Here is a 56,715-nt window from a genome sequence, read left to right on the forward strand (position 1 = left end):
GAACGCATCTGGCTGCCCTTCACCGGGTGGCTGATGGCCGGTGCCGCCCTGATTCCCGGCCCCGGCCGGCGCACGTGGCTCATCGCGCAGGCAGTGGTGGCGCTCGCGGTCAATCACCTGCTGTTGACGGCGTGGTAGGGCCCCGCTCCGAGCGCATTCCCGCATCAACACGAACTGCTCGCGAGTCCCGGACCGGGACCGATCCCGGACCTGCCGGGATGTCGACTATGGAAGGTGAACTCGTGTCCCCATCTGCTGACCTCGCCGTCATCGGCGGCTCAGGTCTCTACGCGCTGCTCGACGGCGCCACGGAACACACCGTCCAGACCCCGTACGGCCCGCCCTCCGACGCGGTGACGATCGCCGACGTGGGTGGACGTTCGGTGGCGTTCCTGCCACGACATGGCCGGGACCACCGGCACCCGCCGGGCCGGATCCCGTACCGGGCCAACTTGTGGGCGTTGCGGTCCCTCGGCGTACGGCAGGTGCTCGCGCCCTGTGCCGTGGGCGGCCTGCGGCCGGACCTCGGCCCCGGCACCTTCGTGGTACCCGATCAGCTCGTCGACCGGACCAGCGGCCGGATCCAGACGTACTACGAGCAGGGCGCCGCCCACGTCTCCTTCGCCGACCCGTACTGCCCGGCCGGGCGGCGGGCCCTGCTGTCCGCCGCCGCCGGCCGGGGCGTCGACGCCCACGACGGCGGCACCATGGTCGTGGTGGAAGGACCGCGCTTCTCCACCCGTGCCGAGTCCCGGTGGTACACCCAGATCGGCGGTGCGGTCATCAACATGACCGGTCACCCGGAGGCGGTCCTCGCCCGCGAGTTGGCCCTCTGCTACAGCGCGATCGCCCTGGTCACCGACCTGGACGCCGGAGTGCGAAGCGGCCAGGGCGTGACCCAGGAGGAGGTTTTCCGGGTCTTCGGCGAGAACACCGAACGGCTGCGGGGGCTCCTGCTCGACGCGATCGCCGCGCTACCGGCCGCGCGGGACTGCCCCTGCCCGCACAGTCTGGACGGCATCGCCCTGCCGATCGCGCTGCCCTGAGTTCGGGTGGCGGTGAGGTGTCCCGGCGCGGGACCGGTCCGAGGACCGGTGGCCGCGCCGGGAACGCCGGGCGCCGCGTACCGCATGGTTCAGGTACGCGCGCTGTTCACCTGCTCGAAGCGGAACTCGCGGATGAAACAGTCTCGCGGTTGTGCCACCGCGAAGAGGACGCAGTCGACGACCGACTGGGCGGTGAGGTCGCTGTCCGCCCGCCGAGGTCCGTTCTGGACGAAGTCCGGCGGGAACAGGGAGATCACTCGGATCCCCTCCGGGCGAAGCCGGTGCGACAGGATCTCGGCGAGTCCGGCGTGGGCGTGCTTGGCCGCGTAGAACGCGGGATGCGCGCCCGACCGGTGGTGGCCCACCTCGCCACAGGCGGAGATCATGTTGACGATGTCCGGCCGTGCCGACGCGCGCAGCAGCGGCAGCAGGTGCCTGGTCAACAGGAGGGTGCCGGTCCCGCCGGCAGCCATCACGCTCTCGATCGTGTCGTCCGCGACGTCTGCCAGGTCGTCACCGTGGATGTAGGCGGCACCGTTGTTGACGAGTACGTCGAGGTGGCTCGTGCGGTCGGCCAGGGCCGCCGCGAATTCCCGCACCGAGTCCGGCGCGGCGAGGTCACAGGCGAATGCCTCGGCGCGGCCCGCTCCGCGCCGGTTGATCTCATCCGCGACGTGCTGCGCCGCCACCACGTCGCGGGCCGAGAGGAAGACCTGCGCACCGCGTGCGGCGAACGCCTCGGTGAGCAGTCGACCCGTGTCACGTGCTGCGCCGGTGATGGCGACGCGCACACCGTCAAGATCCATGGCCGCCAGTGAAGCACCTCAACCCCGGTTGAGGTCAACGAGACGGTGTCGTGTCCGCCTACGGCGCAGGTTCCAGGACGACGACCGGGATCTGGCGGGTGGTTTTGCGCTCGTAGTCGGCGAAGCCCGGGTAGGCGGCCTTCTGCGCGCTCCAGATCCGCTCCCGCTCGTCACCTTCGGCGACCCGGGCGACCAGCTCGACCGTGTCCGTGCCGATCTCCGCCCGGATCTGCGGATGCGCGACGAGGTTGTGGTACCAGTCGGGGTTGGTGGGTGCTCCGGCCTTGGACGCGAACACGGCGTAACCACCGTCCAGCTGCTGGTACATCATCGGGCTCACGCGCGTCTGGCCGCTCTTGGCGCCGACGGTGTGCAACAGCAGCAGCGGCGCGCCCTCGAACTGGCCACCCACCTGCCCACCGTTGGCGCGAAACTCGGCGATGACCTTCTCGTTCCAGTCGCTCATGGATTCCCCTCGCCCGTGCATCGGCTCCGTGACCACGATTCTGTCAGTCCCGGCGATCGATGACACGGCGACGCGGGTGAGTGGCGGCGGCTCGTCGTCAACAGGCTGCTTGTCTCACTCCGACGGACGAGCGCGCGGGCAGGTGAGTCCTGGGATGATCGGCTGGGAACACAGGGTGCACCACAGTGCCGGTACGGTCTCCTGGGCAGTGGCCCGGAAGACGGTGGGACTGGCGTCGGCGGTCTGTGCCGGCGTCCGGGTGAAGTACCGCAGGGTCCACTCGTCCCGCTCAGGCGGCCATCCGGCCAGCGTGGCCTGGACGGCCACGCCCGCATCGTCGTCCAGCCACCAGCACTCGGCCGGGCCGGACGCCTCCGGTACGGGTGGGGGTAGGTGCCGCTCGTCGGTCCCCGGGACGACGTCACGGGGCGTGTAGCAGGTGAAGGTCCGGTGACACCAGCCGCGCACCGACAGAAGCAGCGCGTGGCTCTCCAGACGTTGGTCGACGGACCTGTCGATGACCCGGTACGACCACTGCCCGGGACCCATGGCGGTCCGGCCGTCGACGAGGACATCGACGGGCCAGGTCCAGTCGCCGTCCACGATGCCCTCGAAGGCCAGACCGAGCGGGCCGCGATGGGCCAACGGCACACCGCCCAGGCCGTGCTCCATACCGTTGGACCCGAGGAGCGGATACCAGAGGCCGCCGTAGCGCTCCTCGAACCAGACCATCGCCTCGACGATCTCGGGTGGCGCCGCCTCGATCCGGTCGTCCACGCGGAGACCAGCGGTCGACCGGATGTCGGCGACATGCATGCGGGTCGTTCGCCGAGACCGCCGCGCGAGAACGTCCCTGACGCGTACGGACAGGCGTGGATCATCGAGTACGTATATACGCAACCTATCAGCGGTGCCTCGCGCGACGCTGCCCCGAACTCGTCGGTCCAGCCCGCAGAGTGAGTACCTCGCGCGGACCGGCACGGGCACCGCGATGGTGCCGATGGCCCTGTCGTCCCTGCTGGTTCTCACGCCCAGGCAGCGTCGAACTGCGGTGCTGTCACAGGCGATACCTAGGGGTGGTGTCGTGAGCATGAACGGCAACTGGTTGCGGGTTTCTCCGGACGACCTGGAGCGGGCCCGGGCCGACCTTCCCTGGGCCCACGAGGTCGCGATGGCGGCGCGGGACGACGACTCGGACCGCTGGACCACCACCGACAATGCCTGGCACGGCCTCGACTTCCTCCTCGACCGGCTGGGCTTCGAGATTCCGCTGGTGCTGGGAGCAGAGGAGTTCGTGGAGTCGCCGGACGTCGAACCCGACAGCGAGGAGATGTTCGACTTCCTGGACAACCTCGACGACGACTGGTGCTACGGGCCACCCTCGTATCTGACCCCGGACCAGGTCGCGGCTGCGGCATCGGCCCTGGCCACGCTTACCGAGGACGACCTCGTTCGCGGCGTTGACCCGCAGGAGCTGACCCGGGCGGAGGTCTACCCCAGTATCTGGGAGCGTCCCGGCACGCTGGAGTGGGCGGCCCACTTCCTGCCGGACGCCCGCAGTTTCTTCGCCGCAGCAGCCAAGGACGGCGATGCGGTGATTTGCTGGCTCGACTGAGCCACAGCGCAGACGGGCAACTCGTCGAGACGGAGCGGACGGATCTCCCCACGGGATGATCCGCGTGTTCGTGCCGGGCCCGACCTCGCCGTGCCGGAATGCCGGCTGCACCCCGGGGGGACACCGCCGACGTTCCTGCACACCGCATTAGCCTGACGGTGTGGATATCGAGATGCGTCTACGGCGGGTCCGTGGCTGGCTGTGGGTCGTGGTGGTGGGACTGTTCCTCAGCGGGGTGACCGCGTTTCCGCTCGAAATCGAGGTGCGGTGGCTGCTACGGGCGGCCGACCCCGTTGCCGACCAGCTACCGGCGCTGGTCGGCTGGATCGAGCGGGTCCACGTGGGGCTAGTCGAGACTGGCGAGCGCTATCCGTTCATGCGGTACGGGACCGACTGGCTCGCGTTCGCCCACCTGGTGCTCGCGGTGGCGTTCTGGGGGCCGTTGCGCGATCCAGTGCGAAACGTCTGGGTGGTGCAACTCGGCATGATCGCCTGTGTCGGGATCGTGCCGCTGGCGTTGATCTGTGGGCCGTTGCGGGAGATCCCGTGGTTCTGGACCGTGGTGGACCTGTCCTTCGCGGTCGGGGCGTTCCCGCCGCTGTGGATCGCGTACCGGCACATCCGGGCGATCGAGGCGCAGCAGGATGGCCCGCCCGCCACGGCCCGCTGGTGGGCGCCCGACGCTTCGGAGACGGCCCGGAACTGAGACCACCAGAGCTGCGGCGTCGGTCCGCCGGCCTGACGAAGACGGCCCGCTTCTCCCGCTCGCCCGTCTCCGGCTTCGTCAGGTCATGACCAGCGTGACGCAGGTTCGCGACATGTTGTCGCAATCTTGACGACAGGTTGTCGTATAAGGCAGAGTGCGGACATGCAGAAGCTGATCGTGGTCACCGGTGCTTCCACCGGCATGGGTGCCGCAACCACCCGCGAACTGGCCCGCCAGGGATTTCACGTGCTGGCCGGTGTGCGACGCGACCGCGACGCCGACGCCGTCCGTGCGACCGGCATCGAACCGGTCATTCTCGACATCACCAGAGCCGAGCAGGTGGCGGCACTCGCCGCACGGGTCGACCACGATCCGCGTGCGCTGCACGCTCTCGTCAACAACGCAGGAATCCAGGTGAACGCGCCGGTCGAGGCACTGCCGATGGCGCAGTGGCGGTGGGTGTTCGAGGTCAACCTGTTCGGCCATGTCGCTGTCACCCAGGCGCTCCTGCCCGCGCTGTTGCGCGGCAAGGGCCGCGTGGTCAATATCAGCTCGATCGGCGGTAAGGCCGCCATGCCGACGTACGGGGCGTACGCCGGGGCGAAGTTCGCCTTGGAAGCGGTGAGCGACTCGCTGCGGCGGGAAGTCGCGCCGCTGGGCGTGCCGGTGGTCGTGGTCGAGCCCGGCGGAGTCCGCACGAAGATGGCCGCCCGTGGGGTCGCCACGGCGAACGAATTGGCTGCCGAGATGACGCCGGAGCAGGACGCCCGGTACGGCAGCCTGATCCAGGCGATCAACACGTTGATGGAGACGGGTACGGCGTCAGGCGTGACGGCCGACGCCGCCGCCCAGGTCATCGCGAAGGCCGTGACGGCCCGCAGGCCGCGTACCCGCTACACGATCGGCCGTGATGCCGCCCTGGTCATCAGCCTGACCCGGCTGCTCTCCGATCGGATGCTCGACCACGTCATCGCCGCCAACCTGCGCCGCCACTACCCGAAGGCAGCCACCGGATGACCCACTGCCATAGGGAAGGATGACCGGATGCCGCGGATTCGTGGAGCCAGCATCGAGGAACACCACGCGATGGTCTGGGTCGATCTCGCCGAGGCGATGCGGCAGCTCCTGCTCGAACGCGACTACGACTCGATCAACATGGGCCACATCGCGACCCGTGCCGGGCTCGCACGCAACACGCTGTACAACTACGCCCGGGACCAGGCGGCGCTGGTCCTGGCATTGACTCAGCGGGTGGGTCAGCCCACGGTCGATCGGGTGGCCACGATCGCCGCACGCTCCACAGACCCGGCTGCGGAGCGGATGCGGGAGATCATCGAGACGGTCCTGGTCGCGTTCCAGGACCCGGTTCTCCAGCTCATGTTCCGGCCCGGTTTCGGTCTGCCGTTCGTCGACGTGCCGAAGGGGCCGGACAGCCCGTTCCACGCGATAGTCGTCGAGGTCGAGAACGTCGTCCGGGACGGCGTCGAACGCGGCGAGTTCCGCGATGTCGGCGATGTGCACCTCGCGGTGGAATTGCTCTCCGGCGTCATGCGCGCGGGCGCGGAACGCATCGGCCGGGACCCGGCCACCTGCTCATCCACGGTCCGCGCCGCACGGGAACTCATCCTCGCCTCTCTCGACGACCGCTCGGACTAGTGACTCCGAGCACGCGCAGAACACCGGCCATAACCATGATCAATTTACGTGGCGCGGCACACCGTTCGGTGTGGCGGTGCTACGACGCGGAGCCGATGTCGGTGCGCCACCGCGCTTCGTCGTCGCCGATCACGCATGATGCCTCGACGGTCTGCGGCATGGGCTTGGTAGGTCCCGTGTGCCAGCGCGCCGGGAGGATCAGGGGTATCGCGGGGCGTCCCGTTGGCGCTCATAATCGGCGACCGTCGGGACGAGGGGGAGCACGAGCATCAGGATCAGCAGCAGCACGACGGTGCGTACCCAGTCGACGCGGAACTCGCCGTACGCCGCGACGCCGAGACAGATGCCGCCGAACCACTTGCCTTCGTTGATCCTGAAACGGGCCGCGTTCGAGAAGCGCCCCCTCGACATCGGCGTGGTCTATGTGCACTCCGCCAACCCGGCGGGCGTCGCGAAGATGGCGCAGGTCCTCCGGCGCTGGGGCTACCGCGTCCAGATCGCGTCGGGCGCCACGGACGTCGGCTATCTCGGCGGCGCGGCGGCGAGCTGATCGGGACGAGTGCCCCGCCCAGCGGTCAGACGTCGGCTTCGAGGGCGAAGGTGTTGCCGTCGGGGTCCTGGAACCATGCGATACGTCCACCGCCGGCCCGAGCGGTGATGCCCTTGGCGTCATGTTCGAGCCCGTCATAGCGGATGAGATCGACGCCGGACGAGGCGAGCTCGTCGACGATCCGGTCGATGTCGTCGACGTACCATGTCGCCAGGGTCGCCGTGCTCGTGCCGGCCGTGACCGACTGGTACACGTTCAGGGCCGCCACGCCGCCGGCACCATAGACGCGGCTGCCGTCGGTGATGGTGGCGCTCGGTCCCGACTGCAACGCCGGTAGGCCCAGTGTGCCTTCGTAGAACGCGACCGCCCGGTGGATGTCGGACACGGCGATCGACGCCCTGAGGTGATGCTCGCTCAACGGCATGAATCACTGTCGCACACGCAGGCGGGTCAGCGAGGCTGATTGATCTCGTGCCGGGAACCACTCAGGCGTCCCGCCGGGCTGACGTCGCTGTTCTGCCGCGAGCGAAGCCGCTTGTCCTGTTGCGCTGCGCTGCGGAGGATCGGTGGATGGATCTCCTCACCGCGGAACGACACCTGCACGCCGCCCAGCGCGCCGCCGACGTCGAGTCCCTCGATGCGCTACTGCACCCGCAGGTCGTGGCCGCCGGACCGGACGGCACGGTCTTCACGAAGGAGGACGACCTGGAGAGCTACCGCTCCGGTGCGCTGCGGATCACGAGCCTGGTGGAGGAGTCGCTCGACGTCCAGGAGGACGGTCGGACCGGGGTGACTCGCTTGGTCGCTGCGGTGGATGCCGTTCAGGGCGGTGCCGTGATGTCCGCGCGGCTGCGCTACACCCGACTGTGGGTGCGGGAGGGCGGCGACTGGCGGGTGTTGGCCGCCACCTACGTCCCGGTCTAGTCAGACTTCTCCGCAGCCGCGTACCGGCTTCTGGGATCAGGGTGCCGCACTGCCGGATCTTCGGTGCTGCTGAGCGCGGCCAGCAGCCGCAGGCCGTCCTCACTGGCGCTGCCCGCCTCGGCCGACAGCACGAGCAACTCCATCCCCGAGTCGTCCGGCAGGACGAAGTTCTCCTGGTGCAGCTCCAGGAGCCCGACCAGCGGGTGCCGGTACGCCTTGCGGCCGTGGCGGCGGGCACGCACGTCGGCGCGAGCCCAGAGACGGCGGAAGCGCTCGCTGCCCATCGCCAGTTCGCCGATGAGTGGGGCCAGGCGAGGATCCTCCGGGTACTTGCCGACGGCCAGACGCAGGTGCCCCACCACGTCGAGGGTGCACGCCTCCCAGTCCGCGTACAGCCCGCGTTCGGCTTCGTCGAGGAAGATGTGCCGTGCCGTGTTCAGGCCCGGCAGTTGCCGGCCGTACAGGAGTCGGGCCAGGCGGTTGCCGGCCGACACGTCCAGGCGGTGATCGATGATCATCGCGGGTGCGTCCACGATCAGGTCGAGCACGCGCAGGACCTCGTCGCGTGGCCGTCCGCTGGGCGACGGGGCGCGGCGGCGGCGCTGCCGGGCGAGTCGGTACAGGTGCCCGCGTTCGGTGTCGTCGAGATCGAGGACGCGGGCCAGCGCGTCCAGGACCTGCTCCGAGGGTTGGGTGGCGCGACCCTGTTCCAGGCGTACGTAGTAGTCGACGCTGACCCCGGCCAGGTGCGCGACCTCCTCGCGGCGCAGGCCCTCGACGCGACGCCGGGTGTCGGTGGGAATGCCGAGAACGGACGGGTCGATCCGGGAGCGCCGGGTGCGCAGGAAACCTGCGAGGTCGTCCATGGTGCCAGTATCGCCGTGACCGTCCGCCTGACGGTGGCCCTGGTAGTACCAGGAAGTCCGGTCCGACGGAACACGCGGCCCTGAACGGCGCGGTGCCGGCAGCCGAGTATCGGTGGCGGCAGGTACGCCCCGTCGAAGGGAATGACCATGAAGACGCTCGTCGTCTACGCCCACCCCGAACCGCGTTCGCTCAACGGCGCGCTGAAAGACCTGGCGGTGTCGACGCTGGAAGCCGCCGGGCATGAGGTGCGGGTCAGCGACCTGTACGCGATGAACTGGAAGGCGGTGGTCGACGCGGCCGACTTCGGCGGGTACGCCACCGAGCCGCTGCGGGTGATTCCCAGCTCGGGTGGCGCGTACGACGCGGGCGCGCTCACTGCCGACGTGCGGGCCGAACAGGAGAAGCTGCTGTGGGCCGACACCGTGATCCTCCAGTTCCCGTTGTGGTGGTACACGATGCCGGCCATTCTCAAAGGCTGGGTGGACCGCGTCTTCTCGTTCCACTTCGCCTACGGCGTCGGAGTGCACGACGACACCCGTTACGGCGAGCGGTTCGGTGAGGGGACCCTGCTGGGACGTCGGGCGATGCTGTCGGTGACCGTCGGGGGCCCGCAGTCGCACTACAGCGACCGTGGGATCAACGGCCCGATCGAGGATCTGTTGTTCCCGATCCATCACGGGATCCTGTACTACCCGGGCCTCCAGGTGCTGCCGCCGTTCGTGGTGCACGGCGCCGACCGGATGATCGGCGGCGACTTCGAGATCGTGGCGAAGGCGTGGACGGATCGGTTGCTGACGCTGGAGTCGACCGAGCCGATCGCGTTCCGTCGCCAGAACCACGGCGACTACGAGATCCCGTCACTGCGCCTGAAAGCGGATCTGGAGGTGCCGGGCAGTCAGGGGTTCCACCTGCACGTAAGAGGCTGACCGCCCGCACGGGTCAGAGTCGCGTGCTCGTCGGCCACGTCCGTACGCCAGAACCGATCGCCGACGCACGATGTGCCGTTGCCTTGAAGCTAGGAACCCGTGCCAGAACCCTTCGGATCCACCGATGGGGGATGCGGGACAGGGCTGATCGGGACGGGACTGGAATCCACCGACGGTGGGGAGGGGACAGGGCTGATACGGACGTGGCGGGGGTCCACCGGCGGCGGAGAGGGGACGGAGCTGATCGGGACGGGACTGGGGTCCACCGACGGCCGGTCGGCGGGAGCGGACGGCGGCGGGGAATCCCGGTTCACCGCCGCCATCGCCAGCGGCGTGCCGACCATGAGGGCGGCGGCGACGCCCGCCACCCCGACCGAGACGGTGAGGGTACGACGCCTGCGCGCCCGAGCGACGGCGGAATCTGCCAGATCCATGGGGACTGCCTCCTTGGCGATGTCGGTGAGGGTGGATCGGATGAGGTCGTCGATCGGGGTGTTCATCGCTTCAGCTCCAGCACGAGTTCGGCACCGGGTAGTACCTCACGCAGTCGGCTGACCGCCCGGTGGGTCCGGCTGCGGACGGTCCCGACCGAGCAGCCGAGCACCTCGGCCACCTGTTGTTCGGGCAGGTCCTCGTAGTACCGCAGGACCAGCACCGCGCGCTGTGCCACGGGAAGGCGCAGCAGGGCTGCCCGCATGGCCAGCCGCAGGTCGGCGTGGCCGCTGTCGTCCGGGTGTTCCCGTTCGACCGGCGAGCCGACCAGCGTCTCCCGTAATCGTCCCCGGCGTCGCCACCAACTGACCCGCTCGCGGTACATCACCGCGCGCACGTACCCCTCGGGGTCCTCGTGCCGGATCGTCGGCCATTTGACGTACGCCTTGGCCAACGCCGACTGCACCAGGTCCTCGGCGGCATGCTGGTCGCCGGTGAGCAGGTAGGCCGTCCTGATCAGGGCGGCGGTCCGGCTCTGCGCGAACTCGCCGAACTTGGCTCTCGCCTTGTCGTCCAACCGTTCAGCTCCGTTCGGTACGCCTCATTCACCACCACAGACGCACGGGACCGCGCCCACTATCCATCAGATGTCCTTCATCCTGGGTGGCGATCGCGTGCTCGCCGAGGATGCGGATCGTCGTTCGAGCGCGATTCGCGGCCTGCGCCCGGCGTGGCAGCGTGGACCGGGAAGCGACGCCGCTCATGCGGCGTACACACGCAGCCGCGGGCACCCTGGTAGCCCTCGTCGGCGTCGGTCATCGCGGCGATTCTCGTTGTGGAGCGCGCTCGGCAGTGATGCCAATGGATGGGAGTTGTCACTGTCGAGTTCGGGTGCCTGGAGCCGTTCTCGCACTGACACCGGTCATCGTGTCGGGGCCGGACGGTGCCGTCGAGTACGAGGACGCCGTGCCGCGTACACGTGGAGTCCGGTGGCCGTGTTCCTCGCCCAGCGCTGAGCCGCAGCCTTCGGCAGGATGCCTGCTCTGGCTTATATAAGCGAAGGCCGGTACGGTCTGTGGTCGTGCACGCCTTCGACATCCTCGGCGACCCGGTACGCCGGCGCATTCTGGAGCTGCTCGCCGACGGCGAGCAGACCTCCGGCGCGGTCACGGACGTGATCCGGGCCGAGTTCGGGCTCTCCCAGCCGGGTGTCTCACAGCATCTGCGCGTGTTGCGGGAGAGCGGGTTCGCGTCGGTGCGAGCTGTGGGCGCTCGCCGGTTCTACGCCGTCGAGCCGGCGCCGTTGAGCGAAGTCGACGCGTGGTTGGGCCGGTTTCGCCGGTTGTGGGAGCAGCGGCTCGACGCGCTGGAAACCGAGCTGGCCCGGGGCCGGCGGGCAGCTCGGACCTCGGCTGGCGGGCAGACCTCCCGGCGGGCCGAGTCCGACGTCGGTGCGGACGAGGCAGACTCAGCAGCGAGAGGAACGGAACATGAAAGACGTGCTGGATGAACTGGCCGCCGCGCGGCGGACCATGGGCAAGGGCAGCCTGCCCACAGGTGAGGCGTACACCGTCGAGCTCCGACGGCGATACGCGGCGCAGATCGACGACGTCTGGGACGCCATCACCAGCCCCGAGCGGCTGCACCGTTGGTTGAAGCCGGTCACCGGGGATCTGCGGCTCGGCGGGAGATACGAGTTCGACGGGGGTGAGCACGGCGAGATCCTGCGGTGCGAGCCGCCGCGTCTGCTCAGGGTGTCCTGGCTCTACGGGCCGGACGCGGACGCCTGGCCCGGCACGAGCGAGGTGGAGGTACGCCTGGCCCCGGGCCCGTCCGGCGACACCGAATTCGTGCTGGTCCACGCAGCGGTCGTCGCGGAACCCCTCTTCCCGACCTACGGCCCCGGTGCCGGTGGCGTGGGGTGGGACCTGGCTCTCCTCGCCCTTGCCCAGATGTTGACCGGTGGCGAGAGCGTCGACTATGCGGAGGTTCACACGTCACCCGAAGGGCGCGAGTTCATCCGGCGCAGCGCCGCGGCCTGGGGCGAGGCTCACCTGGCCGCCGGTGGCGACCCGGAGCACGTCGCCGCCGCGGTGCAGGCCACCACGACGTTCTACGCACCCGACCCGAGCTGACCGACCATGTCAGGATGGTGGGCGTGGCGCATGAGGCTGTCGACATCGCTGACAGGTTGTCCCGCTTCTCCGAGCACTGGTCACCGAAGGTGGTGGCCCGGCTCAACGACTACGAGGTCAAGGTCGTCAAGGTGCGCGGGGAGTTCGTCTGGCACACCCACGAGGACACCGACGAGCTGTTTCTCGTGGTGAGCGGTGAGCTGACCATCCAGCTGCGCGACGGTGACGTGCTCCTGCGTCCGGGGCAGCTGTTCGTCGTGCCTCGTGGCGTCGAGCACTGCCCGGTCGCCGACGGGGAGGTGCACGCGATCCTGATCGAGCCGGCCGGTGTGGTGAACACCGGCGATGCCGGTGGTGCGCTGACTGCCGCCTACGACGACTCGTTGCTCTGACCGTCGAGTCCTTGGCGTGGTGTGGCTAGCATCCCGAAGGTGACTCAGGACAAGGGTGCCGACGGGCGCAGCAGGCTCGCCGGTTTCGACGGCGTGATGCTCCTCGCGACGATGCTCATCCTCTTCGGGTATCTGCTCCCCTGGTTCCGGCAGTCGCCACGGCATCTGTGGTGGTACTCCGGTTGGGAGTACGCCAGCCTCAGCAGCGGTGGAGGGTGGACGCTCTGGACGTTCGCCTTCCTGCTGGTGGCGGTCGTGACCAGTCTCTGGGCCCGGACCGTCGTCGAGGCGGCGATGGCCGCGTTGGCTGCCGGGATCGGCACCCTGGTGATGGTCTTGGCGGTGGTGGCGGCCAGCTTCGGGAACATCGGGCGAGGCGGCAACCTGAACTCCGTCTCGGAACTGCCCTTCGGGTTGGGGTTGCCGCTGATGGCCGTCGGCCTGGGCCTGCTGATCGCCACCGCCTGCCGAGACATCGCCCGCGCCTGAGGGCTGTTTCCTCACCTCCGCCGGTCGGAAGAGGGCCTGGCCCCCGGCCGGGTGCGGTGGGACGACGAGGCGGCGGGGAAGGCTAGTCGGGCCAGGTGACGCGGGGTGGGAGGGCGAGGAAGTCGGCGTAGCGGTGCAGGGCCTGCTCGACCTGTGTGCGCTGTGCCGGGTCGAGCGGGACCAGGGGTTTCACGGCCAGCGTGACCCGGGTCTTGGCCAGGGTGCGTTTCCAGGTGCCGACGACCCGGCCACCGATGACGACGGTGGCCTGGAAGACGCCGTTGCCTCCGGGGATGATGGCCTGCTTGTGGGCGGGGTCGAGCATCAGCGTGCGGTCCTTGAAGCCGAGCAGGTATTCGTCGAAGCCGGGCAGGGTCAGCACGTCGGGTGTGGGTGTGCGGGGTGCGTCGAGCAGGGCGGGCGGCAGGATCGCTTCGGTGCCGTCGACCTGGACGGTGGTCAGGGCGTCGCCGGCGGCGGCGATGGCGCGTTTCGCGTCGGTGGCGGTCAGGCCGGTCCAGCCGGCGAAGTCCTGTCGGGTGGTGGGGCCGTGGCTGCGGAAGTAGCGCAGCGCCAGGGCGGCCAGCGCCTCGTCCCGGTCGGGTCGGTGTTGGCCGGGCGCCCACTCGTCGAGCAGTGCGAAGGTCTGCTCGGTGCCGAGATTGGGGGCGATGCAGGTGACGCCGCGCTGGCTGGCGTACCAGAGGAGGTGGTATCCGCGCTGGCCGGCGCCGTCGATGCCGGCGGCGACCAGCGCGGCCACGCAGTCGGTGCGGGTCAGTCGGCCGCCGCCGGCCAGGGCGGTGCCGAGCACGTCGGCGGCGCGGTCCGCCTCTGCTTCGGTCAGGCCGAGGAACTCGCGGCGCGCTGCCGCGCCGGCCAGGGCGCGTACGCCGGTCAGCTCCAGCATCCAGCGGGCGTCGCGGGCGGGGACGAGGTGGATGGTGCCGCGCATCGGCCAGGTCCGCAGGGCCTCCCGGCGTTCCAGCGCGGCGTGCACGTCGGTCTGGCTGGCGCCGGGTAACCGTACGCCCAGTGACCACAGGCCGCTGTTGATCTCCTGAGCCTGCATGGCACCGAACCACTCGACGACCTCGGCCACGGTCTGCCCGGTGGTGGCGGGGGTGGGGCTCAGCAGGAGACTGGTCATCCGCAGGGCGAGCGCGTCGGTGCCGGTCAGCGTCGTGCCGCGAGGTGCCACTTGCGCCGCCTTCCGTCGTCGGTCGAGGGCAGCTTAGGCCCGTGCACCGACAGTCGGGTGCTTTCCGGCGGGTCAGCTGCCCTGGCGGGGCTGGGGCACGCGGACCGCTGCCATGCCGGCGGCGACGGCGGCCTCGATGCCCAGGTCGGCGTCCTCGAAGACCAGGCAGGCGTGCGGCGGTACGCCGAGCAGCTCGGCGGCGCGCAGGAACGGCTCCGGGTCGGGTTTGGGGCGGGTGTAGTCGCCGGCGCAGACCAGCACGTCGAACCGGTCGAGGATGCCGAGGGCGTCGAGGGAGGCGGTGACGGCTTCGCGGGTGCTGCCGGAGACCACGGCGAAGGGGATGCGTCCGTGCGCGTCCTGGATGTGGTGCAGCACCCCGGGGATGCCGGCGGCGGTGGGCAGCAGCCGCTGGTAGTGCTCCTCGCGGCGGGCGACCACGGTCTCCACCGGCATGTTCAGGCGTTGCTGCTCATTGAGGGCGTCGACGATGTCGAGCGTCGGTCGGCCGGCCCAGGCATAGAAGAGGTCCTCGGGGAAGGCGCACTCCCACTCGTCGAGGGCCTGCCGCCAGGCGGTGTAGTGCAGCGGCATCGAGTCGACGATGGTGCCGTCGCAGTCGAACAGGTACGCCTGGAAGTCGCCGGTGGGCAGGGGCAGCATCACCGGCCCAGGTTATCCGGCGTGGCCGGGGACGCGCCGGGCGGCTCAGAGGCGCTGGTACATGACGAGCAGGTCGACGGGGCCCTGGGTGGGGTGACGGAAGCCGTCGGGGATGCGGCCGACCACGTCGAAGCCGAGTGAGCGCCACAGCGCCACCGCGCGGGTGTTGGTGGCGACCACGGCGTTGAACTGCATCGCCCGGTAGCCGTCGGTGCGGGCCAGGTCCAGCACGTACGTGCCGAGGGCCCGGCCGATTCCGCGTCCGGCGGCGGCCGGGGCGACCATGAAGCTGGCGTTGGCCACGTGGTCGCCGGGGCCGAGCTGGTTGGGGGTCAGTTTCGCCGAGGCGAGCACGGTGCCGTCGTCGTCGACGGCGACGACGGTGCGTCCGGGTGGGGGGACCAGCCACATGTCGCGGGCGCGGGTCTCGTCGACGTCGCGGGGCCAGGTGTAGGTGTCCCCGGCGGAGACGATCTCGCGCAGGAAGGGCCAGATGCCGGGCCAGTCCCCGGCGGTCGCGGTCCTGATCTGCATGCTCGCGAGCATGCCAGCCGGATTGTCGGGCCGGTCGTCGGGGGCGGTGTCAGAGCAGGCCGGCGGCCATGGCGGTGGTGACGGCGGCGGTGCGGTCGGAGACGTCGAGTTTGTTGAAGGTCCGCAGCAGGTGGGTCTTCACGGTCGCCTCGCCGATGTGCAGTTCCCGGCCGATCTCGGCGTTGGACAGCCCTCGGGCGACCAGCCGCAGCACCTGCACCTCGCGGGGTGACAGGGTGTCGCGGGCGGTGGGTCGGCGTACCTGGTGCAGCAGTCGGGTCGCCACCGAGGGGGCGAGGACGGTGCCGCCGCGTGCGGCGGTGCGGATCGCGGTGATCAGGTCGGCGCGGGAGGTGTCCTTGAGCAGGTAGCCGGCGGCGCCGGCCTCGACGGCCCGCAGGATGTCGGTGTCGGTCTCGTAGGTGGTCAGCACCACCACCCGGGTCTGTGGTCGAGCGGTGAGGATGCGGCCGGTGGCGGTGGCGCCGTCGTCGCCGGGCAGCCGCAGGTCCATCAGGACCACGTCGGGGTGGTGGGCGTGGACGGCCGTGAGTGCCTCGGCGGCGTCGGCGGCCTCGCCGACGACGGTGATGTCGTCGGTGCCGGCGAGCATGCCGGCGACTCCGGCGCGGACCACCGGGTGGTCGTCGACCAGCAGCACGGTGATCATTGGTACGGCACCTCCACCCGGATCGTGGTCCCCTCGCCGGGGGCCGAGCGTACGAGGACGCTGCCGTTGACCTGTTCGACGCGGGTGCGCAGCCCGGCCAGCCCGTAGCCGCCGTCGCCGTCCGGGTACGCCCCGGCGGGGTCGAATCCGGCGCCGTCGTCGCCGATCTCCAGCGTGACCCGGTCGTCGTCGCCGTGCAGCAGGACGGCCACGGCGGTGGCGTCGGCGTGCCGCCGGACGTTGGTCAGTGCCTCCTGTGCCGCGCGCAGCAGCACCACCTCCACGGCGGTGCCCGGTGCCGGGCCGGCGGTCAGGTCGGCGGTGCAGGTGACCGGCACCCCGGTCTCCCGGGTGAAGCGCTCGGCCAGCCGGTCCAGTGCCTGTTCCAGCGGGGAGCCGTCGATCTGCGTCGGGGTGAGTGCGGCGACCAGGGTGCGTACGTCGAGCAGGTTCTCCCGGGCGGTCTGCCGGGCCAGGTCCAGGTGGCGGCGGGCCTGGTCCGGGTCGCGGTCCAGGTCGGCCTCGGCGGCCTGGACCAGCATCACCACGCTGGACAGGCCCTGGGCCACGGTGTCGTGGATGTCGGCGGCGAGTCGTTGCCGTTCGGCGGCCACCCCGGCGCGGTGGGACACCTCGGCCAGCTCGGCCCGGGTCTGTTCCAGTTGGGCGATCAGCTCGGCGCGTCGGCCGCTCTCGGCGACGGTGTGTTGGGCCCAGACGCCCAGCACGCTGACCACGAGGACGGTCATCAGGGCGATCAGCAGCGACGCGACCACCTCGCCCAGGTCGGGCAGCCGGACGGCCAGGACGATCACGTGCACGGAGTTGAGCAGCAGCACCGCGCCGACCGCTGGTAAGGCGGGCAGCACCATGAACATCTGCGGGTTGAGCACGAACAGTAGGAACGAGGCGGTGCCGCTGAGCAGGACCGCCGGCACGTAGAGCAGGATCACCCCGGTGAGGTAGAGGTAGCCGTGCCAGTCCTCGACGGAGTCGCGCATCAGTCGGCGGCCGACGCCGAGGTACCAGCCGGTCAGGGCGAGGAACAGCGCGAGGCAGCCGAGGCGGGCGGCGGGCGTACGGCTGCCGTCGGCGGCCACGGCCACGGCGACGCCGACGGCGGCCAGGGCGAAGTAGCCGTCCCAGAGCCGGAAGCGTGCGCTCCACGTGTCGGTCGGTGGAGTCATCGGGTGCGTCGACCTCGCCAGCGGAAGGTGGTCAGGCACAGCACCATTCCTCCGATGCACCACGCGGCGAGCACGAGCGCGATCCGACCGTGCTCCCAGGAGGGTACGACCTCCTGCGGGAGGATGGTGTCGGGCAGGAACACCGAGCGGAAGCCCTGGGCCATCCATTTGAGCGGGAACAGCGAGCCGATCGTGACCAGCGGTTCGGGTAGGTGCCCGACGGGGGTGTAGAAGACGCCGGAGATGAAGGCCAGCACGAGGTAGGGCAGGTTCATCACGGCCCCGGCGCTGCGGGCCGAGCGGGCCAGGCTGCTGGCGGCGATGCCGAGCAGGGCGCAGGCGGTGGCGCCGAGCAGGAACACCCAGCCGAAGGTGAGCCAGCGGGCGGGGTCGGTGGGCAGCCGCAGGTCGAAGGCGAGTACCGCGATGGCCAGCAGCAGGATCGTCTCGCCGATGCTGACCACCAGGGCCATCAGGGTCTTGCCGACGATGTACGCCGAGGGGGGCATCGGGACGCCGCGCAGTCGGCGCAGGGTGCCGTCGTCGCGGTCGGCGGCGATGCCGGTGCTCAGGTTGACGAAGGTGGTGGAGGCGATGCCGGCGGCGATCATGCTGGGGGCGAGGTACTGGGCCGAGGTGACGTCGCTGCCCTCGTAGACGCCGTCGAAGATCGCGCCGAGCAGGGCGAGGATGACCGCCGGCATGGCGAAGGTGAACACCACGGCGTCGCGTTCCCGGAAGAAGCACCGCAGTTCGATGCCGGCGCGGTGCAGCCCGAGCCGCAGGGCGCTGGGGCGGCGGGTGGCGGCGCGGTGGGCGGTGGCGGTCACGGGGTCGCTCCGATCAGGTCCAGGTAGACGTCTTCGAGGCTGGGGCGGCTGACGGTCAGGCCGGGCACGGTGCCGCCGTGGCGGCGGGTCAGCTCGGCGACGAGGGCGGCCGGGTCGTCGGTCTCCTGCCGGCCGTGGGCCCACCGGACCACGGTGCGGGCGGTGGCGCGTCCGCCGAGGGTGGCCGGGGCACCGTCGGCGACGATCCGGCCGCCGACGATGACCGCGACGCGGTCGGCCAGTGCCTCGGCCTCGTCGAGGTAGTGGGTGCTGAACAGGATGGTGGTCTCCTCGCCTGCGAGTCGGCGGATCAGCGTCCAGAACTGGCGGCGCGCCTGCGGGTCGAAGCCGGTGGTCGGTTCGTCGAGGAAGAGCAGCCGGGGGCGGCCGACCACGCCGAGTGCGACGTCCAGGCGGCGGCGTTGGCCGCCGGAGAGGGTACGGACCCGGGCTCCGGCCTTGTCGGTGAGACCGACCAGGGTGAGGACGTCGGCGGGGTCGCGGGGTGCGGGGTAGTAGCGGGCGAAGTGGCGTACCGCCTCGGCGACGGTCAGTTCGGTCAGGTCGTCGCTGTGCTGGGCGACGACGCCGATTCCGGCGCGCCAGTCGAGGTCGACGTGGGCCGGGTCGCGGCCGAGCACCTGCACGTCACCGGCGTCGCGGTCGCGGTGGCCCTGGAGGATGTCGATGGTGCTGGTCTTGCCGGCGCCGTTGGGTCCGAGCAGGGCCACCACCTCGCCGGTCGCGACGTCCAGGTCGACGCCGGCCACGGCGGTGGTGTCGCCGTAGGTCTTGCGTAGTCCGCGGACGCGGATGACGGGGGAGTCGGTCATGTCCTGATCGTCGGTCGACGTGGGGGTGTCGCGGGACGACCGGTGGACGGAACCGTGGTGTCCGTCGACCGGTGGACAGGGCGTCGACCGGGGGGTCGGTCGAATCCGACGAATGTTTGTCGACGCAAGCATCGGGTAGTCGCGGAAGCTTACCGACGATCACGGCAGGAAGGACGCAGGCGATGGCGGCACAGGTCAAGGTGGCGGTGATCTACTACAGCGCGACCGGCATCACGTACCAGATGGCGCAGTCGGCCCGGGAGGCCGCCGAGCAGGCCGGTGCGGAAGTCCGGTTGCGCAAGGTGCGCGAGTTGGCCCCGGAGGAGGCGATCCGGTCGAACTCGGGCTGGGAGGCGCACCGGCTGGAGACCCAGGACGTCGAGGAGGCGCAGCCGGACGACCTGAGCTGGGCCGATGTGGTGATCTTCGGTTCGCCGACCCGGTACGGTCTGGTCGCCGCGCAGCTCAAGCAGTTCATCGACACCACCGGACCGCTGTGGGCACAGGGCGCGCTGGCCGACAAGGTGTACTCGGCGTTCACCTCGACAGCCACACATCACGGTGGGCAGGAGTCGACGCTGCTGTCGCTGTTCCACGTCTTCTACCACTGGGGTGGGATCGTGGTCGCGCCCGGCTACACCGAGCCGAGCCAGTTCGTCGCCGGCAACCCGTACGGCGCGTCGCACACCAGCAACAACGGTGAGACCGCGCCGGATCATGTGGCGTTGGAGGCGACGGCGTTGACGGCCAAGCGGGCGGTGCGCATCGGTGCGGCGCTGAAGCAGGGCCTGGCCGGCTGAGCCAGGGACCGGCGGTCCGGGCAGGGGCTCTCATACCCGCCCGGACCGTCGGCCGTGAACAGCGCTACCCCGGATCGGGCCGGCTATGCCTGCCCGGTGGTGGACAACTCGCCGGCCGGTGCCGGCAGCAGCTGCGCCAGCAGCTCGGCCAGCACCGCGACCCCGTCCGGGCTGAGCACCGATTCGGGATGGAACTGCACCCCGGCGAAGCCCCGGCCGCGCAGCGCGTGCACGGCGCCGTCGACCTCGTCGCGGGTCACCTCGACCGGGCCGTAGCGGCTGTCGAGGCGGTCGGTGTCGGCGTGGGCGGTGAAGGTGGCGTAGAAGCCGACCTGGCGGGGCGTGCCGGAGAGCACGATGGTGCGTTGCAGGCCCTGGTAGGGCGCGTCGCGGCGGCTCACCGGCAGTCCGAGCAGGCCGGCGAGCAGTTGGTGGCCGAGGCAGACCGCGAGGGTGGGGTGTCCGGCGTCGAGTAGTTCGGTGAGCAGGTCACGTAGCCGGTGCATCTTCGCGGTGTCGCCGGTGGGGTCGCCGGGGCCGGGGCCGACGACGACCAGGTCGTCGGCGCGGACCGGCCCGGTGGCGTGCCACGGTCGGACGGTCACCGTCAGGCCGAGGGCGCCGAGCTGGTGGGCGAGCATGCCGGTGAAGGTGTCCTCGCCGTCGACGACGAGGGCGCGGCGTCCGGCCAGGGCGGGTCGGGCCAGTGCGCCGGTCGGGCGCTGGTCGAGCCAGAAGCGGGCCAGCGGGGCGTTGCGGGCGGCCAGCGCGGCGCGTACCTCGGGATCGTCGGCCAGGCGGCGGGGTGGCTGCGGTCCGGCCTGCGGTGCCTGCGGTCCCAGGCCGAGGGCGGCCAGCACCCCGGCGGCCTTGGCGTGGGTCTCGGCGACCTCGGCGGCGGGTGTGGAGTGCCGGACCAGGGTCGCCCCGACCGGGACCCGCAGCTCACCGGTGGGGGAGAGTTCGGCGGTGCGGATCAGGATCGGGGCGTCGAGGGTCTGCCGGCCGTTGTCGTCGTGACCGAGCAGCGCCAGGACTCCGGCGTAGTAGCGGCGGCCGGTGCGTTCGTGGCGGGCGATGACCCGGCAGGCGTTCTCCATCGGGCTGCCGGTCACCGTGGGGGCGAACATCGTCTCCCGCAGCACCTCGCGGACGTCCCGGCTGCCGTGTCCGGCCAGCAGGTACTCGGTGTGTGCCAGGTGCGACATCTCCTTGAGGTAGGGCCCGACCACCTGACCGCCGTGTTCGGCCACCGTGGCCATCATCTTCAGTTCCTCGTCGAGGACCATGTACAGCTCCTCGGTCTCCTTGGTGTCGGCGAGGAAGCGCAGCAGGGCGGCCCGGTCGGCGGTGGCGCCGGTGTGTCGGAAGGTGCCGCTGATCGGGTTCATCATGACCAGGCCGTCGTCGACGCTGACGTGTCGTTCCGGGCTGGCGCCGACCAGCGTGCGGGTGCCGGTGTGCACCACGAACGTCCAGTACGCGCCGCGTTCGCGGTGCAGCAGCGACCGGAGGGCGGCCAGCGCGGCGGTCACCGGCGCGCCCTGCACCCGGGCGTGCAGCGTGCGGTGGATGACGAAGTTGGCGCCCTCGCCGCGTCCGATCTCCTCGGCCAGCACCCGGGCGACGACGGCGGCGTAGGCGTCGTCGGGGACGTCGAAGGCGGCGCCGGTGGTGCGGACCGGGCCCTCGGGTAACGCGTCGAGGGCGTCGGCCAGCGGTACCCGTACGTGCTGCCCGATCCGCAGGAACTCCAGCGGCACGCCGTCGTCCACGCAGGCGAAACCACGCTCGGTGATCTGTCGGAACGGCACCAGCGCCAGCGTGGCCGGGCCGGGCACGTCGGTGGGCAGCGGCAGGTCGGCCAGTCGCGCGGCGGTGTCCACCGTGCCGGTGAACAGGTCGAGGTGGGGGGCGTCGGCGCGGCGTACCAGGGCGAACGGGCCCGGGTCGGTGCCGTCGGCGAGCGCGGCGAGCAGGTCGGTCAGTGGGTTCATCGGTCTCTCCTGGGTCCGGGAGCCGCCGTTGCGGCGGCCCACGGGCCGGAAACCATGACCGGCGGCCGCCTCGTCGGGCGGCCGCGTGGGTGACTACGCGTGCAGGGGGGCCGCCGGGTCGGCGGGCCACCAGCAGGACAGGCGCGTAGGCATGGGCACACCCTACGCGGGGCGTGGATCGGGGGGAAGCCGTTCGGCGGACTGGCGTGGGCGGTGACGCGCGGCGCCGACGGCAACGGGTACGTTGACCGCGATGAACATTCTCGCGCTGGACCTGGGAACCTCCTCGGTGCGGGGGCTCGTGATGGACGCCGACATCCGTCCCCTGCCGGGGGCGTTGGCGCGGCGTAAGACCGTGCTCACCGTCGACGGTGACGGCGCCGGCACCCTGGACCCTCGGCAGTACCTGGCCTGCCTCATCGAGTGCCTCGACGAGCTGCACCAGCACGGTCACCTGCGCGAGGTGGATCTGATCGCGGTCAGCGCCCAGTGGCACTCGGTGCTGCCGCTGGGCATCGACGACGAACCACTCGGCCCGGTGCTCACCTGGCTCGACACCCGCCCCGAGCCGTCGCCGGCGTTGCACGGGCCGGTCGACGCGGTCGACTACCACCAGCGCACCGGCACCTGGTGGCACCGCTGCTACTGGTCGGTGCGGCTGCCGTGGCTGCGCGAGCAGACCGGCACCCGGGTGGGGCGTTTCACCGGACTGGTGGAGTACGCGCTGGGACGGCTGCTCACCGACGCGCCGATGTCGATGTCGCAGGCCTCCGGCACCGGGTTGCTGGACCTGGGCACGCTGGACTGGGATCCCGAGGCGTGCACGTTGGCCGGCATCCGCGGTGCGGACCTGCCCGAGCTGGCCGGCCGGGACTGGCGGGGGCGGCTGCGCGGCGAGTACGCCCGCCGCTGGCCGGACCTGGCGCAGGCGTCCTGGACGGCCCCGGTCGGCGACGGCGCTGCCTCCAACGTCGGCTCCGGCTGCATCGACGACAGTCGGGCGGCGGTGACCGTCGGCACCTCCTCGGCGGTCCGGCTGCTGCAGCGGATGCCGGCGCACGCTGCGCAGTCGCCGCTGCCGCATCGGCTGTGGCGCTACCGCGTCGACCACGACCACGTCGTCACCGGGGCGGCGTACTCCTCGGGTGGGAATCTGTTCGCCTGGGCGGACCGGGTGCTGCGGCTGCCCACCGGCCCGGCGCTGGAGCAGGCCCTGGCGGTGCTGCCGCCCGGCGCGGGCGTACCGGTCAACGTCGGTTTCGGTGGCGACCGTCCCCCCGGCGACCGGAGCGCCGGCTCCGGTGAGCTGCGCGGACTCGGTTTCGGCACCACCTCCGTGCAGATCCTGGCCGGGCTGATGCACGGGGTGTGCGAGCAGGTCGTGGACGACCTGGTGCGGCTGGAGTCGATGGTCGGACGGCCCACCGACGTGGTCCTCGGTGGCGGCGCGATGGCCGCCTCGCCCTGGTGGCGCCGCACCTTCGCGCAGGTGCTCACTCCCCGTCGGGTCGACTTCGGACGTCACCCGGAGATCGGGGCCACCGGCGCGGCGCTCGTGGCGACCGGCCGGATCACCGATGCCGTGGTGGTGGCCGACATCAGCCGGACGGATGATCAAGCTCCGGCGACCCCGGCATAGGGTGGCGACCGGCGGTCTCGTCCTGAACCCTTCGTAAGGGTAGGACGTTGACACTGCTCGGGGGCCTGGTTGGATGGACCGCGCTCCCCGAGGTCACGGCGGGCGCGTGGGGAGGAGGACCCTGTGGGTGCAGCACATCAGACGCCCGAGGTGTCAGCGCATCGCCGACGGCGGTTCGACGTTCGGGTGGTGCCCCACCGGCGGCGTTCCGCGTTCCGGTTGCGGGACTGGCGGATGCGGACCAAACTCGCCGCCGTGCTGATCATTCCGTCGGTGGCGTTCCTGGTCATGGCCGGGGTGCAGGCCCAGAGCCTGGTCGGACGGGCGAGCACGCTCGGTGACTTCGCCGCGCAGGTCACCGTCGGTGAGGAGATCACCTACCTGGTGCACATGCTGCAGCAGGAACGCGACCGTACCGCCGGTGAGCTGCCCGTGCTGCGCGCCAGCGCCGACGAGGCCGGCCGCGCCGCGATGCTGGGCTCGTTGCAGCAGTACCGGGATGCCACCGACGACGCGATGCGGGCGCTGCGGGAGGTGGCCGAGCCGGTGGCCGAGGCCGACCCGGCCTGGCGCGACACCTACTCGGTGGCGTCGCAGGCGGTGCAGCAGGTCGAGTACATCCGCGGGGTGATGGCGACCGTGGTGCTCAGCGACGACACCATCCTGGGTAACTACCACCGGGCCATCGAGGGGCTGCTGACCCTGCTCGCCCAGCCGGCGCCGGGCAACGACCGCCCGGAGCTGGCCGACGCGGTGCTGCGGTACGTGCAGTTCGCCCGGGCCAAGGACTCGTCCGCGCGGGTCCGGGCGGAGGTGTACGCCGCCGCGCGGGACAGCGGCTACAGCGCCGACGGCGGGGCGCGGCTGGCCGAACTGCGGGCCCGTCAGCTGACCGCGCTGGGCGTGTTCCGGATCGCCGCGACCAACGGGCAGGTGGCCCGCTACGACGAGATGACCGTGAACCCGGTCTTCGCCGCCACCGCTGAGCTGGAGGATCGGGCGATCGCCCAGATCGCGGCCGGTCGGTTGGTGCTGACCGGCGGGCAGTGGTGGGAGGCCAGCGACAACCGCCACGAGCTGCTGCGCCAGTACGAGGCCGAGGTGCTGGCCGAGGCGGTGCAGCAGGCGCAGGCGGCCAGCACCACCCAGCTGCGTCAGACCCTGCTGCTGATCGGTGCGATCATCACGGTGTTGCTGGTGGCGGTGCTGATCTCGGTGCTGGTCGGCCGGTCGCTGGCCCGGTCGATCCGGCTGCTGCGCTCGCAGGCGCTACGGATCGCCCAGGTCGAGCTGCCCGAGGCGCTGGCCCGGCTGCGGTCGGTCTCCGGTGGCGTACCGCCCATCGAGGTGTCCCCGGCGGTGGTCCGCTCGCTCGACGAGATCGGTGAGCTGGCCGAGGCGTTCGTCGCCGTGCACCGCAGCGCCGTCGGCGTGGCGGTCGAGCAGGCGAACATGCGGCGCAACGTCAACGCGATGTTCGTCAACCTGGCCCGACGCAGCCAGGTGCTGGTCGAGCGGCAGTTGGAGCTGCTCGACGACCTGGAGCGGGAGGAAGGCGACCCGGACCAGCTGGAGAACCTGTTCAAGCTGGACCACCTGGCCGCCCGTATGCGCCGTAACGACGAGAGCCTGCTGGTGCTGGCCGGCACCGAGTCGACCCGGCGGTGGAACCGGCCGATCGGGCTGGGCGCGGTGCTGCTGGCGGCCAGCGCGGAGATCGAGCAGTATCAGCGGGTGCGGCACGAGGCCGTGGCCGACCTGCACGTGGTCGGACACGCCGTCGGTGAACTGGTCCACCTGCTGGCCGAGCTGCTGGAGAACGCCACCGCCTTCTCCCGCCCCGACACGGTGGTGCAGGTCATGGCCCGGTTCGAGGGGCAAGGCGCGGTGATCGAGATCGCCGACCAGGGCATCGGCATGACCGAGACGGCGTTGGCCGAGGCCAACGCCGTCCTGGCGTCGCCGCCGGCCGCCGACGTGGCGGCGGTGGAGCGGATGGGTCTGTTCGTGGTCAGCCACCTGGCGGCCCGGCACGGCATCGAGGTGCGGCTGCACGGCGGTGTCGGCGGGCTGGTGGCGCGGATCCGGCTGCCCGGTGCGCTGCTGGCGGCGGCTCCGGCACCGAGCGTCGACCCGGTGTCGGCGCCGCGGATCCCCGGCGGCATGACCGCCCACCAGGGCGGACGGCCCGGTCCGGTGGAGCTGCCGGTCGCCGGCCGTCGACCGACCACCGTGCCCCGCCAGACCCATCCGGTACGCGCCGAGACCGTGCTCGCCCCGGCGGCGGCCGTCCCGGCCGGTGGCGGCGGTGGCTGGTGGTCCCGGGAGGGACCGTCGGGGGCGGTGCCGACGACGGGGGTCGGTCAACCGGCGCCGCCGACGGTGCCGGTGACCGCCGGCACCAATGCCCGGGGCCTGCCGATGCGGGTGCCGATGGCGCAACTGAGTTCGGTGAGCCAGCCGGCCCGCCCGGAGCAGCAGCGGCCGGTCCGGCACGACCCCGACCCGGATGCGGTCGGCGGCATGTTGTCGAAGTTGTACAGCGGTGTGCGGCGGGCCGAGGCCGAGGAGACCATGCAGATTCCCGTGCAACCGTCCGGCGTATGGAACGAAGGGGGACCAAGGTGACCACCTTGTCGCAGCAGGCTCGGGATCTGAGCTGGCTGGTCAGCGCATTCGCGGATCGGGTGCCGGGAGTGGCACACGCGATCGTGGTGTCCTCCGACGGGCTGCTGGTGGCGATATCGGACAATCTGCCTCGGGATCACGCCGACAAGCTTTCCGCCGTCACCTCGGGTCTGATGAGCATCACCGCTGGTGCCGCGCAGATGTTCGACGGTGACGTGGTCAAGCAGACCGTCGTCGAGATGGGTCGGGGCTACTTCCTGGTGATGCAGGTCCGGGACGGGTCGATCCTGGCCACCCTCGCTGCGGCGGACGCCGACATCGGTGTGGTGGGCTACGAGATGGCGCGGCTGGCCAAGCAGGCCGGGGACATGCTGACCCCGGCGTTGCGCGCCGAGTTGCAGCAGGCCCTGCCGCGCTGACCTGGGCTGGCCGGGGGATCTGACGTCCCGGAGTGCGGTGCCCTCGGCCTAGCGCAGGCCGAGGGCGCCGGGGGTGCCGCGTCGGGAGGCGAGCCACCAGGCGAGGGTGGCGGCGACGGCGATGATCCCGCTGAACACGAATGGTGCCTCGATGCCGGCGCCGGTGGCCAGCGCGCCGCCGGCCAGTGCGCCCAGTGCGGTGCAGCTGTAGGTGACCATGCGGCAGGCGGCGATCACCCGGCCGAGGAGGCCGCCGGGCACGAGTCGTTGCCGTACGGACAGGGCGGCCACGTTGAGCACCGCGAACGCCGCGCTGGTGGTGACCACCACGACGACGGCGGCGGCGCGGTGGGGGGTGACGGCCAGCAGCACTGGGACGCCGGCGGTGACGGCCATCGACCAGGTGAGTACGTGTCGGTGGCGAAACCGGGCGACCAGCCGGTCGGCGGCGAACGAGCCGATCAGGCCCCCTGCGGCGCCGGTGGCCAGCAGCAGGCCGAAGCCGAACGCGCCGAGGCCGAGGGCGTCGCGGGCGTAGAGCACGAAGATCGCGAACCAGGCGGTGTCGGCGGCGGCCACGGCGGCGGTGACCAGCACCAGGGTGCGCAGCATCGGCTGGCGGATCAGCCACCGCAGGCCGGCCAGGATGCCGTCGCCCTCGGAGTTCGACGTCTCGTCGGTGGTGGGCGCGCTGGTGGCGCGGTGGGCCAGGGTCAGCGGCAGGGAGAGCATGAGCATCACGGCCAGGGCGAGGGTGGCGCCGTTGACGGCGAAGGGGATGGCCGCCCCGACGACGAACAGCATCGCGCCCACCGGGGGACCGACGAACTCGTTGCCGACGATCTCCCCGGCCACGAGTCGCCCGTTGGCCTTCTCCAGGTGGGCGTCGGCGACGAGCCGGGGTACGGCGGTCTGTGCGGCGGTGTCGCGGAGGGTCTCGCCGATACCGAGCAGGAACGCGGCGGCGACGACCAGGGCGATGGTGGCCCAGCCCAGGGCCACTGCGGTGGCGAGGGTGGCCAGCACGACGACCCGGGCGGTGTCGGCGGCGGCGAGCAGGGTGCGGGGGCTGCGGCGGTCGGCGAGGGCGCCGGCGAGCAGCCCGGAGACGAGCCAGGGCAGGAACTGGGCGGCGGCGACGGCGGCGACGGCCAGCGGGTCGTCGGTGAGGGCTGCGGCGAGTAGCGGGAACGCGCCGACGCGGATGCCGTCACCCAAGTTGGCCAGGGCGGCGGCGCTCCAGAACGTCCAGAACGGCCGCCCTAACGGGGCGCGATCGATCATGCGGCCGACCCTAGTGCAGGGCCGGTGGCGGCGTGTTCCCGCGTCGCTCCGCACCGGTGCGAGTCATCGCCGGAGGCGGACTGTGGCGGGGTGTCCGTGCGCTGTCGAGCTGAACCGTTCATGCCGTCGGACACGGGCGGCGCGGCAGATGTCCGGCGGTAGATGCCCGAACCACCCGGCCCCGGGCGGTGCCGGGGCCGGGCGGTTCGGGTTCTCGGGCCGGCCGGAAGTGGTTAGCAGGGGTCCCCTGCTATGCATGAGGTGTAAGCAGGGGACCCCTGCTTACACCTCAGAGGGCGTTGTCGGCGATGACCTGGCGGTACCAGTGGGCGCTGCGCTTGAGCACGCGGCGTTGGGTGGCGTAGTCGACGTAGATCAGGCCCCAGCGCTGGTCGTAGCCCTCGGCCCACTCGAAGTTGTCGAGCAGCGACCAGACGTGGAAGCTCTCCAGCGGCACGCCGTCGGTGACGGCGCGGTGGGCGGCGGCGAGGTGGTCGCGCAGGAAGCTGACCCGGCCGGTGTCCTCGACGGTGCCGTCGGCGGCGAGTACGTCGGGGGTGGGCAGGCCGTTCTCGGTCACGGTGAGCGGGATGGGGCCGTAGTCGCGGGTGACCCGGGTCAGGATGTCGTACATGCCGTCGGGGTAGATCTGCTGCCACTCCGCCTCGGAGGTGGGCCAGCGGCTGACGGTGCCGCCGTTGGCGGTGACGTAGATCGGGGTGTAGTACTGCACGGCGAGCAGGTCGATGGGGGAGGAGATGATCTCCAGGTCGCCGTCGCGGATGCCGCGCACCATGCGGCTGTCCGGTCCGAGGTCGGCCAGGACGTCCTCGGGGTAGCTGCCCTTGAGGGCGGAGTCGAGGTAGAGGCGGTTCTCGTAGCCGTCGTAGAGGCGGGCGGCCTCGGCGGCGGCGGGGGAGTCGTCGGCGGGGTAGCAGGGGTGCAGGTTGAAGGCCGGGCCGATGCGGCCGGCGCCGCTGGTGTCGCGCAGTGCGCGGACGGCGAGGCCGTGGGCCAGTTGCAGGTGGTGGGCGACCAGGTAGGCGGCGTCGGGGTCGCGCAGGCCGGGGGCGTGGTGGCCGGAGAGGTAGCCGTTCTGCACCACGGTCTTGGGTTCGTTGATGGTCAGCCAGACCGGGACGCGGTCGCCGAGGGCGTCGAAGAGGATGGCGGCGTAGTCGGCGAAGCGCTGGGCGACGTCGCGGGACTCCCATCCGCCGGTGTTCTGCAGGGCCTGGGGCAGGTCCCAGTGGAACAGGGTGGCCATCGGGGAGATGCCCCGCTCGTGCAGGCCGTCGACGAGGCGGCGGTAGAAGTCGAGGCCGCGTTGGTTGGCGGGGCCGGTGCCGTCGGGCTGGATGCGCGGCCAGGAGATGGAGAACCGGTAGCTGCGCAGCCCCAGGTCGCGCATCAGATCGAGGTCGTCGGCGTAGCGGTGGTAGTGGTCGGCGGCGACGTCTCCGGTGTCGCCGTTGCGGATGCGTCCGGGTGCGTGGCTGAAGGTGTCCCAGACCGATTCGCCGCGGCCGTCTTCCTTGACGGCGCCTTCGATCTGGTACGCGGAGGTGGCCGCGCCCCAGCCGAAGTTCTGCGGGAAGGGCAGCCGGCCGGCGGGGCTGGTCTCCGGCGCGGTGCGGTCGGTGTCGCCGGGCTGGCAGCCGGCGAGGGTCGCGGCGGCGCCGGCTGCCGTGGCGGTGCCGATGGCGGCGCCGGCGGGGGTGACGGCGGTGGCCGAGAGCGCCGCGTGGCGCAGCAGGTGGCGCCGGGTGAGTATCGACATGGAGTTCTCCTCGTGATGGTTGACCCCCTGAGCCCTCGGGAGCGCTCCCAATACAGGGTAAAGGGTGGCGGTGCCCGCCAAGAGCCGGATCGTCGCAGGTCGGGGGTGCCTTGGCGGCGGGGACGGCTGGGGGTGGGAAAGATGGCGCTGGCCGGTCGGGCGTCGGGTCGGCGGGACCGGGGTGCGCTCAGTGCCGCGGGGCGGACCGGGATGGCGCGCGCCCGGGGCGGTCGGCGGGCGTCGCACGGTCGGCGGGCGGGTCGACTGCCGTTGCGGGGCGCGCGTGTGACGCGCGTCTGACCCGTCGGCCTCTTTTCCCATCGTGAACGGGGGTTTAGTGTGGGGACGGGGGAGGGCAACCCCCGTCCCCACTGTGTTGCGGTACACGCACGGGCGGATTTGGCGTCCCAGTCGTGCGTGTCGCGCGGGAGCCGGGCCACGCGAGTGGCTTGAGGTCCACCTCCCTCCACTATGGTGGGGCGGCGGCTGACGGCGGTGTCCGGGCTGGCCCGCCGTCGGCCTCTGGTCTAGTCCCCGGCGCTGTGGGCACAGCCCCGGGTGATCTTCTTTTTGGAACCTTGTCGATGGAAGCGCTCCCATCGACGTTGCTGCGACTGTAACGCCCGTCACGGCTTTGTGAAAGCCCCAAAACGAGATCGAAACAAGCCGGTGTTTCCGGAAGTTCCTGTGCTGGATCTGGGAGCGCTTCCATGGCAGACTGTCGATCGACCGCGTGGAGCCAGATACGCGTGAGTGCAGGTTGCCGAGGGCAGCCCGGCTTGTCCGGTAACGGCGTCCTGATCGCAGCGGGGAGCAGCAGTCGTGCGACGGCGCCCCCGCCGCCCCCGGCCTTCGGGCCGACAGAGAGACCACCATCCACTTGGCGCCTCGCGGACACCCTGTCGGCGTGGCGTCGCGCCGGGGGGCACCGTCCCCGGCCTGGTCCGAGGAGACACCGCGCAGATGAAGAATCTGGCAAGACGTCGGCGCATGGCGTGGCTCGCCGCCGCGGCGCTGGCGATCGGCGGGGTGACCGTACCCGCCGCCGCCGCACAGGCCGCACCGGCCTGCGACGTGGTCTACGCGACGAACGACTGGAGCAACGGCTTCACCGCCAACGTCACCGTCAAGAATCTCGGTGACCCCATCACCGGCTGGACGCTGAAGTTCGCCTTCCCCGGCAACCAGCGTGTGACCCAGGGCTGGTCGGCCCGCTGGACCCAGAGCGGCAACGAGGTCACCGCCGTCAACGAGTCGTACAACGGCAACCTGGCCACCGGCGCCAGCACCACCATCGGCTTCAACGGCTCCTACAGCGGCAGCAACCCCAAGCCGACGTCCTTCTCGGTCAACGGGGTCACCTGCGGCGGGGTGCCGCAGCAGCCGCCGACGGTGAGCCTGTCGGTGCCCGCCGGGCCGTTCGTGGCCCCGGCCGACGTGCCGCTGACCGCCACGGCCAGCGATGCCGACGGCACCATCACCAAGGTGGAGTTCTACCGCAACGGGTTGCTGGTCTACACCGACACCACCGCCCCGTACGCGTACACGCTGGAGGACCTGCCGGCGGGCTCGTACACGGTGCAGGCGCGGGCGTACGACAACGCCAACCTCTCGGCGGTGGCCGAGCGGTCCTTCACCGTCACCGCGGCCACCGGGCCGGCGCTGGTCGCCACCCCGTCCTCGGTGAGCGTGCCGGAGGGCGGCACCTCGACGTTCAACCTCAAGTTGGACCGGGCGCCCACCTCGAACGTCGCGGTGAGCCTGGTGCGCACCGGTGACTCGGACATCAGCGTGACCCCGTCCACGGTCACGCTGACCCCGAGCAACTGGAGCACCGGCGTCACCGTGACCGTCGCGGCGGCGGAGGATGCCGACACCGTCGGCGGCACGGCCACCATCACCGCCTCGGCCACCGGCTACGCGCCGCTGGCGATCACCGTCACCGAGATCGACAACGACGTACCCGGCGGCGGCGACGGCGAGTACGTGGAGCGGTTCCTCGCCCAGTACGGCAAGATCAAGAACTCGGGCTACTTCAGCCCCGAGGGCGTGCCCTACCACTCGATCGAGACGCTGATCGTCGAGGCGCCCGACCACGGCCACCAGACCACCTCCGAGGCGTTCAGCTTCTGGCTGTGGCTGGAGGCCTACTACGGGCGGGTGACCCAGAACTGGGCCCCGTTCAACAACGCCTGGACGGTGATGGAGAAGTACATCATCCCGTCCTCGGCCGACCAGCCGACCGCCGGCGCCGCCGGTGACGCCAGCTACGCCGCCGAGCACGACCTGCCCAACCAGTACCCGTCGCAGTTGGACACGTCGGTCCCGGTGGGCCGCGACCCGCTGCGCTCGGAGCTGCAGCAGACCTACGGCACCGGCGACATCTACGGCATGCACTGGCTGCTCGACGTCGACAACACCTACGGCTTCGGACGCTGCGGCAACGGCACCACCCGGCCGGCCTACATCAACACCTTCCAGCGCGGCACGCAGGAGTCGGTCTGGGAGACCGTGCCGCAGCCGTCCTGCGACACGTTCCGCCACGGCGGCCAGTACGGCTACCTCGACCTGTTCGTCAAGGAGTCCAACGCCCCGGCGCGGCAGTGGAAGTACACCAACGCCCCGGACGCCGACGCCCGTGCCGTGCAGGCCGCCTACTGGGCGCTGACCTGGGCCAAGGAGCAGAACAAGCAGGCCGACGTGGCGGCCACCGTGACCAAGGCCGCCAAGATGGGCGACTACCTGCGGTACGCCATGTTCGACAAGTACTTCAAGCGGATCGGCAACTGCGTCGGGGCCAGCCAGTGCCCCGCCGGTAGCGGCCGCGACTCCGCGCACTACCTGCTGTCCTGGTACTACGCCTGGGGCGGCGCGTACGACGCCGGCCAGAACTGGTCGTGGCGTATCGGTTCCAGCCACAGCCACTTCGGCTACCAGAACCCGTTCGCGGCGTGGGCGCTGACCAACGTCAACGAGCTCAAGCCGCGCTCGTCCACGGCGGCGGCGGACTGGACCAACAGCCTCAACCGGCAGCTGGAGTTCTACACCTGGCTCCAGTCGGCCGAGGGCGGCATCGCCGGTGGCGCGACCAACAGCTGGGGCGGGCACTACGGCACGCCGCCGGCCGGTACGTCCACCTTCTACGGCATGTTCTACGACGAGGACCCGGTCTACAACGACCCGCCGTCGAACCAGTGGTTCGGCATGCAGGTCTGGTCGATGCAGCGCATCGCCGAGCTGTACCTGGTCAGCGGCAACGCCAAGGCCAAGGCGCTGCTGGACAAGTGGGTGCCGTGGGCGATCGCCAACACCACGGTGGGCACCAACTGGTCGATCCCGTCGGACATGCGCTGGACCGGCCAGCCGACCACCTGGAACCCGACCAACCCGCAGCCCAACACCAACCTGCACGTCGAGGTGACGGTCAAGGGCCAGGACGTCGGCGTCGCCGCCGCCTACGCCCGCACGCTGATCGCGTACGCGGCGAAGTCGGGCAACGCCGCGGCGAAGACCACCGCCAAGGGTCTGCTGGACGCCCTGCACGCCAACAGCGACGCGCAGGGTGTCTCGACGGTGGAGAAGCGGGGCGACTACCGCCGCTTCGACGACGTCTACGACGCCTCCACCGGGCAGGGCCTCTACATCCCGCAGGGATGGACCGGCCGGATGCCCAACGGCGACGTCATCGCCCCGGGCAAGAGCTTCCTCGACATCCGGTCGTTCTACAAGAACGACCCGGCATGGCCCAAGGTCCAGGCCTACCTCGACGGTGGGCCGGAGCCGGAGTTCCGCTACCACCGGTTCTGGGCCCAGGCGGACGTCGCCATGGCGTACGCCGACTACGGGAAGCTGTTCCCCAACGGCTGACCGAAACTCCTCCGGGTGGGCGGTGACCCACCCGGAGGCTTCGGCCGGGCCTCGGGGGTAGAGGCAGGTACCGGCCGAACGACGGCCTGACACCCACGGTCAGGCCGGGGTGGGTCGGCCCCTCTGGCCGACGCAGCGGAGCGGTCGACCCACCCCACCGCCCCGATTGCGGGGGCGGGTCCGCAGATCGCGGAAAAATGTGACCGACCCGGGATCACACACCGGCCCGGGACGGAGTAACGTACATCACCGGAGAGGCCGCTCCCCCCGTGGCGGCCTCTCCCTTATTGTGCGGGCTCTTTACCGTCCGCCCCGGCGCCCGACGCCGCTTCCAAGCCCGCCTCCGGCACCACCGGGTGACGCACCCCCGGATGACCCGCCGGCAGCGACCGGCGGATCACCGCCCAACTCACCGCCAACGCAGCGGCCACCAACGGCCACGTCATCCCCACCCGGGCCGCCGCCAGCCCCAACACCTGCCCGCTCAGATACAGCGGCACGAACACCGCCAGCCGCACCACATAGGTCGCGGTCCAGACCCAGCTGGCCCGCCCGTACGCCCGCAGCAACGCCGGATCACGGCGCCACCGCCCCCGCTGACCCAACGCCGTACCCACCACCACACCCAGCAGCGGCCACCGCAGCACGATGCTGGCCGCCCAGGCCAGGGCACTGGCGGCGTTGGCCAGCAACTGCACGAGGAAGAAGTCCTCGGCCCGCCCGGTACGCACCACCACCAGCGCGGCCACACAGACGGCCAGCAACCCGATCACCACCGACCGGGGCCGGTCACCGCGCCGCAGCCGCCACCCGGCCACCACCGCCCCGGCCACCAGCGCCGCCACGACACCCACCCGCACCGACTGACCGGCCACCAACCATCCCAGCGTGAAGGCCAGCGGAGGCACCGTGGCGTCGACCGCCCCCTGCCGTCCACCGAGCAGGTCGGCCAACGACTCCGGCCGCTGCGCCGCCGCCGGGTCGCGTTCCGACGTACCGGTCACCATCTCCTCCTTCACCTGCGCCCCAACCTATCCCCGCGACATCGGCGGGCCACCGGCCATCCGGCCCCACCGTGCCGCTAAGTTGTCCGGGTGCGTGTGACGCCCCGGGGTGGGACTGCGGTCTGGCTCGTCGTCCTGGCCCTCATCCAGGTGGCGGCCTTCATCGCCATCTGGCGCCTGGCCCTCTACACCGGCCTCGGCCAGTGGATCGACACCGTCGCCCTGACCGGCAACCGGATCGGCCGCGACCACATCCAGGAACCCGTCGACCGCATCCTCAACGCCATGTCCGTGGTGTCGCTACTCGCGGTCACCATCACCATCGGGTTCATCGCCCTCATCCGAGGCCGGATCGCCCTCGCCGTCGCCGCCACCGCACTGATTGCCGGCGCCAACGTCACCACCCAACTACTCAAGTACGGCCTGGCCCGCCCCGACTACGGCATCGACCCCGAACGCGCGTTCGTCGGCAACAGCCTGCCCAGCGGACACACCACCGTCGCCGCCTCCGTCGCCGTCGCCCTGGTGCTGGTGCTGCCACCCCGCGTCCGCGCCCTCGGCGCAGTGCTCGGCGCCACCTACGCCGCCGCCGCCGGAGTCGCCACCCTGTCGGCCGGCTGGCACCGCCCCAGCGACGCCGTCGCCGCGTACCTCGTCGTCGGCGTCTGGGCAGCCCTGGCCGGCCTCCTGCTGCTGGTCACCCAACGCGAACAGGCCGAGGTGGAACCGGGCGACGCGCACCGGCTCACCGCCACCCTGCTCGGCGTCGGCGGCCTCCTGGTGATCGCCGGCTGCGCCCTGGCCCTCTGGTGGCTCATCGGCGTGCGCGGCACACCCCCGCAGGCGCTCGGCCGCCGCCCCCTGTTCCTCGGGTACGCCGGCAGCGCCGCCGGCATCGTCGGCACCATGGGGGTCGTGATGGCACTGGTGCTGGCCTCCGTGCACCGCATCGTCCCCCGCCACCAGGGCTGACCCGTGCCCGGTCCGGACCCCCACCGCTCGGTCCGCGACGCCTTCGCCGCCGAGTGCACCCGGCTGAGCGAGGTGCTCGCCACCCTCGACGACGCGGACCTGACCCGCCCCACCGACTGCCCGCCCTGGAACCTGGCGCAGCTACTGGCCCACGTCCACACCGGCGTCGGCCGGCTGACCGACATGCTCGCCGACCCGGCACCCGCCCAGGCGCACGTCGACGCCGCCGAGTACTTCGGCACGGCCAAGTTCACCCCACAGGTCGACGCCGACCGCATCGCCTCCGCACAGGCGTCAGCAGACGTCGACAGCGCGTCCCGGCTGGCCGCCGAGTTCGACCGCGCCTGGCGGGCGACGCTGACGGCCGTTGACGCGTACCCGCCGGACCGGGTGGTGCGCACCCGGCACGGTGACGCGATGACGGTCACCGAGTTCCTGCGTACCCGGGTGCTGGAGGTCGGGGTGCACGGCCTGGACCTGGCCGCCGCCCTGGACCGGCCGGCCTGGCTGGCCCCCGCCGCCGCACGGGTGATCGCCGACCTGTTGACCGGTGGGCGAGACGTCCCGGGGGAACTGGGCTGGGATCGGCTGACCCTGATCGCCAAGGCCACCGGCCGCAGCCCGCGCAGCGCCGCCGAACAGGCCCTGCTCGACAGCGCGGGGCTACGGCTGCTCTCCTTCGGCCGGAGGTAGGTAGATTCAATCTACGTAGATTGAATCTACCTAGATTCCGTCTACATGGATGGAGTGTGGTCGTCTCCCGTTCGGACCAAGGCGCGAGGTGCTGAGTCAGCCGGCGATAGCCGTCGCTGCTGCGGGAGCCCAGTGGTTCAACCACTGCACGAAGGCCGTCGGATCCCGCAGCTCAAGGTCACCGTCGGATTCCCACCTCAGCCAGTCGGGGCGGAGATATCCGATCACCGCCAACCGCCCATCATCGGGTCCGCGCAGTTCGAGCCAGAGATCGGGCCACTGCATCCAGTCCATGACCTCGGTGTCGGGCCGTAGCGCCAGTGCCGTCCGCAGGTGAGCCAGCGCCTCTGCGTCACGCTGGTCGGCGAGGACGGAACGACGACCACGCCGTTTGCGATGGAGTTCACCCGGCCCGGCCGAGTCGAAGATGCGGACCCGACTGGTCCTCTCGAACGTCTCGGCCACGTCAGCAAGGAGATCGGTGGTCACGCTCGTCATTCTTGACGCGCAGTGGCGCGAGAGCCAGCAGGAATAGACGTACCGCCGAATCGTCAGTACGGCCTTCCGCACCTTTCAAGATCACGCTCGATCCTGGATCGAGTGGTTGCCGTCGCGCCAGGAGACCACTCGATCCAGGATCGAGCGTGATCTTCTACATGGACACCTTTTGAAAAAGGGTGTCAGGCGCGGTCAGGCGGGTGAGCGCGGTGCCGGGACGTGCGGGACGGCGGTCCGCAGGTGGGCCAGGACGACCGGGTCGATGCGGCCGGGTACCAGTCGTTCCTCCAGGTTCTCCATTCCGGCCCAGGCGACCAGGGCGTCCTCCGGCTCGGTCGGGTCGGCCGGGTGCCCGAGCGCGGTGAGGAGTCCGGCCACCTCGACGGCGAGGGCGCCGGCCAGGGTGAGCAGGGTGTCCGGGTCGGGGCGGCTGAACATGCGGGTGTGCAGCGCGAGCAGGCGTTCCAGTTCGGTGATCGGGTCGGGGTGGTCGTCGACGCGCAGGTCGATGGCGATGTCGCCGGTGCCGGCGTACCCGCTGCCTGCTCGGACGACGAGCAGGGCGGCGCTCTGCTGGCCGCGTCGGTCGCCGCCGGCGCTCTGGCCGGCGCGCAGCGCGGCGACCAGGCGGTGCGCGAAGGGTAGGTCGGTGCCGGTGAGCCAGGTGTCGCGGAGGGCGTCGATCACGTCGGGGCCGGTGAGGATGTTGCCCTGGGCGGCCCAGCCGTCGCCGGTCTGGCCGCCGGCCCAGTCGCGGCAGTGCGGGCCGGTCCAGGTGGCGCCGGGGCCGGTGGCGGCGACCACACCGAGTTGCCGGTGGTCGCGTTCCGGGTCGGCGGCGACGAGGCCGGCGACGACGTGGGCGGCGGGTACGCCGGTGCGGAGCAGGGCCAGTCCCTGCGGCCGGTAGGCGAGGTTCACGTGGGCCTGCGTGGCGATCGCGCCGAGGTCGGCCTCGGCGGCCGGGACGAGGGCGCCGGCGGCCAGGAAGCGGCTGGCCACGACGATGCCGTGGGTGCGGCCGTCGGTGGAGCGGGCGACGAGCGAGAAGGTCACGACAGCCAGGTTAGCGCTGGTCAGGGTCGTGTTGCCGGTGCCGGGCGGCGGGTGTCAGAAGGGTGGGGCGGCCGGTTCGGGGGCCTTGTTGCGGGCGCGCAGGGAGTCGGTGAGGGCGACCACGCCGAGCACCACGAGGACCAGCATCTGCGAGTAGACCGGCGGGAGGTGGACGGCCAGCGGTACGGCGGCGGCCAGCAGCAGGGCGGAGATCCAGCGGGGTGCGGAGACGCGGTGGAACACCTCGTACTCGAAGCGGGCCCGGCCGAGCAGGAACACCACCGGGCCGCCGAGGATCATGACGATCCAGGCGGGTTCGGGGTGGTAGAGCGGGTGTTGGATGGCCAGTTCGTAGCCGACGGCGGTGGCGGTGAGCCCGACCACCATGACCAGGTGGGTGTCGGCGGCGGAACGGCCGATGCCGGCCGGTTGCCGGGCGCGGGCGACGGCCTCGCCGAGGATCTGACCGGCGCGCTGGACGTAGATGCGCCACAGCAGGATGGAGGTGGCCAGCGCGAGCGCGAACGCCACGGTCTGTGACGGGGGATAGGTGCCGCCGCTGTAGGAGAAGCCGGCGACCAGCACGGTCTCGCCGAGGGCGATGAGGAAGAACTGCTGGTAGCGCTCGGCCAGGTGTTCGCTGGAGATGTCCCACCGGGAGACCGTGGAGCGGCCCAGCCCGGGCACGGGGTAGCCGTACCGGCCGGAGACGTATTCCAGACCCAGCGCGCTGGTCCAGAGGATCACCCGTGGGTTGACCGGGAGCAGTGCCCCGATGATCCACAGCACGCCGGAGGCGGTGAAGGTGATCGCGGTGCGGGCCTTCAGAGCCCGTTCGGGGGTGTCGTAGGCGAGCAGGATCAGCGGGCGGGCGACCTGCGCCACCACGTACGCGACCGCGAAGGCCAGCCCGGAGGCGGTGATCGCCTGGGGGATGGCCACGCCCATCACCATGCTGCAGACCAGGGCGATCATGACGATGAGCTGCACTCCGCCGTGGTACGGGTCGTAGCGGCTGGTCGCCCAGGCGGTGTTCTGCCACAGCGCCCAGAGCGCCAGCAGCAACAGCAGTGTCTTCAGGCCACCGGTCACCGGCGTCCAGCCGGAGGCGCCGCCGGGTTCCAGCGCCAGGTCCTCGAACGAGCGGGCGGAGATGCGGGTGAGCGCGAACACGAAGACGAGGTCGAAGAAGAGTTCCAGGAACGTGGCCCGGCCCGGCTGGGAGACCGGCGTCAGCCGACCGGCGAAACGCGTCACGGTCGGCCGCCCCGTACGCCGGTCCAGCTCATCCTGCTGTCGTAGCACCGTGCGGGGCAGCTCAGCGGGGTATTCCGGGAAGCCGACCAGATCTTGCTCGGTGGGCGCGGCACCGGGCACCATCGACCGATGACGACGCGATGGGCAATGACGGTGCCGTTGGGCGCGATCCCGCTCGCCGACCACGCCGCGATGTACGCGGCACTGGCCGACGCCGGCTTCACCGACGTGTGGTCCGCCGAGGTCAACGGCGCCGACGCGTTCACCCCGCTGACGCTCGCCGCGGCGTGGCAGCCCCGCCTGCGGCTGGGCACCGCGATCGCGCCGGTGTTCACCCGAGGGCCGGGCCTGCTGGCGATGAGCGCCGCCGCGCTCGCCGACGTCGCTCCCGGCCGGTTCGCCCTCGGCATCGGCGCGTCGTCGCCGGTGGTGGTCACCGACTGGAACGCGGTGGAGTTCACCGAGCCGCTGCGGCGGACCCGGGACGTGCTGGCGTTCCTGCGGGCCGCGTTGCGCGGGGAGACCGTCGACGGGGACTTCGACACCTTCGCGGTCCGTCGCTTCACGCTGGAACGGCCGCCGCTGGTGCCGCCGCCGCTGCTGCTGGCCGCGCTCCGGCCGGGCATGTTGCGGTTGGCCGCCGCCGAGGCCGACGGGGTGATCCTGAACTGGCTGGCCGCCACCGACGTGCCCCGGGCGGTGGCCGAGCTGGGTGAGCGGCGCCCACAGTTCGACGTGGTCGCGCGGATCTTCGTCTGCCCGACCGAGGACGTCGACTACGCCCGCGCCCTGGGCCGACGGATGATCACCAGCTATCTGACGGTGCCCGCATACGCGGCGTTTCACCGCTGGCTCGGCCGCGAGGAGGCGCTGGAGGGCATGTGGCGGGCCTGGACGGCCGGGGACCGGCGTGGCGCGTTGGCGGCGGTGCCGGACGAGGTGGTCGACGCGTTGATCGTGCACGGCTCACCCGAGCGGTGCCGCGCCGAGGTGCGCCGCTACACCGAGGCCGGGGTGCAGGTGCCGGTGCTGGCGCTGCTGCCCACGCCGGAGGTGCCCGCCGGGGACCCGGCGGCGCTGGCCACGCTGGTGGCCCGGCTCGGCCCCGACGCGGGGGCGGAGGCGGCGTGAACCTGACCGGTCGGGTCGCGGTGATCACCGGGGCGGCCGGGGGCATCGGGGCGGCGTTGGCCCGCCGCTTCGCTGCCGAGGGCGCCGCCGCGCTGGTGCTGGCCGACGTCGACGGGGCCGCCGCCGACACCGTCGCGGCGTCGGTCGGTCCGCAGGCGTACGCGGTGACCGTCGACGTCACCGACGAGGAACAGGTCCGGGCCCTGGTCGCCGACGTGCAGCGCCGCCACGGCCGCATCGACGTGTTCTGCGCCAACGCCGGGGTGACCACCGGCGGGGGAGTGGAGGTCGACACCGCCGGGTGGGAGCGGGCGTGGCAGGTTAACGTGCTCGCGCACGTCTACGCGGCGCGGGCGGTGCTGCCGGAGATGGTGGCCCGGGGCAGCGGCTACCTGCTGCACACCTGCTCGGCGGCGGGGCTGCTGACGGCGGTCGGCGACGCCCCGTACTCGGTGACCAAGCACGCCGCCGTCGGGTTCGCCGAGTGGCTCTCGGTGACCTACCGGGACCAGGGCATCCGGGTCAGTGCCCTGTGTCCGCAGGGTGTGGACACGCCGATGCTGGCCGACGGGCTGGCCGCCGGGCACCTGGGCGCGCGGGTGACGGCGGCTTCCGGTGTGGTGCTCAGCCCGGACGACGTGGCTGCGGCGGCGGTGACCGGGATGGCCGAGGAACGGTTCCTGATCCTGCCGCACCCCGAGGTGGCCGACTACGCCCGTCGTCGTGCCGAGGACCCCGACGGCTGGCAGTCCGGGCTGCGCAAACTGGTGCGTCGGCTGCGGGCCGCCGATCAGTCGCCGCCCCCGCCTCCACCCCCGCCGCTGTCGCCCCCGCCGTAGCTGCCTCCGCCGCTGTCACCGAAGCCCGTGTCCCGGCCTCCGCTGCTGTCGCCGAAGCCGGCCGCGTCGCCGTAGGTGGCGTTCTCGGCGACGGCCGCCGAATGGCGGTCCGGGACCCGGGTGCCTCCGCCGACGCGCCGTGGCGGCGCGGTGCGGCGCAACTGCCGGGTGGCCACCGCAGCGGCGGCCAACCGCTGGTCCCGCGTCGTCGGCCGCGCGGCCCGCCGACGACGCCTCAACTGCCATGCCACGGCGACCCCGGTCACCGCGACGACTGCGCCGATCACCACCAGCCACATCTCCATAGCTCGATGCTAGGAGGTGGGGTCGAGGGTCACCGGTGCCAGCGCAACGGCCCCGGATGCACCGACCAGAGCAGCCGCCGCCACCAGGACCGCCCGCCCCGCAACCGGCTCGTGTAGGTCCCGGCCGCCCCGGCGGCGGCTGCGGCCTGCTCCTCGGTGGCCGCACCGGGAGCGAACCCGACCTGGTTGACCAGTCGCGCCAGGTCGTCGACGGCGACGTACGCCGGATGCGCCGGCCTGCCCTCGACGTTCCCGGCCACACCGGTGGCCCCGGCTGTCCCGGTGCCGCCGTCGGCCCCGCGGGTGATGTCGGCTCCGACTTCGGCGTCGGGTCCGCGCGCAGTGTCGGCCCTGAGTTCGGTGGCGGGTGCGGTGTCGGTCAGGGCCTGTCGGGCCCGTGCGGCGACCTCGCTGGCGGACAGGTCGGCGGGCACCGGCTGCCCGGCCAGCCGCAACGCGTCGGTCAGTTCCCGCCAGGCGCCGACGATCCGGTCACCGGGGTCACCCCGCGACAACCGGTTCCGGGTCTGCGCCCGCCGCAGCACCGCCAGCGTGGCCAGTACCCCCACCACCACGAGCAGCAGCCCACCGGTGGTGCCGGCGGCCAGCACCGACCTCGGCACCCCACCCGAGTCCTCGGGGCTGCCCGGGGCCGCCTGCGCCGGGGGCGAGGCGGTCGGTTCCAGCGTCGGCTCGGGCTGCTCCGACGGTGGCGGATCCTCCGGCTTGGGCCGGAAGTCCTCCTCCACCGGGCGGGGCTCCTCGTCGGGGCGGGGCAGCGGATCGAACGAGACCCACCCCAACCCCTCGAACAACACCTCCGGCCACGCGTACGCGTCAGCGGCCCGCACCGGCCCGGCACCCGGCGCGGCGAACCCGACCACCACCCGCGTCGGCAACCCCGCCAACCGGCCCAGCACCGCGAAGGAGGCAGCGAACTGCTCCGAGGTGCCCCGCTGCCCACCGGCGTTACGCGGCCCGAACAGGAAGAACCCCAGATTCGGGTACGCGTGCCCGCTCGGGGCGTCGGCGACCAGCCGGTAGTGCTCGGCGAGCCACTGCTCGATCGCCGCCGCCCGCGCGTACGGGGCGCCGTTCTCCTCCACCAACTGGGCGGCCAACCGCCGCAGCTGCTCCGGTACTCCGTCGGCGACGTGCAGCACCCGCGCCACCTCGTCGCCGGCCGGTGTGTTCGCGGTGGCCAGCAGGTTCACATCCGGGCGCTCCCGCGCCGAGGTCACCGTGTACCGCAGTCCGGGGGAGAGCCCGTCGGGACGGATCAGGGTGCCGGTGGCCGGGTCGTACGCCACCCGCGCCCCGGACACCTCCACCGGGGTGGGGACGGCAGGCAGGAGCCGTCCACTGAGTTCACCGACGGTGATGTCCTGCCGGAGAGTGTCCACGGTGGTGTCCGGGGACGGGTCGGGAGCCGGCAGGATCCGTCCGGCGTTGCGGTAGGTGGCCCCGACCCGCCAGGTGACCCCGTCGTAGTCGCTGAGCACCGCCAACCGGATCCGCACCCCCTCCGGCGGCGCGCTGGCGTCGGGCCGCTCAGTGGACACCTGGAACAACTGCTGCTCCGGGTTCAGTGCCCACCCGGAGATCCGGATCAGCGGGTTCTCGTCCAACGTCTGCACCTGCGGCGGCTCCACGTACCGTCGCGGGTCCACCGGGCGGGTGTCCACCAGTGCCGCCACCGCTGGGCCCAGCACCGCCGCCATCGCCACCACCACGGCGGTGCCGGCCGCCGAGGCGGCGGCCAACCGGAGCCGCACCCGGGCGCGTACCTCCGGGGCCAGTGCCGCCACCGGATCCGGGCCGGCGGGCCGGGCGGAGACGGCCAGCCCGAGCGCGGCGACCGCCACCAGCGCCACCGTCGCGCCGATCGCCGGTGCGGCGTTGGGCCCCACCACGTAGACGGCACCGGCGTAGAGCAGCACCGGCGGCAGGTAGCCCAGCAGCACCCGCCCGGCCCGCACCCCCACCTCCGCCCCGGCCAGCCCGGTCAGCCAGGCGGCCACCACCGGCAGCAGCACCGTGTCCGGGGTCGGCTCCACCGGGATCATCGCGGTCAGCAGACGGGGGATCGCGTTGCGGGCGGCGTCGCCGACGATCTCCGCGAAAGCGCCCGGAAGCTGCGCCCGGCCTGCCGACAGGTACAGGCACCACGCGGTGTACCCGGCCATCGCCAGCACCGACACCGGCGCCACCAGCCACGACGGCAACCGCCGCGCCACCACGCTGACCAGCACCGACCCGAGGGCCGCACCGGCCACCAGCAGGGTCAGCAGCGTGTCGGCGTACACCCGGCCGAGCACCACCCCGGCCAGCGTGACCATGGTGACCAGGGCCAGCGGCACCGGCACCGCCCGCAGCGCCCTCACCACCGCCGTACCCCGTCCCACTCGGCGGCGAACGCGGCACCGTCGGCCGCGTCGACGACCACCAGCCCGGCCGCACCCGGCGGCGTCGCCTCCGCCGCGCCGAAGACCCCCACCACCACCGACGGGTACGCCCCCCGCAGCGCGCCGACGTGCCCCAGGTCCTCGCGGCCACCGGGGCCGGTCAGGACGACCAGGGTGTCGCCGAGGCGGTCGCGGCGCAGCCGAGCCGACGCCTGCTGCACCGTGCCCTCGGTGCGCAGCGACACCGCCGCCAACCGGTCCAGCGGCCCCACCGCACCCTCATCCTCAACGCTGTCCGCCGGTGGTGCGGCGACGAAGAGCAGCACCACCGGCAGGTCCTCCCGGACGGCGGCGGCCACCACCGACGCCGCCGCCTCACACACCGACTCGAACGACTCGGCGACCCCGTCCACCCGGTCCGGATGGGCGGCGAGACGGTTGTCCACCAGCACCACGATTCGCGGCAGGCTGGTGTCCACGTTCTCCCGCACCATCAGCTCACCCACCCGGGCGCTGGTGCGCCAGTGCACCCGCCGCAACTCATCGCCCACCACGTACTCCCGCAACGAGTCGAAGGTGATCGACCCGTGCGGGACGGCGTCGACGCGTCCGTCCAGGCTGCGCCCGGCACCGGTGGGCACCGCCGACAGCGGGTGGATCCGTGGGTGCACCCACACCGGCACACTGTCGCCGTAGGAGCGGGCCAGCACCACCAGACCCAGCGGGTCACGGCGGGTGACGCGCAGCGGCCCGACCGGCACCACCCCCCGCCGCACCGTCGGCACGTCGTAGCGGACCACGGTGTCCGTGCCAGGGCGCAGCCGCAGCACCGGCACCGGCACCACCTGGTCACCGCAGCGGTCGGTGGCCAGCAGGTTCGCCGCACCCCACCGCCCCGCGTTGCGGACCGTCACGGTCATCGACGCCGGGTCACCCCGACCCACCCGGTCCGGGTCCGCCTGCCTCCGGACTTCCAGTCGCGGCCGCCGGGCGGCGGTCACCGTCGCGACCGCGACCGCGCCGCCCGCCGCCACGCCGAGCAGCGTCAACTCCGGGTACGCGAACCGGAAACCGGCCCCGGCCAGCACGACCGCAGCCACGAGCAGCCCGATTCCCCGGGCGGTGATCCGCACGACAGACGCCCCGGCGGTCAGGGGTGCGCCGGGGCGGGCTGCCCCGACGGCAGCGGCACCGGCACCGAGGCGACGGCCTGACGCAACACGTCGGCGGCGGTCACGCCCCGCACCTGGGCGTCCGGGGTGAGCAGCAGCCGGTGCGCGAACACCGGCTCGGTCAACGTCTTGAGGTCCTCCGGCATGATCCAGCCCCGACCGTCGATCAACGCGTACGCGCACGCCGCCCGCGTCAACGCGATCACCCCACGCGGGCTCACCCCCACCCGCACCTGCGGATGCGTACGCGTGGCCGCCGCCAACCGCACCGCGTACGCGTAGAGCGGCTCGGCGATGTGCACCCGCAGGGCCATCCGCACCATTTCACCCAGGGTGGCGGTGTCGGTGACCGCCGCGAGGGCCTCGGGGGACCGCACTGTCGCCCCGCGCAGCACCTCCACCTCCACCGACTCGTCCGGATACCCCACCGACAGCTTCACCAGGAACCGGTCCAACTGCGCCTCCGGCAACCGGTACGTGCCGTCCATCTCCACCGGATTCTGCGTGGCCACCACCAGGAACGGCTGCGGCACCGGATGGCGTACCCCGTCGACGGTGACCGTGCGTTCCTCCATCACCTCCAGCAACGCCGACTGCGTCTTCGGCGACGCCCGGTTGATCTCGTCGGCGATCACGATGTTGGCGAACACCGGCCCCGGATGGAACTCGAACCCCCGGGTCGCCTGATTGAAGATCGTCACCCCGGACACGTCCGACGGCAACAGGTCCGGCGTGAACTGGATCCGCCGCCACTGCCCCTTCACCGTCGCCGCGATCGCCCGCGCCAACGTCGTCTTACCCACCCCCGGCACGTCCTCCAACAGCACATGCCCCTGCGCGAACAGAGCGGTCAGCGCCAGCCGCACCACCTGCGGCTTACCCAGCACCACCGAGTTGACGTTCTCGGCCAGCCGCGCGGCGAGGGCGGCGAAACCCTGCACCTCCTGCTGGGTGAGCGGTTCGTGGCTGTTCACGGTGGTGCTCCTCGGCCGAATTGGATCAGCAGGTGGGCAGGACGGCGATGTCGTCCCCACCCTCCAGGTTGAGCCAGGCCCAGGGGATGTAGTTACGTCCGCTGTACTCGACCTGCACCCACCAGGTGCTGCGCTTGTCGTTGTTGTAGATGTAGGCGTACACCTCTTCGCCCCGCACCCGGCAGTACGCCTTCAACCGGTTCCCCGGCCGCGCCCACCCGACCTGCCGGTCGTTGTCCTGCCTCGGCACCGCGAAGATCTCGTTGCCGTTGCGGCCGTCCCGGTCCCGATCGCAGTAGGTCGCCTCCGCACCGGAGCTCCCGTTGTTGCAGGTGGCGATCCCGAACAGCGCATCGGTCTCCTGCGCCCGACGGGCCGAACCGTCACCGGCCGCGTTCGTCGCCGTCACCGTGAACGTGTAGTCCGTCCCCGGCGACAGGCCGTTCATCGTGATGCGGGAACAGGGACCACTACGCGCCGTCTGACCCGACCGGGCCAGGGTGCACGTCGCCTGCCCACCACCGGCGTCCACGGTGAACGTCACCGTCGCCGACGTCGCGGTCGCCGACGACCCCGTCACCGTCACCCGGGGCGGCGCCACCGTCCGCGCCGTCGTCGTGGCCTGCGGACCCTCACCCGCCTCGTTGACCGCCCGGACCCGCACCGTCACGTTCTGCCCGTCACCCAGGTCACTGACCGTGGTCTGCGTGTCGGTCACCTCGGTACGCCGCTCACCCACCTCCACCACGTACCCGCTCACCGGCCGACCGTTGGCCGCCGCCGGCGCCCACTGCACCGACACCGTCCCCGACCGCTCCGCCACCGTGCCGGCCCGCAACTCCAGCGGCTCACCCGGCACCGTGAACGGCACCACCGTGTCGCTGACCGGAGACGCCTCCGACGCCGCGCCCTTGTCGTTGACCGCCACCACCGTGAACGCGTACTGCGTGCCGTACTCCAACTCACCGGCCTTGACCACCAACTCCTCACCGGTCGCCTCACCGACCGGGGCGTTGGTCCCCGCCGACATCGCCGTCACCGCGTACCGGGCGATCCGGTTACCCTGCCCGTTCGCCGCCGGCCAACGCACCACCACCGTGCCGTCCGCGCGGGCCTGCGCCGACACACTCGCCGGCGCGTCCGGCACCGCCGCCGTCGGCGTCACCGGATTACTGCTCCGCGTCGGACCCGCACCCTCGGCGTTGACCGCGTGCACCGCGAACCGGTACGTCTCCCCGTTGGTCAGCTCCTTGATCTGCACCGACCGCTGGTTCGCGCCCACCTCGCGACGCTGCCCGGCACCCTCCACCACATACCGGATGATCTCCGCGCCGTTGGCCGGCGCCGGCCGCCAACTCACCCGCGCCTGCGCATTCCCGGCCGCCGCGCTCACGTTGCGCGGCGCACCCGGCTTACCCACCTGCGGCTTCTTCGGCGGCGGAGGCGGCGGCGGAGGCTCCGCCGGCGGATCACCACCGAGCACGTCATTGGCGTACTTGTCGACCTCCCGCACCAGGTGCGAATCGTCCACCACCCGAGCCGTCGCCGCCTCCGGCGCGTTGATGAACAGGTGGTTCTCCCGCACCTCCAGGTCCAGCGGCCCCCGCCACCGACCCCGGATCGTGTCCACCAACGTGCCGGCCGCGTCGAACGCGTACACCGTGCCCGACGCCTCGTCCGCACAGTAGAACCGGCCCGCCCAGGCCACCGCCGGACTCAACCGGTCACCCTCACCCGGCACCGTGAACGAGCGCACCTCACCGGCATCGGTGATCGCATGCACCTGCCGCTGCCCAGCCACCGTCACCGGCACCACCGGCCCACTCGTACGCACCGGCATCGTGCCCGGCCCCGTCAACGTCTCCGCGAGCGCGGTCCGCCGCGTCTCACCCCGCACCACCGTCACCAACGCCCCGGCCGTCCGGTCCAGCACCGCCACACCGTCATCCAGCGTGGAGACCACCAACTCGTGACTGGCCCCTGCCACGTCGTACGTCTCCACCCGCTGCGGCCCCACCTGCGCCTCACCGGCCGACTTCGACGGCAGCACCGCCGGAGTGATCGCCGACACGGTCCCCTCCGCCGGCACCGCGATCCACAACCGACCCTTACCGTCGAAGGCGCCACCGGTGATCCCCGGCGGATACCGCACCGGCTCACCCACCGGCGCCAACGACCGCGGATCCAACTGGCGCACCACACCCTGCACCGCGTCCACCACGAACGCCGCATCCTCGTGCAACGCCACACTCACACCCAGCCCCGGCGCCGTCGGCGTGGTCGCCGTGATCTGCAACGTCGCCAGGTCCAACGCACTGATCTGACCGGTGTGCAGATCTCGCAGCACCAACACCCGATCCGTCTGCGTCACCTGCATCGGATGCCGCCGACCCGCCGGCACCTCCACCCGGGTGTCCACCCGCGCGGTCACCCCGTTGACCCGCGCCAACTCACTACGCGCCGAACTCCACAACCACGAACTCGCGTCGAAACTGGCCACCGCGTTGTCCGCCGACCCCAGACCCAGCACGGTCAGACCCATCGCCGCCAGCAACGCCAGCACCGTCCCCACAGTGACCAGACCACCGCGCACCCGCGACCGGGATCGGGCGGTACGGGTCGGAACGGCCTCGTCGGTGCTCGCCACAACCGGCTGCCTCTCGTATCGTCCTGGCCGGTGGCGCCCCCAGACGGCGACCCCTCCCCTGAACCGGGAGCCATCATATGGTCACGCCACGCACCCCGGGAACCCATGCTGTCCGCCGATGAACACCCAGCGTGGCGTGTCGTCGGCGTGTCCCGCCCCGACTGTCCCACCAGGACCCGCCGGACCCACCGACCGTGAGCGACGCTCAGTTCTGACCCGCGCCCGACTCCCGCGTCGTACACACCTGACTGGACGTCGCGAACTCGTTCGTCCCGTACACCGCCAACACCGTGAAGCAGTAGTCCACTCGCGAATTCAACCCGTTCACCGTGTAACTGGTCTGCCCCTGACCCACCGTGGCCAGCACCCCCAACGCCTGCCCGGCCCGCCCACCAGCCACCATGAACGGCACCAACCCGTCCGACGGATCCGTCCACGTCAACCTGATCGTGGCCGCATCATCGCGCAACTCCAACCCCGTCGGCGGCGGACCCGGATCCGCCGCCGACGACTCGGCCGGCGCCGTCGGCGACGCCCGCCGATCGTTCACGATCAACACCCCGAGCCCGATCACCGCGACCACCGCCACCACCACGGCCACGATCGCCACCACGATCGCCGCTCGATTTCGCCCCGACCCCGACTGCGCCACCGGGAACGCCATACCCCCCGCCGACGCGGACTGTGCAGGACCCGGCTGCCCCCAGCCCTGCGGCGGGTACGCGGCGCTCTGCCCGGGTGGGTACGTCGCCGGCCCGGCCGGGTCGTACTGCTGCTGCCCACCAGCCGCCTGCGGATGCTGCTGGTGCGGGTACTGGTAGGGCTGATGCTGGGTGGGTTCGCCTCCGGGACCGTAACCGGCCGCGCCTGCCGTTGGCGTGGTGCTGGTACCCGGGTAGCCGGGCGGCCCGTAGCCCGCCGGGGTCCCGGCCGGAGGGCCGCTTGCCGGGGCGTACACGGGACCGCTGGCCGGTGGGCTGCTGGCGGGGGCGTACCCGGCATTGCTGGCCGAGGCGTATCCGGGCCCACTCGTCGGCGGGCTGCTGGTCGGGGCGTAACCGGGGCCGCTCACCGGTGGGCTGCTAGTGGGGTTGTACCCAGGTCCGCTCCCTGGAGGGCTGCTGGCGGGAGCCCACCCGGGTCCGCTGATCGGCGGGCTGCTGGTGGGGGCGTACCCGGGGCCACTTGCTGGCGGGCTGCTCGTCGGGGCGTAACCCGGCGGGCCGCTGGCGGGGATGTGACCGGGTGGGCCGCTGACGGGCCCAGGGGCGGTCGGTCCGCCGGTCGCCGGGTAGCCGGTCTGCTCGACAACGGGGGTTTGGCTGAAGGGTCCGCCAGGTGGCGAGTAGGTCGGTGCTCCGCTGGCCGGGGGGTAGCCAGGTGAGCCACCGGTCGCCGGATAGTCGGCCGGTGAATGGCCGGCTGGGCTGTGGGCCGTCGCGTCGCCGGACGTCCCACTGGCGCTCGAATAGCCGGGCGGTCCGCTGGCGGGCGGATGAGCGAGGGGTGCGGAGCTGAGCGACGGGTAGCCGGTCGGCCCGCTGGTCGGACCCGGCTGGGGCAGCGGCGCGGTCAGATCCTGCGGTCCGGACGTCGAGCTCGTGGCGGGCACGCCGGGGAATCCCGGTGCCGGCGGCTGATGCGTGGGACCGGTGTAAGGCGGGGGAGGGGGCGGCGGCGCGGTCGCGGGCGCCCAACCGGTCGGCGCGCCGCTGGTGGGCGGCGCGCTGACCGGGAGTGCACCAGCCGGTGGCGCACTCGTCGGCGGTGTACTGCTCGAAGGGCCGCTGACCTGCGGCGCGCTGACCGGTAGCACGCTGGTCGGTAGCGCGCTCGTCGGTGATCCGCTGACCGGTAGCGCGCTCGTCGGTGGACTGGTGCTTGGCGGTCCGCTGATCGGCGGGCTACTCGTCGGAGCCCCACTGGTCGGTGGTGCGGTGGGCCCGCTTGCCGGCGGAGCGCTGACGGGAACTGGGCCGATCGAAGGTGCGCCCGAGGCAGGCTCGGCGGCCTGTGGACCGCTGACCTGGGCTGCGGCGGAGGGTGGCCCGCTGGCCGGTGCACCGCTCACCGATTCGTCGCCCGGCGGGACCGCGTCCGAGGCCGGTGACGCGCCTTCGGGTAAGCGGCGAGCCCGGGCGGCCTCCTCGGCCAACAGTGGGTCGATCTGCTGCACCCGAACGGTTGGACGCGCCCACTGCGGGCCGCCAGGTGACCCAGGCCCTACCGATGCTCCCTGTTCGTTCGACGACTCCGGCTCAGTCGAGGCTCCTGGCTGAGTAGAGGCCACCGCGCCAGTCGCATCGCTGGCCTCAGCGCCTCGTACCGCCGATGTCGCCGGGTCGGATGACGCTGATCCTGGCGCGACTCGTACCCCCGGCCCGTCCGGCGAAGCCGGCCCGGCCTCGACCGACGTCGAGGCGTCAGGTTCCGGCAGGATCCGGAGCACGCTCGTATCCTCGTCCGCCTCGACGGGCGCAAGGCGCGTCGTCGGTGCGGCGAACGGTGCCGGGTGAGCAACGGTGGGGGGTACCGGCGGTGGTGGAACCTCGCTATCGCGGACCGGCAGCCTCAGCGCGATGGTCGGCTCGGCTGCCTCAGGTGACGCGACCGGGGGAGCAGCCTGGTCGTGGAGGGCCGTCCGGGCCAGCGGCACCGTCGGAGGCTCCGGCACGACCGGAGGCGGCGGAATGCGCGGTGGTGGAGGCACGACCGGCGGCACGCCAGGGGCATGCGAGCCCGGTACGGCGCGCGGATGCGGCACGGCCGGCGCCGGCGGTGCCGAGGCTGGGGCGGACGAGGCAGCGACACCCTCGCCGAAGGGGGACGCCGGCTGGCGAAGGGACCCGGCGGCGGTCGAGGCGTCGTGCGGCTTCCAGGCGGTCGACAGCACCGCCAGCGAGATCGTCGGCTCGTTCAGGACCCCGTGCGTCGGCGTGGGCGCCGGTTCCGGTTGGCGAGGAGCGGGCACCGCCGGCGGAGCCGGAGCGGCGTCGCCGAGATACTCGCGTGCCGTGCGTACCGCCGGATGGTCGGCACCGAGCACCGCGGGGCCGGCAGCGGCCACGCGGGTGTAGTTGCGGCGCGCCTCGTGGCGGTTGCCCAGCTCGTCCGCGACGGAGCCCAGCTCGAAGGCCAACGCCAACATCAACGGGTCGGCGTGCGGCCACCGCCGCTCCCCGGCCGCGAACGCCTCCTCCAACACCCGCCGCGCCGCACTCGGATTATCGGCCTCCCGGTGCAACCTGGCCAATAAGTGCGCGGTGCTCAGCGCGTCCGGATGATCCTTGCCGAGCGACGGCGGCACGGACTCGACGACGTCGGTCAGCAGCTCACGGGCGGCGGCGAGGTTGCCCGCGCCACGCAGCGCCAGAGCCCGCTGCTGAGCGACGGCCAAGGGAGAGGCATGGGACACACCGCCATGCTGCCGGGTACGGGCACCGCGACGCCAGCCGGACCCGTACCGACGGCCCCGCCAGGGCTGGTCAGATCGGCCGGAATCGGCCTCGGGATGCTGATGTGCATGATCCACCGGCGGCGTGTACAGTAACTCCCCGTGCGGCCCGCTGGGCGGCCTCCTGGTGATGGATCACCGAGGTCGACGCGGTAGGCTGGACGGAGCAAGTCCGGGTGGCGGAATGGCAGACGCGCTAGCTTGAGGTGCTAGTGCCCGTATAGGGCGTGGGGGTTCAAGTCCCCCCTCGGACACAAAAACGCGGCGTTTGCGCCCAGTTTCACGTGCTGGTGGTCAAGCATGCTTGACCACGCGAATCTTCTCTTCTTCACGGTCGCTGCTCGGTTGGTTCCGGGTGGTGGTGGCCGTGGTTGACACCTCGACAGGCCCGGTGATTCCACCGGTGGTCCTGTCCGACCCGGGTTCGGCTGCCGAGCGCTCGACGAGCGGCGGGTTGCGTCGTGGTCCGTTGCCGATGTCGTCGCTGCCGGAACGTTGCACGAGTCCCCGCGTCTACGGTGTGGCCGCGCTGGAGGGCAGTGGCCGGCTGCGGGACCGGTTCGTGGTGGGTGCCCTGGGGTGGCGGCCGGGTACCCGGTTGGACATTCGGGAGCGGGCCGGGATCGTCGTCGTGCGCGGTGATGATCAGGGTGTGTTCCGGCTGACCGGTCAGGGGCATGTACGTCTTCCCGCGGCGGTGCGGCACTGGTGCGCTCTACGGTCGGGCGATCGGCTCCTTCTGGTGGCGGATCCAGCGGTGGGGCTGCTGCTGGTGTGTCCGATGGCGACGCTGGACGAGATCGTCACTCAGGCCCATGCCGCTGTGTTGGCTGGCGGTGTGTCGTGAGTGGTGCGAGTCGAGCCGAGTTGGACGCGGCGCGGTTGTTGTTGGCGCGGATGGGCATCTCGGCGGCGGACCTCGTGGAAACACCGGCGGACCGTCCATTGGCGCCGACGTTCGCGGAGTATGTGCCGGTGGTGTCGGCGGCGGTCAGTGTGGGGACGCGGCGGGCGTATGGCTCGTACTGGAAGCGGGTGGTGCACCAGTGGGGGCATCGTCGGCTTGATGAGCCGACGCCGTCGGAGATCGAGCAGCTCGGCGAGTACATCAAGGCGCACGTGGTGGCTCGCCGTAATGCGCGGGGTGGGCGTAGTGCGGTGGAGCATCTGATCGCGGCGTTGCGGTGCCTGTACAAGCGGGCGGTAGCCGACGGCTACATCGCGGCGGCGGATGATCCGGCGGCGAAGGTGGCCAAACCGCGTCGTTTGCCGAGTACCCGGCGGGCGGTGGCGGATGCCCGGTTGGCGGAGATCAACGAGGTCGCGGCCAGCACGGGGGATGATCCGGTGTTGGACAGTCTGCTGCTGCGGTTGCACACGGAGACGGCGTGTCGGCGGGGTGGCGCGTTGGCGTTGCGGCCGGTGGACCTGGATCCGGAGCAGTGCCTGATCCTGCTGCGGGAGAAAGGCGACACGACACGGTGGCAGCCGGTGTCACCGACGCTGATGCGGCACCTCCAACGGCACACCGACAACCGGCACGCCCCTCCTGCCGGGCAGCTGTTGCGGTACCGCGACGGCAGGCCGATCACCCGCCGGCGTTACGACCACCTGTGGGTGCGGATCGGTGAGCACCTGCCGTGGGTGTATGTGCAGCAGATCAGCACCCACTGGCTGCGGCACACCACGTTGACGTGGGTGGAGCGAAACTTCGGCTACGCGGTAGCCCGCGAGTACGCCGGCCACTCCGACAGCGGCAGCAGCGCCGGCACGACGGCCACCTACGTGCGGGCAACGCTGCACGAGGTGGCACGCGCCCTGGCGGCGTTGACCAACGAGTCACACCCACTCGCGTAGCGGAACGGTGTCCGTTGCTGTTGGGTGACGCTTAGAGGACCTGACGGCAGGCTTCCGATTGGTTGTTCGAGTGGTGATCGCGAGAGCAGGATCAGAGGCTGCGACCTTGGGATTGGAAGTTGAATCCTGCTTGTGATTCGGGGTGTTTGCCAGTCCGCAGGGGTATCTATCTGTCCAGCTAGATGCCCCTGCGGATCCCGGTCTATGATGATCAGTAGTGCCGAATGCTTGAACGTCCGGGCTCACACCGGGCTCACTGGCCGTCCGGATATAAGGCTGGTCCAGATCCTTGTGGCCTTACTGCTCCAACGTCATTTGATCTTCCGGTTGGCGTTGTGGCCCCGATGGGTGACCCCACGCGTGCGGAGACGACGGGTCCAGGGTGAACGCGTCGGCCGTGGACGGGGTGACCCCCGGCGCATACGGGGACGACCTACACGCCGGGCAGGGCGCGTTAGGCGTCGGGTGACCCCCGCGCGTGCGGGGACGACTTCCGGGCGGAGGACTCCAGCGGGGGCAACGTCGGGTGGACCCCCGCGCGTGCGGGGACGACTGCGCGTCGCGGGTCTTGCGGGTCCAGACACGCGGGTGCCCCCCGCGCGTGCGGGGACGACAGGTTCGTTCACGTAGACGGATCCGATCACACAGGGTGACCCCCGCGCGTGCGGGGACGACCCCACGCTGTGGCCGGGCACCACCAGCAGCAGCGGGTGACCCCCGCGCGTGCGGGGACGACTGATCCATCACCACGGTCCCGGTCGACTCGTCCGGGTGACCCCCGCGCGTGCGGGGACGACATCGACCTCGCGCCGAACCGGGACTGGGCGAAGGGGTGACCCCCGCGCGTGCGGGGACGACTTAATCCACATCGAAAGGTCTGGCTGCTCTTCCGGGTGACCCCCGCGCGTGCGGGGACGACCACACGTGTGGACGGAGACAGCACACGTGTGGAGGGTGACCCCCGCGCGTGCAGGGACGACCACACCACGATGATCCCGGCCGAGCGGACCTCCGGGTGACCCCCGCGCGTGCGGGGACGACGCACACATCCCAGCCGGAATGGTCCGGGCAGCAGGGTGACCCCCGCGCGTGCGGGGACGACCGGTCGATGCCCTCGACCGTCTGCCCGGTGCCGGGGTGACCCCCGCGCGTGCGGGGACGACAGGCTCGACGCTGGCGGCCGGGGCGAAGCGGAGGGGTGACCCCCGCGCGTGCGGGGACGACGCCCTCCACCAGCAGACCAGCCCGCGCCAACAGGGGTGACCCCCGCGCGTGCGGGGACGACCCGGACCGGGCGCCGATCGTCGGCGGGCTGTGCGGGTGACCCCCGCGCGTGCGGGGACGACAACCCGACCACGTTGCCGGCCGCGTCGAGGATCGGGTGACCCCCGCGCGTGCGGGGACGACGTCATCGCCTTCGCGACGAGCGGGTGGACCTGCGGGTGACCCCCGCGCGTGCGGGGACGACGACCCGCTCGGCCGCGTACACAACCTCCAGACCGGGTGACCCCCGCGCGTGCGGGGACGACAGGCCGGCGAGGACGTTGTGGAGCAGGACCGTCGGGTGACCCCCGCGCGTGCGGGGACGACCCCTTGCTGACCTGGGCGTTTAGGTCAGCCGAGTGGCCGTTTCAATCACTTGGTTCGGCCTGGTCTGTCGCGATGTGGGTGTGGCGGGTGTCAACGAATCCTCTCTTGTGGCTGTCGGGGATCCGACTGGAGGCTGCTTTGTGTGCTGGGTTTGTCGGTGGCCGCTTCTACAGTCTCCCGCATGTCCTTGGACCGGTCACCCGCCTTGGGAGTGTGGTGGGGTAAGTCGGATGCTGGTGGGCGGCCGAATCTGCTGTTGCAGCATCTGCTGGATACGGCGGCTGTGGCCGAGTTGCTGTGGGATCGGTATCTGGCTCCTGGTACGAGGAGTTGGTTGAATGCGGTGTCAGGTGGTGCGGGGAGGACGTTCTTTGCGCTTGTAGCAGGACTTCATGATGTTGGTAAGGCGACGCCTGCGTTTCAGGCGAAGGTTGATGTGTTGGCGCGGAAAGTTCGTGCCGTCGGGCTTGATTGGCGCAGGCTTGATGCGGAGTCGGCGCGGTGGCACCACTCGGTTGCGGGTGCGTTTCTTCTCCGGTCGGTTCTGCCTGCGTTCGGCTGGAGTGCTTCGACGGTGGCGTGGGTGTGGCCTTTGGTCGCGGGACATCATGGTTTGGTGCCGGACTCCGAGAAATTGTTGGCTGGCCGGCGGCTCGGTAATGCCCAGGGCCGAGGGGAGAGCTGGCGGGTGGCTCAGGCCGCGTTGGTGCAGGCGGTGGCCGATGAGCTGAAAGTCGATCTGACGGAGTTGGGTGCTGTGGTCGCGCCACGTCGGGGTCAGCAGCTCAGTTTGTCTGGGTTGGTCATCATGGCTGACTGGATTGCCAGCGGGATGCCTTTCGCTGGTGTGGACGTTCTCGGTGAGGTGTCCATGGAGGCAGCACGGCGGCGTGCCCTGGCGGCGTGGGATGTGCTGGAGCTACGGGGCGGATGGGGCGCGGCGCCGTATCAGCATGTGGAGGATTTGGTGGCGGCGCGGTTCGGGAAGCCGTCGCGGCCTCTTCAGGTGGCAGGTGTCGAACTGGCGGAGGGGATGCCGGGGCCGGGTTTGCTGATCGTCGAGGCGCCGATGGGGGAAGGCAAGACGGAAGTTGCTTTGGCGGCGGCGGAGGTGCTTGGTCGCCGTTTCGGCTGCGACGGTGTCTTCGTCGGGATGCCTACGCAGGCGACCAGCGATCCGATGTTCGAGCGGGTTGTGGAGTGGGCGGGTGCCGTTGACACCGGTCTGCCGGTGGGTCTTCTGCACGGCAAGCGCATGTTCAACCGGCGCTGGAACGAGATGCAGCAGTGTGTCCATTTTGCCGGGGTGGACGAGTTTGGTTGCGACGACGAGTATGCCGTCTCGGACGGTGGCCGGTGGGAACGCCCGGAGCATGCACCGGCGGAGTGGTTCCTCGGACCTAAGCGCGGCATGCTCATGCCGGTGGTGGTCGGCACGATCGATCAGCTGCTGCACGCCGCGACCCGTACCAAGCATGTGATGCTGCGGCATGCCGGTCTGAACGGTCGTGTGGTGATC

At 71.6% G+C, this 56,715-nt stretch carries 51 protein-coding genes, 1 tRNA gene, 2 pseudogenes and 1 CRISPR repeat array (2 of these 55 cut by a window edge); of the genes and pseudogenes, 26 read left to right on the plus strand and 28 right to left on the minus strand.

What is annotated here, in order from left to right:
- Both ACFYTT_RS23750 and ACFYTT_RS23755 read left to right on the plus strand, forming a co-directional pair.
- A protein-coding gene (locus ACFYTT_RS23750; protein WP_387262288.1) for a hypothetical protein crosses the window boundary here: on the plus strand, positions 1–138 show its 3' end. 1,239 nt of this gene lie to the left of the window's left edge; 138 of the gene's 1,377 nt are visible here — the last part of the coding sequence; its start codon lies beyond the left edge, outside the window; the stop codon is at positions 136–138.
- Positions 139–242: 104 nt separating this feature from the next.
- Entirely contained in the window at positions 243–1,046 is an 804-nt protein-coding gene (locus ACFYTT_RS23755; RefSeq protein WP_387262290.1) for an S-methyl-5'-thioadenosine phosphorylase, read from the plus strand.
- Positions 1,047–1,135: 89 nt separating this feature from the next.
- Here ACFYTT_RS23755 and ACFYTT_RS23760 read toward each other — a convergent pair whose 3' ends face one another.
- The 3 genes from ACFYTT_RS23760 to ACFYTT_RS23770 form a co-directional block, all read right to left on the minus strand.
- Entirely contained in the window at positions 1,136–1,852 is a 717-nt protein-coding gene (locus ACFYTT_RS23760) for an SDR family NAD(P)-dependent oxidoreductase (RefSeq protein WP_387262293.1), read from the minus strand.
- 58 nt (positions 1,853–1,910) lie between these two features.
- Positions 1,911–2,318 carry a nitroreductase family deazaflavin-dependent oxidoreductase gene (locus ACFYTT_RS23765; protein ID WP_387262296.1) on the minus strand — a complete coding sequence of 136 codons (408 nt, stop codon included), beginning with the start codon at positions 2,316–2,318 and terminating at the stop codon, positions 1,911–1,913.
- 114 nt (positions 2,319–2,432) lie between these two features.
- Positions 2,433–3,095, minus strand: coding sequence for a hypothetical protein (locus ACFYTT_RS23770; RefSeq protein ID WP_176094526.1), 663 nt, complete (start codon positions 3,093–3,095; stop codon positions 2,433–2,435).
- Between the two features lie 313 nt (positions 3,096–3,408).
- Here ACFYTT_RS23770 and ACFYTT_RS23775 point away from each other — a divergent pair, with 313 nt between their 5' ends.
- The 4 genes from ACFYTT_RS23775 to ACFYTT_RS23790 all read left to right on the plus strand — a co-directional run bounded on the left by ACFYTT_RS23775 (position 3,409) and on the right by ACFYTT_RS23790 (position 6,295).
- Positions 3,409–3,933, plus strand: coding sequence for a DUF1877 family protein (locus ACFYTT_RS23775; protein WP_387262478.1), 525 nt, complete (start codon positions 3,409–3,411; stop codon positions 3,931–3,933).
- 160 nt (positions 3,934–4,093) lie between these two features.
- The gene (locus ACFYTT_RS23780) at positions 4,094–4,639 is read left to right on the plus strand and encodes a hypothetical protein (RefSeq protein ID WP_254876919.1); all 546 of its coding nucleotides are present in this window, start codon (positions 4,094–4,096) and stop codon (positions 4,637–4,639) included.
- A gap of 126 nt (positions 4,640–4,765) precedes the next feature.
- Complete coding sequence (locus ACFYTT_RS23785) at positions 4,766–5,656, plus strand: SDR family NAD(P)-dependent oxidoreductase (RefSeq protein WP_357215444.1); 891 nt, start codon at positions 4,766–4,768, stop codon at positions 5,654–5,656.
- Positions 5,657–5,683: 27 nt separating this feature from the next.
- Positions 5,684–6,295 carry a TetR/AcrR family transcriptional regulator gene (locus tag ACFYTT_RS23790; protein WP_387262300.1) on the plus strand — a complete coding sequence of 204 codons (612 nt, stop codon included), beginning with the start codon at positions 5,684–5,686 and terminating at the stop codon, positions 6,293–6,295.
- 198 nt (positions 6,296–6,493) lie between these two features.
- On the opposite strand, the gene ACFYTT_RS23795 is transcribed toward ACFYTT_RS23790, so the two are convergent.
- Entirely contained in the window at positions 6,494–6,706 is a 213-nt protein-coding gene (locus ACFYTT_RS23795; RefSeq protein WP_387262303.1) for a PspC domain-containing protein, read from the minus strand.
- Between ACFYTT_RS23795 and ACFYTT_RS23800 the strand changes: the two are divergent.
- Positions 6,666–6,845, plus strand: a pseudogene (locus tag ACFYTT_RS23800) (hypothetical protein); the annotation flags it as partial. The gene ACFYTT_RS23795 and the pseudogene ACFYTT_RS23800 sit on opposite strands and share 41 nt — an antisense overlap.
- Positions 6,846–6,870: 25 nt before the next feature.
- Here ACFYTT_RS23800 and ACFYTT_RS23805 read toward each other — a convergent pair.
- Positions 6,871–7,269, minus strand: a complete 399-nt coding sequence (locus tag ACFYTT_RS23805) for a VOC family protein (RefSeq protein WP_131051073.1) — start codon at positions 7,267–7,269, stop codon at positions 6,871–6,873.
- A gap of 146 nt (positions 7,270–7,415) precedes the next feature.
- Here ACFYTT_RS23805 and ACFYTT_RS23810 point away from each other — a divergent pair, with 146 nt between their 5' ends.
- Positions 7,416–7,769: a nuclear transport factor 2 family protein gene (locus ACFYTT_RS23810; protein ID WP_387262306.1), complete on the plus strand. Its 354-nt coding sequence runs from the start codon at positions 7,416–7,418 to the stop codon at positions 7,767–7,769.
- On the opposite strand, the gene ACFYTT_RS23815 is transcribed toward ACFYTT_RS23810, so the two are convergent.
- On the minus strand, positions 7,766–8,635 hold the full coding sequence (locus ACFYTT_RS23815) for a helix-turn-helix transcriptional regulator (RefSeq protein ID WP_387262309.1): 870 nt from the start codon (positions 8,633–8,635) through the stop codon (positions 7,766–7,768). The two genes, ACFYTT_RS23810 and ACFYTT_RS23815, sit on opposite strands and share 4 nt — an antisense overlap.
- A gap of 147 nt (positions 8,636–8,782) precedes the next feature.
- On the opposite strand from ACFYTT_RS23815, the gene ACFYTT_RS23820 reads away from it, so the two are divergent.
- The gene (locus ACFYTT_RS23820; protein WP_387262312.1) at positions 8,783–9,562 is read left to right on the plus strand and encodes an NAD(P)H-dependent oxidoreductase; all 780 of its coding nucleotides are present in this window, start codon (positions 8,783–8,785) and stop codon (positions 9,560–9,562) included.
- A 496-nt stretch (positions 9,563–10,058) separates the two neighbouring features.
- Here ACFYTT_RS23820 and ACFYTT_RS23825 read toward each other — a convergent pair whose 3' ends face one another.
- Positions 10,059–10,571, minus strand: coding sequence for a SigE family RNA polymerase sigma factor (locus ACFYTT_RS23825; protein WP_387262315.1), 513 nt, complete (start codon positions 10,569–10,571; stop codon positions 10,059–10,061).
- A gap of 504 nt (positions 10,572–11,075) precedes the next feature.
- On the opposite strand from ACFYTT_RS23825, the gene ACFYTT_RS23830 reads away from it, so the two are divergent.
- Genes ACFYTT_RS23830 through ACFYTT_RS23845 form a run of 4 tightly spaced genes read left to right on the plus strand, consistent with a single transcriptional unit; the run spans position 11,076 to position 13,010 of the window.
- Positions 11,076–11,504 carry an ArsR/SmtB family transcription factor gene (locus tag ACFYTT_RS23830; protein WP_387262318.1) on the plus strand — a complete coding sequence of 143 codons (429 nt, stop codon included), beginning with the start codon at positions 11,076–11,078 and terminating at the stop codon, positions 11,502–11,504.
- Positions 11,485–12,129, plus strand: a complete 645-nt coding sequence (locus ACFYTT_RS23835; protein ID WP_387262320.1) for an SRPBCC domain-containing protein — start codon at positions 11,485–11,487, stop codon at positions 12,127–12,129. Before ACFYTT_RS23830 ends, ACFYTT_RS23835 begins: the two co-directional genes overlap by 20 nt.
- A 23-nt stretch (positions 12,130–12,152) precedes the next feature.
- Positions 12,153–12,521 carry a cupin domain-containing protein gene (locus ACFYTT_RS23840; protein ID WP_201272255.1) on the plus strand — a complete coding sequence of 123 codons (369 nt, stop codon included), beginning with the start codon at positions 12,153–12,155 and terminating at the stop codon, positions 12,519–12,521.
- A gap of 39 nt (positions 12,522–12,560) precedes the next feature.
- The gene (locus tag ACFYTT_RS23845; RefSeq protein WP_131051065.1) at positions 12,561–13,010 is read left to right on the plus strand and encodes a hypothetical protein; all 450 of its coding nucleotides are present in this window, start codon (positions 12,561–12,563) and stop codon (positions 13,008–13,010) included.
- A gap of 82 nt (positions 13,011–13,092) precedes the next feature.
- On the opposite strand, the gene ACFYTT_RS23850 is transcribed toward ACFYTT_RS23845, so the two are convergent.
- From ACFYTT_RS23850 to ACFYTT_RS23880, 7 genes are all read right to left on the minus strand, one after another.
- The gene (locus ACFYTT_RS23850) at positions 13,093–14,160 is read right to left on the minus strand and encodes a winged helix DNA-binding domain-containing protein (protein WP_387262481.1); all 1,068 of its coding nucleotides are present in this window, start codon (positions 14,158–14,160) and stop codon (positions 13,093–13,095) included.
- A 123-nt stretch (positions 14,161–14,283) separates the two neighbouring features.
- Complete coding sequence (locus ACFYTT_RS23855; protein ID WP_387262484.1) at positions 14,284–14,874, minus strand: HAD family hydrolase; 591 nt, start codon at positions 14,872–14,874, stop codon at positions 14,284–14,286.
- Between the two features lie 45 nt (positions 14,875–14,919).
- Positions 14,920–15,408, minus strand: coding sequence for a GNAT family N-acetyltransferase (locus ACFYTT_RS23860; protein ID WP_176094520.1), 489 nt, complete (start codon positions 15,406–15,408; stop codon positions 14,920–14,922).
- A gap of 49 nt (positions 15,409–15,457) precedes the next feature.
- On the minus strand, positions 15,458–16,078 hold the full coding sequence (locus tag ACFYTT_RS23865) for a response regulator (protein WP_387262326.1): 621 nt from the start codon (positions 16,076–16,078) through the stop codon (positions 15,458–15,460).
- On the minus strand, positions 16,075–17,265 hold the full coding sequence (locus tag ACFYTT_RS23870; protein WP_387262329.1) for a sensor histidine kinase: 1,191 nt from the start codon (positions 17,263–17,265) through the stop codon (positions 16,075–16,077). The genes ACFYTT_RS23865 and ACFYTT_RS23870 overlap by 4 nt, the downstream gene beginning before the upstream one ends.
- The gene (locus ACFYTT_RS23875; RefSeq protein ID WP_387262332.1) at positions 17,262–18,095 is read right to left on the minus strand and encodes an ABC transporter permease; all 834 of its coding nucleotides are present in this window, start codon (positions 18,093–18,095) and stop codon (positions 17,262–17,264) included. Before ACFYTT_RS23875 ends, ACFYTT_RS23870 begins: the two co-directional genes overlap by 4 nt.
- A complete protein-coding gene (locus ACFYTT_RS23880; protein ID WP_387262335.1) occupies positions 18,092–18,928 on the minus strand; it encodes an ABC transporter ATP-binding protein in 837 nt (278 codons plus the stop codon). Before ACFYTT_RS23880 ends, ACFYTT_RS23875 begins: the two co-directional genes overlap by 4 nt.
- 182 nt (positions 18,929–19,110) lie before the next feature.
- On the opposite strand from ACFYTT_RS23880, the gene wrbA reads away from it, so the two are divergent.
- On the plus strand, positions 19,111–19,728 hold the full coding sequence (gene wrbA, locus ACFYTT_RS23885; protein WP_387262337.1) for an NAD(P)H:quinone oxidoreductase: 618 nt from the start codon (positions 19,111–19,113) through the stop codon (positions 19,726–19,728).
- A gap of 83 nt (positions 19,729–19,811) precedes the next feature.
- Here the strand turns inward: wrbA and ACFYTT_RS23890 are convergent, their stop codons facing one another.
- The gene (locus ACFYTT_RS23890) at positions 19,812–21,725 is read right to left on the minus strand and encodes an anthranilate synthase family protein (RefSeq protein ID WP_387262339.1); all 1,914 of its coding nucleotides are present in this window, start codon (positions 21,723–21,725) and stop codon (positions 19,812–19,814) included.
- Positions 21,726–21,978: 253 nt separating this feature from the next.
- On the opposite strand from ACFYTT_RS23890, the gene ACFYTT_RS23895 reads away from it, so the two are divergent.
- The 3 genes from ACFYTT_RS23895 to ACFYTT_RS23905 all read left to right on the plus strand — a co-directional run bounded on the left by ACFYTT_RS23895 (position 21,979) and on the right by ACFYTT_RS23905 (position 26,411).
- Positions 21,979–23,364, plus strand: coding sequence for an FGGY family carbohydrate kinase (locus tag ACFYTT_RS23895; RefSeq protein WP_387262341.1), 1,386 nt, complete (start codon positions 21,979–21,981; stop codon positions 23,362–23,364).
- A gap of 189 nt (positions 23,365–23,553) precedes the next feature.
- Positions 23,554–25,992 carry a nitrate- and nitrite sensing domain-containing protein gene (locus ACFYTT_RS23900; protein WP_387262343.1) on the plus strand — a complete coding sequence of 813 codons (2,439 nt, stop codon included), beginning with the start codon at positions 23,554–23,556 and terminating at the stop codon, positions 25,990–25,992.
- Positions 25,993–25,997: 5 nt separating this feature from the next.
- Positions 25,998–26,411 carry a roadblock/LC7 domain-containing protein gene (locus ACFYTT_RS23905; RefSeq protein ID WP_201272506.1) on the plus strand — a complete coding sequence of 138 codons (414 nt, stop codon included), beginning with the start codon at positions 25,998–26,000 and terminating at the stop codon, positions 26,409–26,411.
- A gap of 48 nt (positions 26,412–26,459) precedes the next feature.
- On the opposite strand, the gene ACFYTT_RS23910 is transcribed toward ACFYTT_RS23905, so the two are convergent.
- The gene (locus tag ACFYTT_RS23910) at positions 26,460–27,695 is read right to left on the minus strand and encodes an MFS transporter (RefSeq protein WP_387262346.1); all 1,236 of its coding nucleotides are present in this window, start codon (positions 27,693–27,695) and stop codon (positions 26,460–26,462) included.
- A gap of 289 nt (positions 27,696–27,984) precedes the next feature.
- Positions 27,985–29,475 (minus strand): GH1 family beta-glucosidase, encoded by a 1,491-nt coding sequence (locus tag ACFYTT_RS23915; RefSeq protein ID WP_387262348.1) that lies wholly within the window; start codon positions 29,473–29,475, stop codon positions 27,985–27,987.
- A gap of 963 nt (positions 29,476–30,438) precedes the next feature.
- Here ACFYTT_RS23915 and ACFYTT_RS23920 point away from each other — a divergent pair.
- Complete coding sequence (locus tag ACFYTT_RS23920) at positions 30,439–33,342, plus strand: glycoside hydrolase family 48 protein (protein ID WP_387262351.1); 2,904 nt, start codon at positions 30,439–30,441, stop codon at positions 33,340–33,342.
- Positions 33,343–33,626: 284 nt separating this feature from the next.
- Here the strand turns inward: ACFYTT_RS23920 and ACFYTT_RS23925 are convergent, their stop codons facing one another.
- Complete coding sequence (locus ACFYTT_RS23925) at positions 33,627–34,346, minus strand: DUF3159 domain-containing protein (RefSeq protein WP_387262353.1); 720 nt, start codon at positions 34,344–34,346, stop codon at positions 33,627–33,629.
- Positions 34,347–34,436: 90 nt separating this feature from the next.
- Here ACFYTT_RS23925 and ACFYTT_RS23930 point away from each other — a divergent pair, with 90 nt between their 5' ends.
- Both ACFYTT_RS23930 and ACFYTT_RS23935 read left to right on the plus strand, forming a co-directional pair.
- A complete protein-coding gene (locus tag ACFYTT_RS23930; RefSeq protein ID WP_131053524.1) occupies positions 34,437–35,318 on the plus strand; it encodes a phosphatase PAP2 family protein in 882 nt (293 codons plus the stop codon).
- A gap of 3 nt (positions 35,319–35,321) precedes the next feature.
- The gene (locus ACFYTT_RS23935) at positions 35,322–36,011 is read left to right on the plus strand and encodes a maleylpyruvate isomerase N-terminal domain-containing protein (protein ID WP_387262356.1); all 690 of its coding nucleotides are present in this window, start codon (positions 35,322–35,324) and stop codon (positions 36,009–36,011) included.
- 96 nt (positions 36,012–36,107) lie between these two features.
- Here the strand turns inward: ACFYTT_RS23935 and ACFYTT_RS23940 are convergent, their stop codons facing one another.
- The 3 genes from ACFYTT_RS23940 to ACFYTT_RS23950 form a co-directional block, all read right to left on the minus strand.
- Positions 36,108–36,500 (minus strand): hypothetical protein, encoded by a 393-nt coding sequence (locus ACFYTT_RS23940; protein ID WP_387262358.1) that lies wholly within the window; start codon positions 36,498–36,500, stop codon positions 36,108–36,110.
- Between the two features lie 201 nt (positions 36,501–36,701).
- Positions 36,702–37,565, minus strand: coding sequence for a DUF1028 domain-containing protein (locus tag ACFYTT_RS23945; protein ID WP_387262361.1), 864 nt, complete (start codon positions 37,563–37,565; stop codon positions 36,702–36,704).
- Positions 37,566–37,619: 54 nt separating this feature from the next.
- Positions 37,620–38,945, minus strand: a complete 1,326-nt coding sequence (locus ACFYTT_RS23950) for a low temperature requirement protein A (protein WP_387262364.1) — start codon at positions 38,943–38,945, stop codon at positions 37,620–37,622.
- Positions 38,946–38,969: 24 nt separating this feature from the next.
- On the opposite strand from ACFYTT_RS23950, the gene ACFYTT_RS23955 reads away from it, so the two are divergent.
- Both ACFYTT_RS23955 and ACFYTT_RS23960 read left to right on the plus strand, forming a co-directional pair.
- Positions 38,970–39,953 carry an LLM class F420-dependent oxidoreductase gene (locus tag ACFYTT_RS23955; protein WP_387262487.1) on the plus strand — a complete coding sequence of 328 codons (984 nt, stop codon included), beginning with the start codon at positions 38,970–38,972 and terminating at the stop codon, positions 39,951–39,953.
- Entirely contained in the window at positions 39,950–40,792 is an 843-nt protein-coding gene (locus ACFYTT_RS23960) for an SDR family oxidoreductase (protein WP_387262367.1), read from the plus strand. Before ACFYTT_RS23955 ends, ACFYTT_RS23960 begins: the two co-directional genes overlap by 4 nt.
- Here ACFYTT_RS23960 and ACFYTT_RS23965 read toward each other — a convergent pair.
- From ACFYTT_RS23965 to ACFYTT_RS23995, 7 genes and pseudogenes are all read right to left on the minus strand, one after another.
- Positions 40,744–41,097 (minus strand): hypothetical protein, encoded by a 354-nt coding sequence (locus ACFYTT_RS23965; RefSeq protein WP_387262370.1) that lies wholly within the window; start codon positions 41,095–41,097, stop codon positions 40,744–40,746. The genes ACFYTT_RS23960 and ACFYTT_RS23965 overlap by 49 nt on opposite strands.
- A gap of 29 nt (positions 41,098–41,126) precedes the next feature.
- The gene (locus ACFYTT_RS23970; protein ID WP_387262490.1) at positions 41,127–43,436 is read right to left on the minus strand and encodes a transglutaminaseTgpA domain-containing protein; all 2,310 of its coding nucleotides are present in this window, start codon (positions 43,434–43,436) and stop codon (positions 41,127–41,129) included.
- 41 nt (positions 43,437–43,477) lie between these two features.
- On the minus strand, positions 43,478–44,635 hold the full coding sequence (locus ACFYTT_RS23975; protein WP_387262372.1) for a DUF58 domain-containing protein: 1,158 nt from the start codon (positions 44,633–44,635) through the stop codon (positions 43,478–43,480).
- A 17-nt stretch (positions 44,636–44,652) separates the two neighbouring features.
- Positions 44,653–45,648 carry an AAA family ATPase gene (locus ACFYTT_RS23980; RefSeq protein WP_387262375.1) on the minus strand — a complete coding sequence of 332 codons (996 nt, stop codon included), beginning with the start codon at positions 45,646–45,648 and terminating at the stop codon, positions 44,653–44,655.
- A 25-nt stretch (positions 45,649–45,673) separates the two neighbouring features.
- The gene (locus tag ACFYTT_RS23985) at positions 45,674–48,295 is read right to left on the minus strand and encodes a fibronectin type III domain-containing protein (protein WP_387262378.1); all 2,622 of its coding nucleotides are present in this window, start codon (positions 48,293–48,295) and stop codon (positions 45,674–45,676) included.
- Between the two features lie 205 nt (positions 48,296–48,500).
- On the minus strand, positions 48,501–49,367 hold the full coding sequence (locus tag ACFYTT_RS23990; RefSeq protein WP_387262501.1) for a hypothetical protein: 867 nt from the start codon (positions 49,365–49,367) through the stop codon (positions 48,501–48,503).
- Positions 49,368–51,536: 2,169 nt separating this feature from the next.
- Positions 51,537–51,827 (minus strand): annotated as a pseudogene (locus ACFYTT_RS23995) (hypothetical protein); the annotation flags it as partial.
- Between the two features lie 92 nt (positions 51,828–51,919).
- Here ACFYTT_RS23995 and ACFYTT_RS24000 point away from each other — a divergent pair.
- From ACFYTT_RS24000 to cas3, 4 genes are all read left to right on the plus strand, one after another.
- Positions 51,920–52,003: transfer RNA gene (locus ACFYTT_RS24000), tRNA-Leu, on the plus strand.
- Positions 52,004–52,053: 50 nt separating this feature from the next.
- Entirely contained in the window at positions 52,054–52,596 is a 543-nt protein-coding gene (locus ACFYTT_RS24005) for a hypothetical protein (protein WP_387262380.1), read from the plus strand.
- Positions 52,593–53,606, plus strand: a complete 1,014-nt coding sequence (locus ACFYTT_RS24010) for a tyrosine-type recombinase/integrase (RefSeq protein ID WP_387262383.1) — start codon at positions 52,593–52,595, stop codon at positions 53,604–53,606. The genes ACFYTT_RS24005 and ACFYTT_RS24010 overlap by 4 nt, the downstream gene beginning before the upstream one ends.
- A gap of 345 nt (positions 53,607–53,951) precedes the next feature.
- A CRISPR array of direct repeats spans positions 53,952–55,196; the repeat unit is 28 nt; unit sequence GGGTGACCCCCGCGCGTGCGGGGACGAC.
- A gap of 181 nt (positions 55,197–55,377) precedes the next feature.
- Positions 55,378–56,715, plus strand: partial view of a CRISPR-associated helicase Cas3' gene (gene cas3 / locus ACFYTT_RS24015; protein ID WP_387262386.1) — the 5' end (the start) only. The gene runs 1,440 nt beyond the window's last position; 1,338 of the gene's 2,778 nt are visible here — the first part of the coding sequence; the start codon lies at positions 55,378–55,380; its stop codon lies off the right edge, out of view.

Origin of the sequence: Micromonospora sp. NPDC003816 (assembly GCF_042874705.1) — a bacterium.
In the GTDB taxonomy this organism is placed as follows: Bacteria; Actinomycetota; Actinomycetes; order Mycobacteriales; family Micromonosporaceae; genus Micromonospora.

Excerpts from the sequence above, each read along its gene's own strand:
- ACFYTT_RS23835 (WP_387262320.1), top strand. The coding sequence starts at position 11,485 with ATGAAAGACGTGCTGGATGAACTGGCCGCCGCGCGGCGGACCATGGGC.
- ACFYTT_RS23910 (WP_387262346.1), bottom strand. The coding sequence starts at position 27,695 with ATGATCGATCGCGCCCCGTTAGGGCGGCCGTTCTGGACGTTCTGGAGC.
- ACFYTT_RS23955 (WP_387262487.1), top strand. The coding sequence starts at position 38,970 with ATGACGGTGCCGTTGGGCGCGATCCCGCTCGCCGACCACGCCGCGATG.
- ACFYTT_RS23805 (WP_131051073.1), bottom strand. The coding sequence starts at position 7,269 with ATGCCGTTGAGCGAGCATCACCTCAGGGCGTCGATCGCCGTGTCCGAC.
- ACFYTT_RS23880 (WP_387262335.1), bottom strand. The coding sequence starts at position 18,928 with ATGACCGACTCCCCCGTCATCCGCGTCCGCGGACTACGCAAGACCTAC.
- ACFYTT_RS23915 (WP_387262348.1), bottom strand. The coding sequence starts at position 29,475 with ATGTCGATACTCACCCGGCGCCACCTGCTGCGCCACGCGGCGCTCTCG.
- ACFYTT_RS23760 (WP_387262293.1), bottom strand. The coding sequence starts at position 1,852 with ATGGATCTTGACGGTGTGCGCGTCGCCATCACCGGCGCAGCACGTGAC.
- ACFYTT_RS23870 (WP_387262329.1), bottom strand. The coding sequence starts at position 17,265 with ATGACTCCACCGACCGACACGTGGAGCGCACGCTTCCGGCTCTGGGAC.
- ACFYTT_RS23810 (WP_387262306.1), top strand. The coding sequence starts at position 7,416 with ATGGATCTCCTCACCGCGGAACGACACCTGCACGCCGCCCAGCGCGCC.
- ACFYTT_RS23855 (WP_387262484.1), bottom strand. The coding sequence starts at position 14,874 with ATGCTGCCCCTGCCCACCGGCGACTTCCAGGCGTACCTGTTCGACTGC.
- ACFYTT_RS23850 (WP_387262481.1), bottom strand. The coding sequence starts at position 14,160 with ATGACCAGTCTCCTGCTGAGCCCCACCCCCGCCACCACCGGGCAGACC.
- ACFYTT_RS23895 (WP_387262341.1), top strand. The coding sequence starts at position 21,979 with ATGAACATTCTCGCGCTGGACCTGGGAACCTCCTCGGTGCGGGGGCTC.
- ACFYTT_RS23890 (WP_387262339.1), bottom strand. The coding sequence starts at position 21,725 with ATGAACCCACTGACCGACCTGCTCGCCGCGCTCGCCGACGGCACCGAC.
- ACFYTT_RS23820 (WP_387262312.1), top strand. The coding sequence starts at position 8,783 with ATGAAGACGCTCGTCGTCTACGCCCACCCCGAACCGCGTTCGCTCAAC.
- ACFYTT_RS23765 (WP_387262296.1), bottom strand. The coding sequence starts at position 2,318 with ATGAGCGACTGGAACGAGAAGGTCATCGCCGAGTTTCGCGCCAACGGT.
- ACFYTT_RS23920 (WP_387262351.1), top strand. The coding sequence starts at position 30,439 with ATGAAGAATCTGGCAAGACGTCGGCGCATGGCGTGGCTCGCCGCCGCG.
- ACFYTT_RS23950 (WP_387262364.1), bottom strand. The coding sequence starts at position 38,945 with ATGGTGCCCGGTGCCGCGCCCACCGAGCAAGATCTGGTCGGCTTCCCG.
- ACFYTT_RS23965 (WP_387262370.1), bottom strand. The coding sequence starts at position 41,097 with ATGGAGATGTGGCTGGTGGTGATCGGCGCAGTCGTCGCGGTGACCGGG.
- ACFYTT_RS23970 (WP_387262490.1), bottom strand. The coding sequence starts at position 43,436 with ATGGTCACGCTGGCCGGGGTGGTGCTCGGCCGGGTGTACGCCGACACG.
- ACFYTT_RS23815 (WP_387262309.1), bottom strand. The coding sequence starts at position 8,635 with ATGGACGACCTCGCAGGTTTCCTGCGCACCCGGCGCTCCCGGATCGAC.
- ACFYTT_RS23865 (WP_387262326.1), bottom strand. The coding sequence starts at position 16,078 with ATGATCACCGTGCTGCTGGTCGACGACCACCCGGTGGTCCGCGCCGGA.
- ACFYTT_RS23775 (WP_387262478.1), top strand. The coding sequence starts at position 3,409 with ATGAACGGCAACTGGTTGCGGGTTTCTCCGGACGACCTGGAGCGGGCC.
- ACFYTT_RS23860 (WP_176094520.1), bottom strand. The coding sequence starts at position 15,408 with ATGCAGATCAGGACCGCGACCGCCGGGGACTGGCCCGGCATCTGGCCC.
- wrbA (WP_387262337.1), top strand. The coding sequence starts at position 19,111 with ATGGCGGCACAGGTCAAGGTGGCGGTGATCTACTACAGCGCGACCGGC.
- ACFYTT_RS23795 (WP_387262303.1), bottom strand. The coding sequence starts at position 6,706 with ATGTCGAGGGGGCGCTTCTCGAACGCGGCCCGTTTCAGGATCAACGAA.
- ACFYTT_RS23790 (WP_387262300.1), top strand. The coding sequence starts at position 5,684 with ATGCCGCGGATTCGTGGAGCCAGCATCGAGGAACACCACGCGATGGTC.